Genomic DNA, 57,671 nt, shown 5'->3' on the forward strand with positions numbered 1-57,671 from the left:
TTATTTATGGGACAAAATCATTGAACATGATATTGTTAACAATGGCTTTGTATTTCCTTATAAGGAATTGTATGATTATTGGCAATCAAACAGCCAGTCTAACATTGATAAATATATTATATTTGCAGATGACGATTATCGTGACCAATTTAGTAACGGGTCAGAATTAATATCATACGATGCGTTAATCAGTATTTTAAAACAAGCTAAAAAATGTTATAAAGAAATTTCAACAGATATTCCTGCTATTATTTTTGATTACAATAAAATCTCTAATTGGATAGACACACAAATTGAACGCTTACAAAATGAACGCGGGATATATCCGGCTCTTGGAACGCTTCTTCTTTCCTCAGAAAAATTTACTATTAAAGTTGATGATGAAAATAAAAACATTGCTCTTGATATTATTAAAAACATTTCATTTGACGGAACTCAGGATTCTGTGAGTGAATTAAATAAGGCAATTGATAATTACAATGGTGATTTTTCCACAACACAAAAAGCTATAGCAAAAAGATATATTCAGGAAAAAGTAAAAATAATTAAAAATCTTTCTCGTTTTATTTGTACCGAAAAACAATTTAAAGATATTTTAAAAAATGAATCAAAATACGGTGATTACATAGATAATCCATATTTACTATTTGAAAACTCTTTACAAAATGAGTTTGATTTACAGATTCCATTAACAATTCTTGATAATGGAATGTTTTTTAATTTAAAAAAACAAAAAAATGATAATGATTTAGTTATAATTGAGGCAGATTCTAAAGAAAGACTTAGGGCTTTTTTAATACGTGAACTTGATGAGCAAGCACAAAACTATGGTCATACGACATTGCCGGTTACACGTTTAGTTGAGTTAATAAATGCAAGAAACTTGACACAAGATTTGCATTTTGACAGTGACAGCATAGAACTCTTTGAAGATTTTTTAAAAGAAAAAATAATCATCAAAGAAATTGAAGGAACAACTTATTTAAAATTAAAGAGCATAGAACAATTTGATGAAGTTGCTCGTGAGGAGATAGAAGAAAGAGTAAAATCTGGAAAAATCACTTTAGATATAGATTGCTTTAAGAATATTCTAAAGGATAAAATTTCAAAATTTGAAGGTAATGATACCGAAAAAGGCAAATTAGCAGAAAAAGAAAAACTAGAGTCATTAACAAAGCTTGCCCGGAACAGAATTTCTGTATTAATTGGAGATGCAGGAACTGGTAAAACAACAGTACTTTCTGCTTTATGTGCACACTCAGAAATAAGTACAAAAGTATTATTACTTGCACCTACAGGTAAAGCTAGAGTTAGAATGTGGAATGCGACCGGCAAACAATATGAATCAAAGACCATTGCTGGATTTTTAATTGCAGATAAAAATTATAACTGGAATACGGGACGATATCTGCTTCCCAAAACTTCAAAAGTAGAATTATCGGATAGTACAGTAATTATAGATGAAAGTTCAATGCTTACAACCGAAATGTTTGCAGCTGTTTTAAAAGCTTCATCATGTGCAAAAAGAATTATCTTTGTAGGCGATCCAAACCAGCTTCCCCCAATAGGTTGTGGTAAACCATTTTCTGATTTAGTTGATTATTTTACAAAGGAATATCCTTCCCATATAGCTAAACTTACTCAGACCATGCGAAGTAATATTTCAGAAACTAATGATTTTGCTTCTTGGTTTAAAAGTAATAGTAATCCAGATGAAAGTGTTTTGGATTCCATTGAGAAAAAAGAAAACAATACATTAGGTATTTGTTTTAGAAAATATGAAGATGAGGAACTAAATGATGCGATTATTGATGAAATTGTAAAAGTTACAGGTATGATAGATAAAGATGACGTTAAAAACTTTGACAAAAGTTTAGGTGCTGTTATCAATGGACAATATACAAATTTTAACTGTGGTGGATTCTTTGGTGTCCCGATAGATAAAGGTGCAGGTTCTAAAGCAGAAGCTTGGCAAATTCTAACGCCTGTAAAAAACTCCCCTGATGGTATTTATAATATAAATGAAATAATCCACGAAAAATATCGTCCAACACATTATTATAAATTTAAAGAAGTTAACAACTACAATTCTGAAGTATGTGGTCTTCAAAAAATTGGAGTTGGGGATAAGGTGATTTGTACAAAAAATGGAGACTCTATAGCCTATCCCAATAGTAATTTTAATTATGTAGCAAACGGGGAAATTGGTATAAGAGTTGGCATTAAAAAAGGAACGTATTATCAAAATGTGGAATTTTCTACTCAACTTGGAGTAACTTATTATGGAAAAACTTATCGTGGTAAAACATATGATTGGCAATATTATGGTGATGATGCAGACGGAGATTTGGAACTTGCTTATGCCATTACCGTTCATAAAGCACAAGGAAGTCAATTTAACAATGTGATTCTTGTGTTAAACAGAAACAACAGAATGTTATCGCGAGAGCTTCTGTATACAGCAATAACTCGTCAACAAAACGGGCTTGTAATTTTGTATAACGATGAATTTAGAAATCTCTTGCGTTTTTCTTCGGATGAGCATTCAGATTTAGCTAGACGGTGTACCGATTTGTTTACGCCACCAAAGTTCATCAATATAGAAAATAAGGGATGGTATGAAGAAGGCAAAATTCATAGAACAAAAACGGGTGTAATGGTTCGTTCTAAATCAGAGGTAATAATAGCAAATGAATTAGAAAATGCAGGACTTGATTGGCATTATGAAAATGATGGAAATTATATAGAAATTAATGGCAACAAGTACTTACCGGATTTTGTTATATTTCATAATGGTAAAACATATTACTGGGAGCATCTAGGTCTTCGTAATGATGAAGACTACGAAAAACGATGGGAAAAGAAAGAGAAAGATTATTTAAGTGATAAAAAAATTATCTTGAAAACTACACAAGATCAAAAAAATGGCGGTATTGATAGTGAAGATATTTTATCTATTATTCAAGAAATTAAACTCTCTGTTGAATAGAGCTAATTGTCGTTATTTACGTAAAATCAAAAAAACGTATAACATACAGTTCAAATCCGACAAACCAGTCAAACTGGTTTGCGGTTTAAAACAATGTTAGATTGACCTGCCTAAAGGCGAGCGGGTATGGAACCAGTCGAAACGGAATAAAAAATAAAATAATTGCAATGAAAAAAAACATTGCGAAAGGAAAGTCGAAATGAAAAATATAAAAATACCTTTAAGGATATTGTTTGTATTCAGTATGTTATTTATTTTTTATATAGCAACACTACTCGCAGGGTGTGCCGAGCCTGTCGGCTTCCCGCAATCTTTTCGGGTATATTATAGTGATAATTATTCACAGCTCATCGCAGATGCAAATTATTCAGGAGAAGTAAAAGTTGAAGGTATTCAGGTAATTACGCAACAGGTAAGTTGCGGATATGCTGTAATAGAAATGCTTGCAAAATGGAAAAATAAAAGTATTAGCGAACAATCATTGTTATCCCAAAATAATGGTAAGATTTCCACATCTCTCGGATCGGGCTTTTTGAATGAGATGACCAAGCAGTTTCCGGAATGGAAAATAATTAGGTGTGTAAATCTTCCCAATACCGAATTACTAAGGCAAATATATTCGTCAGTCAAGAAAGGATTTCCCGTCCCGATTGAATTTGCCGCGAAAAATACAGATGGTAAATGGACACTTCATTTTGCTCTTGTTAATGGCGTTGATTTTCCTAACAATCGGATTTTTGTATTAAACCCGTATGGGTATGAGGAAACATACACCATAGATAATTTCATCAAAGCGACACGGTATGAGTGTTATGAAAATATGGAGTGGTATTTTTCCGCCGGATTCCATATAGGTTTATTTAATAAAAACACGATGTATCTTTTAAGCAGTAAATAAGGACATGGTATGAAGCGGGTAACGATTACTTTCTTTATGTTTATTTTTTTCGTACCGTCTATTTCCCTGTATGCAGCGGAAACCGAAAGACGATTTTCCATTCAAACAAATCCGATTTACACCATAATCGATCTAATTTATCCTTTTCTGGATAAGGAAGGCCGGACTAATTATTTTACAATGAATCTTGAAGTTCAATATTCGCTACATAAACGATTTTTCCTCTCACTGAATAATAACGTCGCATATGAGAAGTACTTAACGAGTTATTATCAAGACAGTAGCGGAAGAAGGTTTAACAAAAGCTTTGCACAGCAGTTTCAATATATAGCTGAACCGGAGTTTGCATATAAGCTGTCCGGCTCATATCTGCAGGGCTTCTATGTAGGTGCAGCTCCCAGAATAGGATTCACACATGTTTCTTCAAGTAAGATAAATGACTCCTTCCTTGTCTTGGGATTTGGTGTTATTTCCGGTTACCAGTGGATAATAAAACGGGGGTTTACAATTCAATTAGGAGCCGGAATCGGCAGATCGTGGCCTATTCCGTTCAAAAATAATGTGAGTGTATATGACCAACGAAGTGAATGGCGTTTATTCAATCTTCCCTTTGATATACCTTTGAAACTACAAATCGGATATTCTTTTTAGGGCGTATATGGCAGTTCAGAGAACTCAAGGAATCCAACAACTGCTTCAAAGCTGAAAGTTGCTAGGCGCTACGCTTCGTTCAGGACGCAAATACAGGTTAAGCAAATGTTAGGTTGACTATATAATGAACGCTTTACCGAATAGTAAAATTAGTAAAAATTTCTCAGAAGAAAAAGCTTATGTAGGAATAAAAAGTATTTTCTTATGGGAGAAATCAATAATAAAGCATTCTCTAAAAGGTTGTAACAAAAATATATACTGAATTATCTGACAACATATAAAGAACTAATGTAAAATTTTCACAAATAGAATTTATCTATTTGTAATATATTGCATCATTTGAAAATGTTTACAAAATCAAAATTATATATTATACTTTATTTATGAAATTCAAAGTGGAAAAACATCCTGCTGTTGAGGCAGAAATCTCAGATTTAGAAAAGCCTCTACAAGATTTTTTGAAATCAGAATATAAAAAAAATTGAGAATGACGGTATTGAGTTCGTGAAAGTGAGAGCGATTCAGGATAAGATTTTTGAAATTAAGTCAAATGAACTTCGCTCCCTATTCAGATACAAAGAAGGAAAAATTATTGTGGTTGGAGTTGTTTTTATAAAGAAAACACAGAAAACTCCAAGGGAAATAATAAAATTAGCAAAGAAAAGATAAAAGGAGGTTTGAATATGGAATATGTGTTTATAAAAGATACAGAAGGCTTTGTTTTAAAGAAATTGAAATCGGAAGTTTGTGCTGATGAAGAAATAATTTCTGAGAAAGAATATATGCAAACATCAGGACTGGCATTTTATGAAAAGAAATTTGGACATGGAGGTGCAAGAGAAAATGCCGGAAGAAAGCAAAAATTCGGCTCTCCATTAGAATTTCAGATTAGGGTAACTAGGGAAGAAAAAGATTTCATATCTTATGCCAGAAAAAACAATTTGAATTATTCCGCATTGATGAAGAACTAAGCACACATAACAACCGCTTCAACCCGACATTGCGGACAAGCCGCGACTTCAGGTTAAGCGAGAAGTTGGACCAATGCCCGCACCGGGGCGCAACCGGGGAAAAAATAAATATATGGTTTGGAATCAATGAGGAGATTAAGAAATAAATGACAAAACTTACTTTTTCTAAAAAAATGAAAGTTGCGGCTGTGGCAAGCGGAACTTTTTTGTCAACAGCTTTTTTATTTGGATTTTTATTTTTTTTACTTACCGAAACACATTTCGCTCTGACTTGGGGGCTAATGTTTCCTCTGTTTATATTATTTGGTGTGCTTTCTGTTTTTGGTATTTTGGAAGCATTTTTTGCATACTGTTCTTTTGATGATGAAGACGGTATTGAATTTTATTCTGGTTTTTCAAAAGCGAAGAAAATTCCTGTTTCTTCGCTTCAGTCATTTTCTATAACTCAAAAAGGAATTTCAATTTCATATAAAACTTTAATCGGCGGTATAGAAAAAATAAAATCATTTACAGTTTCTATATATTTTCAGAATATACAGTCACTAAATAAATGGCTTGATTATCATACGCGCAATTTATATGCGGAGCAAATTACACAATCTGTTAAAGAATTCACGGAAGCTCATTATGAACTTTCGGATGATGAAAAAGGCAAACTTCTTCAAAAAATTCATATAATTGCACGGATTTTAAAATGGAGCGGTGCGATTATTTCTATTCTTTTTATTGCAAGTATTTTTTTAGGCAGAAATTTCATGCATATCGGTTTTATTGTATGTGCAGTGTATCCGATTATTTTGTTAGTAATTATGCGTTTTTCAAACGGGACAATCCGCTTTGATGAGCAAAATACTGATTTATATCCAAGTATTCTTTCTCCTTTTTGTTTTTGCTCTGCAGCTCTTTGCTTTTTAGCTGTTGCTTATACCTACCAAATATATAGCCTTTCAAAACAACTTTACGTTTCGGTATTTATAATGCTTATTATGTTTTTTTTATATTATATTTGCGTCAGTGAATCGGAAAAGAAAATGGAGAAAAAACGTTTTACAAGAATAGTCTCAGTTGTCAGTATCTTATTTATTATGTCCTTATATGGATTTGGAGTTTCAGTTTCTTCAAACATTATGTTTGACAAATCAAAACCTACAGTTTTCGAAGTTGTTGTCGTAAATAAGCACGTATCAAAGGGAAAACGTACGAATTACTATCTTGAAGTTTCGCCATGGATTGACGGAAAAGCAAAGCAAAAAGAAATTTCAGTTGGAAATAAATTGTATTCTGAAGTAGAGTCTGGCGATATGGTTAAAATAAAATTGTATAAAGGTTTTCTCGGCGTTCCATGGTTCAAAACGGTAAATGCAAAATAATATTTTAAAAATAATAGGGCTTATATTTAAAATAAAAAGAATAAAACGAATGCAGCTTTTCATTACTTGGAAAGTAAAAAAAAGATTTACTTCCGATAAATACGAAATGCAGATTTTGAAATCTGAATAAAAAATCGTATAACACGATTTTCGAAGCCGACAAACGGGGTAAGCCGCAAATACAGGTTAAGCGAATGTTAGGTGAACGCTTGGCGGCGCTGTTTAGATGTATGGAATGTTTTATGAGGAGAGAATGAATAATACAAAAATTTTTGATCCTATTTTATTAATTACAATATTTTTTATGTATGTTCCTTTTATTGTTAATTCGATTAAAAAACCGGTTTCGTAGTTAATTATACCGGGATTTCAATGCGGTTTAATTGCGTAGTTGGACGTACAGCCGGCTGGTGACTTAGTAGAAATATATAATAAACCGTTTTATTATCGGCAAAATAAAAGTGAATTTAAGTATGCAAATCAGCTTTATATATTGCCGATAATGTGTTATAATATTACCTATGAATAAGATAACATTCATATCCGTTCAAGAAACTGCAAAACGCTGGAAAATCAGCGAACGCAGCGTAAGAAATTACTGTTTGCAGGGCAGAATTCCCGGTTCACTTTTAGAAGGAAAAACATGGAAAATCCCTTCCGATGCAAAAAAGCCTTATCGAAAAACTCGTCATACAGCAAAACAGGATACTCTTTTATCATTTCTTAAACGTGAAAAGGAAGCCGGCTTAAAAGGCGGAATTTATCACAAAATTCAGATTGACCTTACTTATAACTCAAATCACATCGAAGGCTCAAAACTTACCCACGAGCAAACTCGATTCATTTTTGAAACTAGAACTCTTGGCGTTACGGATGGATTTGTTAAAGTTGATGATATTGTTCAAACGGTAAATCATTTTCATTGTATTGATTTAATAATCGAAGGTGCACATACGAAACTTTCGGAAAGTTTTATAAAACAGCTTCATTATATTCTAAAGTCAGGCACAACCGACAGCCGAAAATCATGGTTTAAGGTTGGGGATTATAAAATGCTGGAAAACGAAGTGGGCGGCGATGAAACTACAAAACCTGCGGATGTTTCAGCAGAAATGAAAGCATTATTAATGGAATACAATGCAAAATCGGAAATTACTTTTGATGACATCTTAGATTTTCATGTCAGGTTTGAAGCAATTCATCCATTCCAAGACGGTAACGGCCGTATTGGAAGATTAATAATGTTCAAGGAATGTCTTAAACATACTATTGTCCCTTTTATAATTACTGAAGAACTAAAACTTTACTATTACAGAGGAATTAAAAAGTGGAAAAATGAACGCGGTTTTTTAAGAGATACATGTCTTACCGGACAGGATTTAATGAAACAATGTTTGGATTATTTTGGTATTATGTATAATTAGTTATTATTTCAATTAATAGTAAGTGAGCGGTATTACAATAAAGACTAACCCGCGCTTCAAAGCCGACGACAAGGAGGCATGATACAATGACAATAACGGTAACAGCAACGCTTATGCTGATGGTGTTTTATTTTCTTTTGTTGTACGGCGGAGTGGCTTTTGTTCAGGACAAAAAGTTTTTTTCTTCGGCCCCAAAAGAAGTTTATGATGCCGTTCCCGACAGAAAAGAAAGATTCCGCGGTGCCCATATAGTCGGCTGGATTATAATTGCATGTACTCTTCTTATTTGCGCTGCACTCGCGTGGCTATGTACTTTGTTTTAAGAAAACTCTTTGTTGCCGGTCTTAACTTAATACATAAAGGCATGATATAATACCGGTATGAAACCGCAAGCAAAACAGGAAATTTTTAATTTTCTGGAGTATAATAAAAATACGCTCCGCTCGTATGGTGTAAAAAAAATCGGCTTATTCGGTTCTTATGTGCGTAATCAGCAAAGTCAAGAAAGCGATATTGATATGCTGGTTGACTTTTATGCCGATAAAAAAAATTATAATAATTTTATCAATTTGGTTTATTATTTGGAAGATAACCTAAAAACAAACGTAGATTTATTAACACCGGAAGGCTTAAGTCCGCATATTGAACACACAATACTTAACGAGGTTGAATATGTATCGCTCGAATGAAGATTTATTCAAACATATTTTTGACGAGATTATTTTTCTCGAATCTGAAACGGCCGGCATGACAAAAGCGCAGTTTCTAAAAGATGCAAAAGCACAGCGAGCCTTTGCACGGAGTATTGAGATTATCGGAAAAGCTGTTAAGAATATTTCAAATGATGTGGTAACAACATATAAAGAGGTTCCATGGCGGAATATTGCGGGCATGAGTGATAAGCTTATACATGGTTATTTTTCCGTTGATTATGAAATTGTATGGGATGTTGCAAAAAATATTATTCCTGAATTTAAGTGCCGGCTAATAAAAATTATGAATGAAAAACCGGTATGACAATCAAAGAAATACAAACTGAAATTGACAAAACAAAAACGGATATCGGTAACTTTATAGAACTGTACAAAACGGAGCATACGGCCGGCCGTTACGAAAATTGGAACTCTAAGGATGTTGTCGCGCATATTCTTGAGTGGATTATCTTTTCAAAAAATAAATTACAGGCTATTGCTTATAACCGGCAGTTTGAAGAAGTCTGCGATATCGATGCGTTTAACAGACAGGCTTGGATAAAAAACAAAGACAAACATATCGGCGAATTAAAAGAGAGTATAATGTTTGAGCTTGATGAATATAGCAAAACCGTTTTACTGTACTCGGACTGCGATTTACAAAAAAAAGATTTACCGACCGGTTTTTCATTTGAATTGTGGCGCTATATGATTATGGACACCGTTACGCATCCCGTTTTACATATGTTGTATTATATGTTAAAAACAAAAAACTATGAGCGCTTTGTTTTACTATGCGAAAAACGGCACAAAACATTTTATCGGTATTCAAACGGAAGCCCCGATGTATATTCCTTTTGCGACTACATCGAAGACAAAACGCAATTCAGTCAAAACATACAAACATTAGCCTCCATATATACAAACAACGATATGATTGATATAATTTTGAAAGTAAATAGCTGAAAATAGAGTCGGGCGCATCGTTTTTTATCTACCTGTGATATAAGTAGCGTGCGATATAACTAGCGATTGTAAAACCCGGAACCGCAAAATATAATTCAAATCGGACAGCAAACGTGTAGACAGTATATGGAACATAGGATAATCTATCTGTAAATATAGTATCCCGAATAAAGGAGGCCGCAAAAAAATGAGAAAATATATATTCATATTTATGTGTATATACATGCTGACAATATCTGCGTGCCGTCCGCAAAAACGGGAGCTAACCATGGATGACTTTTATGAAGAAATACATAAAATTCGGCAAAAAGAATCCGAAAAACAAACCTCGCTTGAAACGGATGAAAACACGGAAATAACGGACACCCTACACGCGGAAAACGATAACAAGAATTACGATAACCGAGTATTTCAAACAACCGACAATATGCGTTCCGATTATCGGGAAAATAAGAGCGACGGTTATTCATGGCGCGAACGGGAAGTAACATATGATAAAAAGGATACTGTTTTGTCAAAAGATAAATTGTTATCGACAAAGTGGATGCTGGACTATGCAGTTAATCCTTACAGCCCCTTATTGTTTTATTCGGATGATGTTTTTAAATTCGGAACATATCAAGCGGGAGTATTGGTAGAAGGTTCATATAAAATTATTGACAATAGGGTATTCTTATTCGATTATAAATTAAAGGATAATTATCTTTCTCCGCGTATATTTGCCGAAAAAGAAATGTATGCGCAATTATACTTTGAAAGCAGCCATGTAATGTTCGACAATGAATTAATCATAAACAACGTATCTTTTTATCCTATCGGCAGTGAAAAAGAGGACGGCAAGCGGGCCATTGTTTCCGGTATTGAAGTTATAACCGAAACGCAGCAAAAAGTAATGACGGACAATGTCCGCTTTCGGGTTTCTCCTAATACCGATTCACAGACCATTATTATTGCAAGATATTGGGAACGCGGAAAGAAAACCGACAGTATAAAAAGAGGCGACGTTATATCAACTTTGGCAAAAACCGTGTATGAAGATACAATTGACGGAATTACGGCCCCTTGGTATTATATTTGTGTATCCGAATCTGAGGGGCACCAATACGGCTGGGTTTTCGGCGGATATTTTGCACCGTATTTTAAAGAAAAAGAAGATGAATACAAAAAAATGCTGGAAACGGAATTGCGCAATTGTATCGACAAGGAGTAAAGGGTAAAAAGATACCTTGCCGAAACGATTGTGCATGCGTTTTTTGTATGTGTAAAACAAAGGTGCAGGAGGATTTTATGAAAAGAGCGCTGTCGATAGCTTTTATGGCATTAATGATTGCAAAAATCGGCTCGGCGCAATCCCTGATTGGAGCGGCAAAAGCCGGGGATTTCCGGCTTTTTGAAAAAACAGTAAAAAGCGGAGCAAGCCTGGATGAAACGGATGAGCTTGGAATGAATGTTCAGCTATCGCTTGCCTACTTTTCTCTCAAAGAATTTAAAAAAGCCTGCGCTCTTTTGCATAAGAAGGGCTTTGATTTTGATAAGCCCGTAGCGAATAATATTTCTCTGCTTTACCTTCTTTCCTACTCATGTTCCCATGAAAAAATACAAACTTTACTCAAGTATAACGTAGATGTAAACCGCAAAAACGATGCTACGGGACTCAAGCCGATCGACGCAACTCAATTCAGTACTTTTAAGTTTTATTCCGAACAAATAATTGCCGAAGATGCCTTCGTAAATGCCGAAAAAACCCGCCGTCTGCTTTTAAAGCACGGATCCGAAGACTTTAAATATGCGGACTTAAACTTCGGTAACGTCGGCAATTTCTTTTTTTGTATACTAAATATGATTGTCGTTTATTATCCTTTTATCCATCCTGAAATGATAAACTCAAAAGAGCTGTTTGACTTTTCGGAATTGAACGGGCAGCCCCAGGCGGCAGTAAAAAAAGAAAGCTTGATTGAATTATTTAAGAGTATAAATTTAGACGTTGAAATCAGCTCATACACCGATAAAAATGAAATCTTGCAGCAGCTCATTGATACGGAACTTTCGGAAGACACCTATATGCTTATGGCGCAAACCGGCAACAGTCCCCTTGCTCCCTACCAATGGGTGAACATCAACGGAGGAAACTACGGTAAAAATCCGGATTTTGATCATCCGCTCAAGGTTGCCAATCCCGACGGCTTATATCAATTTATCGAATTCAGAGTACGGGATATAAGTCAACTGCTTACCTTCAAAATAAAGCAAGCCGAACGGGAAGCCCCCGTTAATTAAGGAGAAAAATATGAAAATCAAAAAAAATCTTTTAATCGTGTTTTTAACCGTTTTGTTGTGTGTGCCGCTTTTAACGGCGCAAGCGGTTTTGCGGCCGGAAATATTGACAAAGTTAAATGACGCGGTTTTTGAAGTTGTTGTGCTTAAGCCGGACGAGGGTTCTCTCGAATATGAAAAAAAGCTGCCGCTTGAGCGCATTCCTTTTGCAATTCGTACCGATAAGTATTTGCCCATCGGTACGGCATTTTTAATGGACGACGGTTTGTTTTATTCGGCAGCCCACGTTTTTAATTTGCACGAAGAAAGTCTTTACGGTGATTATTTTTTACGCGCGGTTGACGGCAATATTTACAAAGTCGATTCGCTCGTATCCTTTGCGACCGACAGGGATTATATTGTGTTTACCGTCGAAAATTATACAGATACAAAAAAAGGGCTTTCAGCAAAAGAGAATTTCAGCTTAAACACGCAAACCTTTTCGGTCGGCAACGCTTTGGGCGAAGGTATCATTATCCGTGACGGTCTTTTAACCAGCCAAACCTTCGAAGAAGAAAACGGGTCATGGAAGTGGCTGCGGTTTTCGGCCGCGGCAAGTCCCGGTAATTCCGGCGGCCCCTTGGTTACCCCCGACGGCGATGTACTCGGCATTATTACAATGAAAAGTGCAAACGAAAACTTAAACTACGCCCTGCCTTTTTTTGAAACAAAAAAGCTCCCGGAAGGAACGGGAAGAGTTCACATAAACCACTACTACGTTATCCCGAATATTTTGGAAGAAAAATTCTTTTTCCCGTATGATTATGAACAAAAACTGCCGAAAAAACTTACTCAAGTGCGCCGTGAAGTTATTGCCGACTACAGTGCTTCAACCGTAAAAAAGGTGGACGAAATTCGGCGCAAATTCGATTTTGCCGGCGATGAAGGTTTTAATAAGGGCGACGGAAGTTACGATATTTTATACACAAATTGGATTCCGCGATTTCCTCTTACCGTAATACGCACCGATAATAAAAAATGGACAACCGTTATTCCCAACGATATCGGCGAATACAAATTGCCGCAAAACGGAAGCGTTTCGTACGGACGGCTGCTGAATTTAACAATGGCGGTGATTAAAAGACCCGAAAATATCGCTTATGAAGAATTAATCGCTTCGCCGAAACTGTATATGGACTATCTTTTAAGCGCCTCGCGTATGTACCGTACGGTCGGCAGTGAAAGAATCGCTATAACGTCTTACGGACAGCCTGCGCGGACCCATACGCATACCGACCGATACGGCCGTACATGGCTGGTAAATTATTGGAGCCTTCCCTTCGCAAATGCCGAAGCCGTATCCTTTGCTTTGCCCATGCCCGGCGGTTTGTATGTGATGACAAAAACGGACGATACCGCTTCTATCAGAAACGGACATAACCTCGATCTTGCTTTTTTAAGCGATTACGTTATTCCGCGTTATTCGGGAACCTTCAAAGACTGGAAGGAATTTTTAAGCATAAAAGCCGAAGTGTGTCCCTTGGATCCCGTATTTGCCTCGATGAAATTCGATTTTACGGACAAAGGAACGTCCGTCCAAAACGAAAATTACAATGTCTTTGTGCCGCGTAAAATCTTTGCTTCGGACAAGGATACCACATTGCGTTTTTTTCTCGGCTTTATCGAAAAAAACGCGGAATTGCAGTTTGAAGGTTCCGGGTTTGATATGTATACAAAGGCCCGCAATGATGATTATCGGTACGTTGTTATAACCAAAGAAAAGGCTCCGGGCGAAGATGCTCCGGATGAGATGCGCGATAAATACCGGCAAAAACTCGAACGAGCAGCTCCCTTTAACGGGCAAGCGTATAATCAAAATCAATATACATATTATGATGAAACCTTATTTTTGGACGGTTTAAACACGCAGCAAAAAGAAAAGCTGCCTTATATTTACATATTGGGCTTGGAGTTAAAGCAGCAAAACAAATTTAAAGAAATAGAATCTTTTGCTAAAGCAATGAAAAAAGCGATAAAAAAACCGAACGGATATAAATAAAGCTTAAAAAGAAAAAAAATCAAACCAAAAAACCGCCGACACACCATACTCGGCGGTTTTTTGGTTTATACGCTTTGACGGATATTTCGTCCTGAAAGTTCCGATAAACGTTTAAGCCATGCGGCTTTTTCATTCCCGATATGTGTACCTGCTTCTTGGCTGTATTCGCCGCTTTGCCCGTCTTTTTCCGATAAGGCCGTATCTTTGTTTCCGAGTAAAGCGTCGTCCATACGCCATGTCCAGTTTGAACCGCCGGAGGTGGAAGGTGTGTTCATGCGCATTTCCGAGCCGAATGAAAACAAATCCTGCAGGGGAATAAGGGCAAAGGCGGCGGTTGAAAAAAAGGCGGCGCTTATAAGCGCACTGCACAGCTGATGATTTTGTAAATGCACATCGTTAACGCAGCCGCTTACATATTCGCTTATAAAACGGCGTTCTTCGTCCGAACAATTATTCAGCCAGCCTTGGGTTGTATCGTTGTCATGGGTTCCCGTGTACACAACGCAGTTTTTATCGTACATATGCGGTAAAAAGGCATTTGTACAGCCAGTGCCTTCGGATTCGCGGATATCGAAGGCAAATTGCAGCACCTTCATTCCCGGAAAATTAAATTCGGCTAAAAGTTTGCGCACGCCGTCGGTGATGACGCCCAAATCTTCGGCGATAAGAGCGGTTGTGCCGAGTTTTTTTTGCACTGCATTGAATAAATCCGCACCCGGTCCTTTAACCCATTTCCCGTTTACCGCCGTTTTTTCTCCGTAGGGAACCGACCAATACGCTTCAAAACCGCGGAAGTGGTCGATGCGCACATAGTCGGTTATCGTAAGCGAATGGCGGATACGTTCAATCCACCAGAAGTAGTTTTCGGCTTTCAGCGTCTTCCAATCGTACAGGGGATTCCCCCACAGCTGGCCGGTTTCGCTAAAATAATCGGGGGGAACGCCCGCAACGGCCTTCGGAAGCGCTTTTTTATTTAATTGAAACAAGTGCTGATTCGCCCATACATCCGCCGAATCGAGGGCGACAAAGATGGGTATATCGCCGATTATCGAAACCCCTTTGGCGTTTGCATAATTTTTAAGTTTTTCCCACTGATAAAAAAAGAAAAACTGCACCGCTTTTTGAATTTCAATATCGGTTTTGTGCGATTTTTGCCAATCGGCTAAAGCCGCTTTTTCGCGCAAAGCCAGGGCTTTGGGCCAATAATTGTTCCACAATTTACCGAACAGCCCTTCTTTTTGCGCTTGCGCATCGTAGTATTCTTTTATGCTCATAAAAAGTGCGTAATCGTCGAGCCAAAAATGCTGTTTGTTTTTGAAATCCGTGTAGGTCTTTGTATATTTTTCGTTACTGCGGGTTAAAAAAGTATGAGCCGCTTTTTTTAAAAGCGGAATTTTCCAATAGACAACCGAACCGAAATCGACGTTTCCCGCAGACACAATATAATCGGGAGGAGAGGCTTCTTGTGCGCTTAAAAAACCCTGCTCAACAAGGCTGTCGATATCGATGAGCAGGGGATTGCCTGCAAAGGTCGAAAAAGACGCATACGGCGAATCCCCGTAGCCGGTCGGGCCGAGCGGTAAAACCTGCCACAAACTTTGGCCGGCTTTTTCGAGCCAATCGACAAAAAGAAACGCCTGTTTACCCAAAGTACCGATACCGGGGCTTCCGGGCAATGAGGTGGGGTGCAGTAAAATTCCGCTTGAACGTTTTAAAATCATACTATCCTCTTATAAAGCATAATACTTAAGACCGTGTATTTGAGCAAGCCCCGTTTCTTTTTCCGAATATGCCTTTATATTAAATTCCGCAATTTTAACAAAGTTTTAGTTTGTAAATGCCGATACTATAATATACGGATGATGTGTTTCCGCAAAAGGAGGATAGATAATGAGCAAAGTGGAACGACAGCTTATACCCGGAAAAAGCGGAAAAAAAAGCTTAGCATTCAAAACATCGTTTGTGGTATGTATTGTTTTTATTATAGCTCTTGTATTACTCGGCTCCATAGTTTTTAAACAATTTTCAAATGTTATTTCTTCCGATATGAGAACAGGTTTAACGGATCGTATGGAACGGGAAGCTCATGCAATTTACGGCAGTATTTTTTCAAAGATTGAAACCGCTTCGATAAACTATGCGGAACTGTTAACCCGTTTCGGATTTGAAAATCCGATGGAGTCCGAAAAAATCAGTGAAACCCTCATCGGTTCCGATGACGAAATTGTCGGCGGCGGTTATTGGCTTGAACCCTATGTTGTTTCCGGAAAACGTTTTTACGGCCCCTATTGGTTTAGGGAAAACAATAATATCGTTATGACTTGGGAATACAGCAATGAAACAAACGATTATACAAAATTCGATTGGTATAAAAATGACGGTTTTGCGGAACACAAAGCGGTTGTGTGGAGCGAATTATACAATGACGAAGTAACCGGCGTTCCCATGATAACGGCAACTTCCGTGCTTCAAAAAGACGGAAAAAAACTGGGAGTTGTAACGGTAGATCTCGGTCTTGCGCCCTTAAGCGCCTATTTTTCAACGATTGAATTTACGGATATTCGCGAATATTCTCTTTCTCTTATAAATGAAAAAGGGGTTTGTTTTAACAATAAAAATACGGATTTAATAGGTAAGCGTATTTTTAACTTCGGTACGGAAAAAATAAAACAAGGGTTAATAGAAGATGCCGAGCAATTTATCTGTATTTCTCCGATTGCCGACACCGGCATTTATATAGCTTTGGAAGTAAAAAAAGCGGTTGTTTTTGAATCCTTCAAAAAACTGCTTTTTATCAATATTATAACGGCCGTTTTCTTTATTGCCGTTTTAATACTTACTGTCAGTTTGTTTATGCGAATCGTTTTAGTAAAACCGCTTAACCGGACAATCGATGTTTTAAAGGATGTTGCGGAGGGCAATCTTACCGTACAGCTTCCCCTAATCGGAAATGATGAAATTACGGATATGTCCGATTATTTTAACCAAACGATAAAAAAAATGGGTTTATCGCTGAAATCGATTCATACCGGTTCGGAAACAATGGAACAGGTAGGCGCAAGCCTTGCGAGTAATATGGCACAAACTACAAGTGCAATTCATGAAATAAGTACGAATATTGACGGAGTAAAACAGCAGGCTTTGACGCAAGCGGCAAGCGTAACCGAAACGGCGGCAACTATAGAACAAATCATTAAAACGATAAAAAATCTGAATGCCAGTATTGAACTGCAAAGTGAAAGTGTTGCCCGTTCTTCTTCTTCGATTGAACAAATGGTAGCAAATATTTCGTCAATTACTCAAACGCTTGAAAAAACGGATTACGTTATTAAGGATCTTGCATCGGCGACCGAAAACGGAAAAGAAACGATTGTCAATTCCAATTCCGTAACCAAAAAAATAACCGAAGAATCGGGCAGCTTGCTTGAAGCTTCGAGCGTTATTCAGCATATTGCAAGCCAAACGAATTTACTTGCGATGAACGCAGCTATTGAAGCCGCTCATGCCGGAGAAGCCGGCAGGGGCTTTGCCGTCGTAGCGGATGAAATCAGAAAGCTTGCAGAGGAGTCCAGCGCTCAAGGTAAAACGATAACCGAAACGCTTAAAAATTTAAGTACCGAAATGGAATTGCTTTCGGACTCTTCCCGTTCCGTTGAAGAAAAGTTTAATGCTATTTTCTGTTTGTCCGAACAGGTAAAAGATATGAGCAATCGCTTAACGGACGCGATGCGTGAACAGGAAACCGGCGGCCGTGAAGTTTTATCTGCAATAAAAAACATTAATGCGGTGACATTGGAAGTTAAAGGCGGTTCGGCCGAAATGCTCAACGGGGGAGAACAGGTTGCACAGGAAATGGATAAACTTGCGAATCTTACCCGCATTATCACGGAAAGCATGAACGAAATGGCCGCAGGCACAATGGAAATAAGCAACGCAATGCAGGAAGTAAATGAAATAAGTCAAAAAAATAAAGAAAGTATTGTAAGCTTATCGGATGAAGTTAAAAAGTTCAAAGTGTAAGGTTTTTTTTGCATGTGCCCGGCCGTCTTAAAAAGGTGAGCCGGGCTTTTTTTTATGTGCGCTCTTTCGGAAATGCCGTTTGAAAAGCCTGTAAAACCAAGTCCGTCGCCGGTTTTGCGTCAATGTCTTTTAATAAGTTTTTCGAGCGATAAAAATCGATTAACGGTGCTGTTTGTGCGCGGTATACTTCAAGGCGGTGTTTTATTGCTTCGGGTTTGTCGTCGTCGCGTACAAAAAGTTCTCCGCCGCAGTGCGTACATATGTTTTCTTTTTCCGGCGGCATAAACACGACATGAAAGTTATGAGAGCATGTGCGGCATACGCGGCGTCCGGAAAGCCGTTCGACGACACCGTTGTCATCTATGTCGAAGTTTACGGCGCAGTCGATACGTGCGAATTTTTCAAGTGCCTCGGCTTGAGCGATTGTACGCGGAAAACCGTCCAAAATAAAACCGTTTTTTGTGTCCGGCTGCGAAAGCCGCTCTTTAACCAATTCGACGGTGATATCGTCGCCGACCAAAGAACCCGAATCTATAATCGCTTTAACTTTGCAGCCCAGCGGCGTTTGCGCTTTTATAGCGGCACGGAAGATTTCTCCCGTCGATATGTGCGGAATACCGTAGCTTGCCGAAACAGCTGCGGCCAAAGTTCCTTTGCCGGCACCCGGCGGGCCTAAAAAAATAAAATTCATCTTGCTTCCGTCCTCTGAGCATACTTTAGCACGTTAGAGCAAAAAAAGCAACCGAAGACTGCCAGTCAAAGATATGCTTTTCGCAAGCTTGTGCAAACAGGCTGTAAAACGCCGCAGCGTTTTGCATATGTGTGCTGAAAAAACCGCCGTAAGCGGACGTTTCGGCATTAAACCAGCGATTTATTTCATCGGTGCTTATTTTACGCTTTTCGTAAAAAGTATGCATATCCGTTTTTAGTATGAGCGGAGTTTCGGCTTTTTTACCGATAGTTTCCAAAGCTTTTTGCAGTGTTTGTTCATCCCATGAAAAAAGCGGATTTGACGCATCCGTATAAAAGGCGTTTTCCGTATGTGCGGCCTGCGCTATAAGGGCGGCATTTTCTTTTGCGGAACCGCATAAGGGCTCCAATAAGGCTGAAAGGCGCTGCGCATTTGACGGAATTTTTTGCGCGATAAAAATTGCGCTTTGTTTTGCCAAAAAAGGCTGTAAAAGTTCTATTTCTTTTTTTAAATCATCAATGTCCGAAGCGCAAGAAACGGGATTTTTATAAAAAACCGCATCAAAAAGGCTTTCCGAAAACACCGTATGTTTCAATATGTGTGCAAAACTTTCCGCCCTTGTACCGTGTTCAGGAAGGAGGATAATTTCTGGGCGGTGTATATCTTCGAGTGTTGCCGTGTACTGCGATAATATCTGCATACCTTTTTCGCTTCGGCACAAGCCTACGGTAAGTCCGTCGGGGGTTTTACGGTTTATTTCCCATAGCAGGAGGGCATCGTCGGCACCTACAACAAGGCAGCGGCTGTTCGGTTTTAGATGTGCGGCATTGATTAAAGTGTCGCGAACGGAACGCAGGGTATTTGTTTTGTCCGATTCGGTTCTATGCTGCCAAAAAAGCCGGTCAGTATTCTGTTGCGACTCTTCAAGCATGGCTGCAATTTGCAGTTCCCGCCGGCTTAATACCTCGTCGCGGATGATTTTTTCGTAGCCTTGTCCGCTCGGATTATAAAACACCCTGCCGGCCAAACCGTCGGGTAAATATTGCTGTGCCGTCCAGTGGTCTTTGTACGCGTGCGGGTACATATAGCCCTTGCCGTGCCCCAATGCTTCGGCGTCGCGGCTCGGATCTTTTAAGTGGTCGGGAACTTCGGCGTCTTCTTCGCCGACCGACTTTAAGGCGTCGAAAAAACAAAGCGTACTGTTTGATTTTGGGCAGGTTGCCAAATAGAGGGCCGCCTGCGTGAGCATAAAGCGGCCTTCGGGCAAGCCTATACGGTCAAAGGCGGCGGCACAACTTTCGACAATACCGATTGCATGAGGGTCGGCCAGTCCCGTATCTTCGCATGCGGAGATAAGCATTCTGCGGAAAATAAAGTGCGGGTCTTCTCCTGCGGCAAGCATACGCGCCATCCAGTACATAGCCGCATCGGGGTCGCGCCCGCGCAGGCTTTTTATAAAGGCGCTGATTATGTCGTAGTGATAGTCGCCGTCGCGGTCATACAGTACTACCTTTTTTTGAATGCTTTCTTCTGCGGTTTCGCAGCTTATGTAAATCGGGCTGTTTTCCGGCGGCTCGCAGGGAATTTTATCGGGCGCCCAGCGCTCCGGAGTGGTTTCAACTGCAAGTTCGAGGGCGTTTAAAAGGCTGCGCGCATCGCCGTTTGCCGTATCGATTAAGTGCTCCAAGGCGCCTTTTTCGAATTCGATTTTCCATCTTCCGTAGCCGCGTTCTTTATCGTCGAGGGCGGCGCGGGCGGCCTTCATTAAATCGTCCTTTGTGAGCGTAAAAAGCTGAAACACGCGGCTTCTGCTTACGAGGGCCTTATTGACTTCGAAAAAGGGATTTTCGGTTGTGGCGCCGACTAAAATAATCGTTCCGTTTTCTACCCAGGGTAAAAGGGCATCCTGCTGGCTTTTATTCCAACGGTGTACTTCGTCCACAAATAAAATGGTGCGCCTATTGTATAAGGAGCGCTGTTCGTCTGCTTGAGCAATCGCATCGCGGATCTGCTGGACGCCGCTTAAAACGGCGTTAAGGCTTACAAAATTGCTTTTGGTGTGATGTGCGATAACGCGGGCGAGGGTTGTTTTTCCCGTTCCCGGCGGCCCGTAAAAGATAACCGAGCTGAGCCTGTCTGCGGCAATGGCGCGGCGCAAAAGCCTGCCTTTTCCCACAATATGGTCCTGTCCTATATATTCGTCAAGGTTACGCGGCCGCATACGCGCGGCAAGAGGACTTTCCCGTTCCGTTTGCCCTGCGGCCGCTGCGGCGAATAAGTCCATATGCGCCGCTTATTCGTAATTCCAATTGCCGCGCGAAGGATAGTATCCCCATAAGGCATTGTGATTGGAAGAACCTTTTTTTCCGACTCCGGCATAGATTGCGTCATTATCAAATATACCGAAACAGGCAAGCGAAAATATTTCGCTTTCTCCGAAAGCGGCTTCGGCGTTTGCTCCCAAAAGAGCTGTGCTTTGCGGATCTCCCGAACTGTCGAGAATGATTTCTTCCAAGCCTCTTTTTGTGCCTGCAATAAGGCGGAGATTTGTTGAATCAAAGGCAAGACAGGTAACTTCTTCGGAAGTACTTACTTCGACACCGTTCGAGATGTTTATAACTTTTTTTCCGTCGGCCCTGTATGTGTTTCCCGCGCCTCCATTGCAAACCGCACGAGTGTTGAAAAAAAGGGGTGCTGACTTTGACCCTAGTGCCGCAACCGTATCGGCTCCCGCTCCGTTTGGAGTTTGGTCCGCTCCGAGTGTAGCATGGTCTAAAAGATGTACTGTTCCTTTAACTTTCACATATGCCGCGCTGTCGGGTGCTGAGGTCAGTTTATTATCGAACAAAACGATTTCATCGGCTTTGCCTGAGGTACCCGGTACCGGCTGCCATTCTCCTCCCGGCACATTCATGGCATACACTTGACACTCTTTGCCGGTCGCGCTCATCGCATATAGATGGGTATCGGAAGCTGCAAGATACACCGCATTGCCGGCGGGTTTTGATATTTGTTTCCAGCCGCGTTCGGTTGCAAGGGGTTTTCTATATATGTTCCCATTTGCCGTGTACAAATCATTTGCGCACCGTACAATAGTATGAACGTTTCCTTTTACGGAAGGATCGAGGAGTTTGATTTCCTGGGCTATAGCCCAAAATATCGGCTGCTGCGAACAGGAAAAAGTCAACAAGGCAAGTAAAAAGGCGGAAAAAAATCCGTAAAATTTTTTATGCATATCAATCCTCCGCATTAAAAGTGATAGCGGACGGTCAGTCCCATATCGTGAATAATGCCCGTATAATTATATTTCGGGTTTTTATACCATTGGGGTAAAATATAGAGTCCCGTGTGTGCGCCGAACGACCATGAACGGTTGTAGCGGAAAAAAAACGCCGCATTCGGGTGGAGTGCAAAACCGAAATAGCTGCGGTCCATATAATTTTCAAAGGCTCCGCCTATACCCAGCGATAAGGGAATTTCGAATTTTGCCGTAGAAAATTGCCAGCCTGCACGGAATAAAATCGGCACAAAATAAAATACGTTTTTACCGACCGTCTGCGAATAAGCGAAACTTATATCGCCGCCTAAAATCAAACCGTCGGTAATAAATCGTTGATACCCCAGAGTTCCGGAGCCGCCGAGTTTTAGGTTTTTAAAGGGACGGTAAGGAATGCCGAGGTTCAATTTTAAAATAATAAATTGATCGCCTGCTTGATTCGTTTTGTATACCGTATCGCTTTGGTTTTCGGAACCGCCGGCCGTTTCACCGCCGGGTATGGTTTCCGGTATTTCGCCCGTTTGAGAAAAAACGGGTAAAATAAATAAAAGCATTAAGCTTATTGTCAATAAACGTTTCATAGTACTCCAAAAAACGGACGATCGGATTCGGAATCGTCCTATATAAATAAAATCCTAAAAGGGATATAGTTAATATTAAACCTGTTCGGAAACTTCCGTTTCAGAACAGAACTATTATACTCCGTTTCGAACTTGATGTCCATTATGCTAAACAAATTTTATACCGAATGAGTTACATGAGCCTACGGATAATAAATGTTATATGTTTTTTTAATTGACAACCCATTCTTCCGCTGTTATAATTTAAATCGCAAAGTGGTTACTGTGATAGCTATTAAATGAAGAGAAAAATGAATGTATTTTCATGCGATACAATGGTGGCTTTGGGAAACAGTACCGAAAGCGGCCGTGTAATCTTTGCAAAAAACAGCGATCGCCCTCTTACGGAAGCTCAACCTTTGGCCGTATATCCTGCAGCCGATTATACCGACGGAGAAACCGTAAAATGTACTTATATTGAAATTCCCCAAGCATTACATACATATCGCGTATTAGGTTCAAAACCGTATTGGATTTGGGGTTTTGAGCAAGGTATAAACGAGTGCGGAGTGGCCGTCGGTAATGAAGCGGTATGGGCGCGCGAACCCGAGTCACAAGAAAACGGCCTTTTGGGAATGGATTTTGTACGGCTTGCTCTTGAACGCGGTTCTACTGCATACGAGGCACTGCATGTTATTACGGATTTGCTTGAAGCCTACGGACAGGGCGGAAATGCGGCAGTAAATATGGAACATCGATACCATAATTCTTTTCTTATTGCGGATTATACCGAAGCGTGGATTCTTGATACGTGTAATCGGCGCTGGGTTGCAAGGCGGGTAAAAGATGTCGCCGGTATTTCCAACTGTTACAGTACCGAAGAATATTGGGAAGAAGAAAGCGGTGATGTAAAAGAATGGGCATATAAAAACGGTTGGATTAGTCCGAATGTACCTTTTAACTTTGCAAAAGCATACGGTTCTTTGAATCTTAAACATCGTGCGGCACATCCTCGTTTTGTAAGGTTGAACAAGCTTTTAAATGCTGCTAAAGGACATATTACTGTCGATACTGTGCGTACCGTACAAAGAGATCATTTTGAAGGCGAGCTTATTGAACCCCGCTGGAGTCCTGCCGACGGGCTTCATGTGTCTATTTGTATGCATGCTATAAACGAAACTTCCGGCAAAACCGCTGCCGCCTCGTATGTTGAGCTTACATCGGACAGAATACCTGTTTGGTACCATGCTTTTGCCTGTCCCTGCCTTTCTATATTTGCACCTTATACGGTACAAAATAAATTACCCGAAACTTTGAGCAATGCAGATTCCCATTATTCTTCGGATAGTGCATGGTGGCAGTTTGAACGGCTGCAATACGCTCTTGAACAGGATTATCATCAATATATGGCGTTGTGGCGTCCTTTAGCCGATAAACTGGAGGAGTCTTTATACGCACACATACAACAAAACGGAGCACCCGATGATATAACGATTGCTGAAAACACAAAACGTTTGTTAGCGGCTGTAAACGAAATGTATACCCACATTGTCACGCACGGAAAAGATTTTGCCGAATGTCAGCATTTTGATATGAATAAAACGGCAAAAAAGCGGGCAAAAATTATATTTTAATCTGTATTTATATCGGAAAACGCTCCGGTTGAATAAAACAGTTTTAAAAGGGGGAACGTAGTTATGATCAGTATGAATGCTTTGGCATGGGCGGGTTTGTTTATTGTGTTGGGCGTTGTATTGCGTGCGGCGATACCTTTTTTACGAAATAATCTTGTGTCTGCCAGTATAATCGGCGGTGTTATCGGCTTTTTGGTAATGCAAACAGGTTTAATTAAAAATGCTACGGCAGCAGACTTCAGCAGTATTGCAGGGTTGTTATGGTCATTTTCTTTTGCAAATATGGGACTCACGTTAGCTGCAAAACGAACCGTAAATAAAACCGAAAAAAAATCGCTTAAGGAAAGATTGGCGGACAGCCAATTTTCAGGTATTTGCGGTATGGGCTTTTTTTGGGTAATACCGTATGCTTTGACAGGACTTTTGGGATACGGAATACTTAAACTGATAGGCGGTTTTTTTGATATGGCGCCCGTATACGGACTTCAAGTTCCTTTTGCTTTTGCACAGGGACCGGGACAAAGCGTTACTTACGGTACTATGATGGAAAACGGGGGTGTGGTAAATGCGGTTCAGGTGGGAGTTACCTTTGCCGCTGCCGGTTTTTTAGTAGCCTTTTTAATTGGTGTCCCTTGGGTACGAAAGGGTATTGAAAAGGGACTTGCACCCTATGCCGGTAAAATGGACGAAGGAATGCTTAAAGGGCTGTATGAACCCGATCAGCAAGTATATTACGGCAAAGAAACTACGCATCCCGGTAATGTAGACACTTTGGCCTTTCATTTTTCTTTGGTAGGCATTACATGGGTTGCCGGACAGATTTTATGCCGTTTGTTCGGTATGATTCCCGGATTTGTAGGTGAAATCTTGTCCGGTTTTTTATATTTGTATGCTATGTTGGCAGCATATTTATTGCGTTGGATTATCGGTAAACTTGGTTTTGAAAAATATCTGGACAGAGGAACGCAAGTCCGTATTTCCGGTTTTTGTATCGATATGATGGTTACTGCGGCTTTTATGGCTATTTCGTTGTCCGTTATCGGTGCATGGATAATTCCTATTTTAGTTATCATTGTTGTTTCTACTGTGTTCACCTATATAACTACTCGCTATTTCGGTGAACGCTTTGGCGGTAAACACGGTTTTGAACGAACTGTTGCTATATGGGGTACGTTGACCGGAACCAATGCTACAGGACAAGCTCTTTGTCGAATGGTAGATCCGAATCGTAAAACTTCCGTTTTGGAAGAACTCGGTCCTATCAATGCTATCAATGTTCCGGCTTGCTATGTTGTAATGCCTGCCATTATAGCATTTTCAGCGGGGCAACTTTCATTCGGACTCTTAGTTGCAGCATTGACGGGAACGGCAATTGTGTTTTTTATAGCTATGTTGGTTACTCGTACATGGGGTAAAAAAACCTATGATTTCAAAAAGGGGGAACTTTACTACAAAGTTGATGAAGTTGATTGATTTTATATAGAAAATACATTAAAGACAAACTCAATAAATCGGCTTTTTAACCAAGTTCTATTTGCTTTATAAAAGCCGATTTAAAAACATACTGTTACAATTCGCGAATAAGTAAAAATCCGGTTTATCCTTTTGCGCGTTATTCGCAGCTGCTTGTCGGCTGCCGAACCGGTATCCGGTGAAAACAGGGCTAGAAATAAAATCATAAAATAATTATAGTAAAATTATAGCATAATTTTTCAACAGTATTGTATTCTTTTGTGCTGAATAATCTTAATTAAGGAAGGAGTTATATGAGCGCACAGATAATAGACGGTTTTGCAATCGCACAAAAAATACGCAGACAAATCGCTCTTGACGTTTCCGCATTAAAAAAAGACGGAATACATCCCTGTCTTGCGGTTATCCTTGTCGGTGAAAATCCTGCAAGCGTTTCCTATGTAAGCGCGAAAAAAAAAGCCCTTGCCGAAGCGGGTATGGCCGATAAGTCGGTTCTGTTAAACGCGGATATAAACGAGGCGGAATTATTGTCAATTATTGCCGATTTAAACCGCGACACAAGCGTACACGGTATTTTGGTTCAGCTGCCCCTGCCTTCTCATATCGATGAACAAAAAGTAATCGCTGCGATTGCGCCCGAAAAAGATGTAGACGGCTTTCATCCGGTGAATGCGGGCAATCTTTTAATCGGGCAAGCGGGCTTTGTTCCCTGTACACCCTGCGGTATTACCGTTTTGTTAAAAGAAGCGGGAATACCGACCGACGGAGCCAATGCAGTTGTTGTCGGGCGTTCGAATATTGTAGGCAAACCTCTTGCTCTGCTTTTGGCGCGCAAAGATATAAATGCAACCGTAACCCTTTGTCATACCGGAACAAAAGATCTTGCCTCTTTTACGCGCAATGCCGATATTTTGATAGCAGCTGCCGGGCGCCCCGGTACAATCAGTGCCGATATGATAAAGCCGGGGGCTGCGGTTATAGATGTGGGTGTAAACCGCATTCCCGATAATACAAAAAAAAGCGGCTTCCGTTTAGTCGGTGATGTTGATTTTCAGGCAGCCCTCGATGTTGCAGGCCGGATTACGCCCGTACCCAAGGGAGTGGGGCCTATGACAATTGCTATGCTTTTGTGCAACACTCTGTATGCTGCGCGCGGCAGCTTTAAATAATTGACATTCAAAATCAAATTTAACTTTTTTCCGTTGAAGCGAAAATTTTGAAATCATCCGTAACCGCAACGCCTATGTCTGTGCCGAGTACGATGTAAGTTCCGAAAGGTGTTGAGGAAAGGGCGCCAGGCTGCGCTGTAAAATTCCGTGCATATGTGCAATGGCGATGCCGTAATTGACGACGGGAACTCCCGCTTGTCTAGAGCGTGCAATACGGTTTTTCATTTCCGTTTCGGTAAGCATACAGGCGCCGCAGTGTACAATCAGTTTATGAGGCGAAAGGTCTTTCGGAAAATCGCCTCCTGAAGTAAAGGTGTAATCGGGTTTTGCGCCGCAAAAATTCTCTATCCAACCGGGAATTTTAACCGTTCCTATGTCCTTGCATTGGCGGTGATGGGTGCAGCCTTCGCATATAAGCACCTTGTCGCCGTCTTTCAGCCGTTTAAGCAGGGCCGCTCCTTGCAGCAAGGCCGATAAATCGCCCTTATAGCGCGCCATTAAAATCGAAAACGAGGTAAGGGGTATATCTTCGGGACAGGAGGCTGCAATCGGGCCGAACACTTGAGAATCGGTGATAACAAGGGCGGGCCTTTGTGTTAAAAAAGAAAGGCTTTGCTTAAAGTTATACTCGCGCGAAATAACCGGAACACCTCCTTTTTCGAGGATGTCGCGGATTACCGCCTGCTGAGGTAAAATCAGGCGGCCTTTGGGGGCGGCTTCGTCAATCGGTATAACAAGGACTACAATGTCGTTTTCTTCAATTAAGTCGGATACAAGGGGCTTTTGTTTTTCGCTTTTTTTAACAAGGGAGGCGAGCATTTCTTTTAATTCATGAATATGAAAAAGCGTTTTTGCGCTGACAAAGATTTCGTTAGGAGCGGCAGTGCCCGCACCGGAGGATTTTGCGGGTACAAGGTCGCTTTTATTGTAGGCTATAACAAAGGGCAGTTTTTTTTCGCAAAATATATCGATAAGCCGCTGTTCCTCCGGACAAAAGCCCCTGCCCCGAACTTTTTCTTCCGCCTCGGCAACAAGGACGGCTATATCGGTTTTATCGATAATCTCTTCGGTTTTTCGGATGCGGAGTAAGCCCAATTCTCCCGTATCGTCGATGCCCGGTGTATCTATAATAACCGCGGGGCCGAGGGGAAGCAGTTCCATCGCTTTTTTTACGGGGTCGGTTGTCGTTCCCTTAATATCCGAAACCACGCACAGATTTTGCCCGGTTACGGCATTAACAAGGCTCGACTTACCGGCATTGCGCTTGCCGAAAAAAGAAATATGAATGCGCTCGGCGGACGCTGTCGTATTTAAACTCATCCGTATACCCTCACATTAAAAATAAAAGTCGCGCCGGTTTTTAACCTTAATGTTTTCGATGTTTTCCAACGTTTTTGCGCGCACCGTGTCCCGCGGTATGCGTGCGGCTTCTTTTTGAATCATCTTATAACCGATATTCTTTGTGGGCGCCGAAGCGTAATCTTCCAGATATTCGGAAAGGGTCATCAATGCGTTCGGGTGGCAGCAGTTAAGAATTTGCCCGCTTTTACACAAGCTCATAAAACGGTCGCCCGTGCGTCCCATCCGGTAACATGCCGTACAAAACGAGGGAATATGACCCGTTTCCATAAGCCGGCACACAATTTCGTCCAAGCTTCTTTGATCCGATACATCGAACTGTTCGGTATCGTGCGGCCGTTCCGTGTCGGTGTATCCGCCGACGGAAGTGCGCGATGCCCCGCTTATTTGAGAAACACCCAAGTCGAGGAGCCTGCCCCGTACCTTTTCGCTTTCGCGCGTGGAAATGATGATGCCCGTATAGGGAACGGCAAGGCGGATACAGGCGGTTATCTTTGCAAAAATCTCGTCGTCTATCCCGTTATCGAAGGCCGCAGGGTCTACACCGTCTGCTTTTTTTATGCGCGGAACGCTGATTGTATGAGGTCCCACTCCGTGAACGGCTTCAAGGTGTTCGGCATGCATAAGAAGACCCGCGAATTCGTATTTATACATTTCCAAGCCGAACAAAACGCCCAAACCCACATCATCTATACCGCCGTCCATTGCTCTGTCCATAGCTTCGGTGTGATACTCATAGTTATGCTTCGGGCCTGTCGGATGCAGTTTTTCATAACTTTGTTTATGGTAGGTTTCCTGAAACAAAATATAAGTGCCTATTTCGGCTTCGCAGAGCTTGCGGTAATTTTCAACAGTGGTTGCGGCAATATTGACGTTTACCCTGCGGATAGCCCCGTTTTTATGTTTTACCGAATACACGGTTTTAATGCTTTCTATGATGTATTCGATGGGATTGTTTACGGGGTCTTCTCCGGCTTCAAGGGCGAGCCGCTTATGCCCCATGTTTTGCAGGGCGATTACTTCTTTTTCTATTTCTTTTTGAGTGAGTTTTTTGCGCCGGATATGTTTATTTGCGTAGTGATAGGGACAGTATACGCAGCCGTTTACGCAATAGTTGGATAAATACAGGGGCGCAAAAATAACGATTCGGTTTCCGTAAAAGGCTTGCTTTATTTTGTTTGCAATGTGATAAATCTTTTGCACCTTTTCCGGTATTTCGCAGGCAAGCAAAACCGAGGCTTCCCTGTGTGTAAGACCTGCACAACGGAATCCCGTTCCGCTTTGTTTAGGCCGCGCTTTTTCGAGAATCTCGTCGATCAGCGCTTCGTCGTTTTTGTGAGCTTCCGCGTACTCAAGGGTTTCGCGGATTTCTTCGTCATTGATGAACTCTTGTGCATGCAAAGACTTCGGATTGTACTGTGCCATAATTTCCTTCCTTTCTTTGAGTCGGATCATCTCTTTCTCGCAGATTTGTATCGGAAGCCGGAGTTGTGCAAAAATCACCCCGGCCGATTACCGTTCTATAGCCTGCGCCGCGCAGTTGTTCGTCCAATAATTTTTTGTTTTCCGCGGCTTCGGCTCCCGTGTGTGCTTTGTTATTGTACAGTTCGTATTTTTTTCGTACGTTTGAAGGAGAAAGATTGGGCATAACCACATTTGCTCCCGCTGCAATCCCCTTTATGCGCCCTTCGGGATCTATGCTGTCTAAAGCCGTTGTTGCGGGCAAAAGCACGTGAGGATGAATGATTCGTATAACGGACAAAAGATAGCAGGTTAACTCGACCGTACCGGCCGGCTCGTCTTTAAACGGGGTTTTTTTATGAGGAATAAAGGGGCCGATACCGCACATAGCCGGCTTAAACTCTTCGATAAATTTTAAATCCTGCGCAAGAGAAGCCGGCGTTTGGTAGGGGGAGCCGACCATAAAACCGCAGCCCGTTTGAAAGCCTATTTTTTTCAGTTCGTGTAAACAGCGCATTCTGTTTTCATACGATAATTCGGCAGGATGCAGTTTTTCGTAATGAGCTTTATCGGCGGTTTCGTGGCGCAAAAGATAGCGGTCAACTCCCGTGTCGAAAAGCTTTTTATAGCTTTCAAAGCTGCGCTCTCCCAAAGAAAGGGTAAGCGCGCAGTCGGGAAAAAGAGCTTTTATTTTACGTATGAGCGGGCATAAAAAATCGTCCGAAAAAAAAGGGTCTTCTCCGGCTTGCAGCACAAAGGTTCGGAAGCCCAGCTCATAACCGGTACGGGCACAGTTTATAATTTCTTCTTCGCCGAGGCGGTAACGCTCGCAGTCCGTATTGCTGCGCCTTATGCCGCAGTAAAGGCAGTCGTTTTTACAAAAATTGCTTATTTCGATAAGACCGCGGATAAATACCGTGTTTCCGTAAACGCTTTTTCTTATTGTATCCGAGCGCTCGGCAAGGAGCGCGGCAGCCTCTTGTGTCCGTCCGGTTATAAGAGCTTCGTATTCGCTCAAAGAAAGAGAACGCCGCGCGGTTAATTTGTCGATAAGGGCGTGAATATTCATTAATGTTCTTCGTCTGTGCCGATAACGCTTGAGTAAGCCGTTTTAACGCTTACACCGGCTAAATTACCGATTTTTCCCGCAAGACTTGAAAGCGTATTTTGCGGAGCGTCGAGGGCGATGCTGATAATATTGATGTTTTTTTTGCGGTAGGGGATTCCCATCCTGCCGATAATATAAGAACTGTATTCGTGTAAAAGTTCATTCAGCGTCGCTACCGAATCGGGATTTTCGACGATAACGCTCATAACCGCAACTCGTGTTTCCATACGGAACCTCTTTCAAAACGTTTTTGCATGACACGAAATTCACTGAAAGATACCGCACGAGGTACGCAGGATGAAAAAAATGGGGGTATCTTTCATGCAGAAGCCTTTGTCGTCCGCTTCTTTATGTCAGACAAATTAAGTATATAACGAAAAGTGAAAAAAGTAAATAAGAATGTACACATACTTGTATTTTAGCTTCCGATAAGGTAGAGTAAATCGATACAAAACCGGAGGAAAACATGCGTATAACGACATTGTGTATGAGTACAACCATTCAGCGTACCGCTGTTTTTGAGCGCGTAAACATGAATGAAGTGAACCGTTCCGTTCGCTATCGACTCGATGCGTCGGGGAAGGCAGTAAATGCGGCACGAGTACTCAATCAATTGGAACAAAACTGTGCTTTACTTATTTGTCCTGCCGGTAAAGAAAATATCGATGATTTTGTGTCGCTTGCCCGCGCCGACGCTTTGGAATCTTCCATAATTCCCGTACCCGGAAGAGTGCGTGTGTGCTGTACGCTTTTGGAAAAAGAAAACGGCCGCGTAACCGAATTGGTTATGGACGAACCCGATTGTCCCGGCGAACAAAACAAAATGATGATAGTAAAGGCTGAAAAGCGTATATGGGCCGAGCTCCAAAAAGCTTTAAAAAAAAGCGATGCGCTTTTATTTGCGGGAACGACTCCTAAAATATGGCCGGAAGATTTTAAAGTCCGCGTATGCAAAAGCACTTGCGATGCGGGAGTGGTACTTCTTGTGGATTTTTGGGGAAAAGAATTGCTGTCCGTTTTGAAAGAATGTACGCCCGATATTATAAAAATAAATGCAAAAGAATTTTGCGGTACCTTTTGTACGCAGGAGATACGCGATACTCCAGGTTTAATGAAAGCTGTTGCCGATAAAAGCCGTGAATTGAATAACTGCATTGTTATAACGCGGGGAAGTGAAAGTACCGTAGGAGCATTCCGCGGCACAGCCTTTGAGGCAGCGGTCGAAAAAATAAAAGCCGTAAATACTATCGGCTGCGGAGATTCTTTTTCTTCGGGATTTTTATACGAATACTTAAAAACGGCCGCCGCACATTCCGGAACACCCGACATAAGTGCCGCCCTTGCAAAGGGAACTTGGTGTGCTGCGAGGAATGCCGAATGCGAAAAAGTCGGCACCCTCTATGAATAAGCACAATTGTTTTTAATATATAATACGGTTTTAATCTTCAATACGCACGGTACCGTCTTCTTCCACCGTAACGTTCATGCCCGTGCGTACCGTTTCCAAAAATTCATCTCCCAAATTATCGATTACGGGCATGGAAGAATCCGTCCACACATCGGCAAGAATTGCGCCGGCGGCCGCAAGCGAATCTATGGGTTTGGAAAAGAGCATACAAGCCGGCTGCCTTCCAAAAGAAGCTGCCGTAAACAGCACCATGCCGCCGGTTGTAGAACCGATTGTCTGCGGCAGGCACAGGGCAGAGCCTGCAAGTTCTTTTCCGTATAAGTCGGGGTTGTTTTGATCCGAGCAAGTACCCTTTTTATCGCCGAACATCAAACTTTTTTGATAGCTTGCCAGCGTATTAAATCCGTTTTTCGATACAAGGGCGCGTGCCTGTGCCGTCCCCTTTGCTATAACCCGTCCTTTAAAAACCTTCATTGTACGGCCCCCGTTGTAATGTAGTTTAGAATTTCATCATCGGTATAATAGCGCGCGCTTGTATAGGTGCGCAGTTTATTCGAATTCGTAATTACGGGCATTTTCCCGCACAAGGGATTGTTCATATACATAAGCGGGCAAATACTGCTGAGTATAACTCCCGTTTTTTTTAAGCGCGGAGCATAAGCCGTTTTGTTAAAAACTTCCGCTACCGCCGGCGCGCATGTCATAATTACCGGAATCTTCAGTTTACCGCCGCGGCTTTCCAAGCGCTCCGTCCAGCTTTGCAGCTGCGAAAGCGACAGATGCGGACAGCCTATAAAGCAAAGTTTGGGCTTTGCATCCGGATTTTTCCAAATGCACGGATAAGACTTTTTAACCCGCTCAAGTTCGGCATCGTCTATTACATATTCGCGCGCATCTTTTTGAATTAAAGCGCTTCCCCGTTCAACGGCTTCGGGAGTTAAATTTTCAACATGATACAAACCGACCGCCCCGTTTGAAGCGGCGGCCGCCCCCATATCTTTTAAATAAGAGCGCACATCGTCATTCAATTCGTTTCCGAGCCATGAAGAAAGTCCGGTAATATAGGGGACGTCTTCGACAACCTTCATGCCGATTGCGCTTCCCAAAATCTGTGCTTCGGGTTTGCGTGTCGTTTTTACGACGATTTTCCAAGACGCTTTTCGGCCTTCGTCGGTTAAAAGACCGAAATACGGAACATAACCCGCAATGCTTCCGAACAATTCGATAATACCGCTGTTGCGGTTACAGCGGGCGCCCAAAACACTGTTTGCGTATACAACGGCGCTGCTTTCCGCCCAGCTTAAAACCTCTCCTTTTTCGGGTTTATTGCCCACTTCGTCCATATAGCAAGTACAGGTAAAGGCTTTAGGATTCATCAAGCCCAGTTTTTCAAGCTGTTTTTCGTAATCGGCTTGTTTCGAATACATAATTTTGAACAAAAGATTTTGAAAAAAGTTTACGGGTATTTCTTTTGCCAATGGTCTCGGATCGACCGAAAAAGGCTGAGCGCTGAGCGCACCGCCTTCAATAAGCGTGTCCATCAGGGCATATACGGGTTTCATAACCCCCAAACCGAAGCTGGTTACCAAATGGCCTCCCTTACTTGTTACGGGGACCATTTTTTCCGCCCCGAACGCTTCGCCGTAGGAAACAAGGGTTTTCATAACCTTTGCAAGCGTTTCTCCCCTTGCACCTTCCATAATTTCCCGCTGAGCGCCGTCCAATTTCATAGCTTGTTCTCCTTTGCGCGTATTGAGTGTGTGATTCCGTATCTATAAGATTATACCCATATCAAGCGGACGTCAAGTAAATTGAAATATCGCAGCTGTCTGTACCAAATTGCCGTTTTTCGTTACAATAAGAGTATGAAAACAAAAGCAAAAAAATCAATATGTGCACTTTGCACGTTTATAAGTGCGCTGTGTTTTTTTTCGTGCGCGAGCATGCAAGTGCAGGGAAAATCTCCCGTAGAACGCGCCTTGTCGGCCGCTTCGCTTTTGCTTGACGGAAAAATATCCGATTCATATATCAGAGTATATAAAAACGAAATGGGCAAAGCCGAAGTATTTATAGCCGATATGCTGCGCCGTGCCGAAGCCGATCCCCTTGTTTATGCCGATATTGCCGACAATGTCGGCGATTGGATTATGCTGTATACACGGGTCGAACTTTTACAAAAACGCTACGGAACGGAATTGCGCGGCAAAAAAGAAGGTGTGCGCTTCGATACGATAAATTACGATTATCTTAGAGCCGAAGCGCCCAAAAAAGCGACGGATGCTTTGTATGCAAAGGCCCTTGCCGCTTCGCGCTACTCGTCGGCAGTTGCTGCGGCTTCGCAAGCATTACCCTCTTTGCGCCGTGCAAAAAAATATTCGAATCATTTGGATGCGCAAATAAACAATCTGGGTGCCGAACTGTGTTATGCCGCAGCCGAAAGTCTTGTCGTTTCCGAAAAGCCGGATTCGCTTTTAAAGGCTTCCGAATATTACGCACAAGCAGGTTCATGGATAGCCGCTTATAAAGACAGCCGTGAAAAAAGCGTCGCTGCAAAAGAAAAGGCCGTTCTCTTGTATCTTGCCGACGGCAGAGCAAAGGTTAGGCTGCAAAATTATGCTGCGTTCCGTTTAGCTAAAAAAGACTTTATTCAAGCGGAAAAAATTATTCCGGGTTCCGCGGCACACGAACTTGCCGACTTACGTAAAAAACTGACGCTGAAAGTTGCCGTTGTTTTCGGCGGACTTAACAGCCGCTATCCGGATGAGCAGAGGGTTCGCCGTGCCCTCGAAGATGCCGTCGCTTCTTCGGCAATGGGGCCGGATAATTTGGATGTGCGCTTTGTGCGCGAAACGGGAAGACTGAGTTTGCTTTTTGCCGATTTTGACGATGCAGACCTCGTGCTTATCGGCGCCGACGATTTGGGCAAAGTTAAAGAAGTGTACGGCCCCGTCGAAACGCTTAAAACCGCCGTTTCCGCAACCGTAAACGGCATTGTGTACACCGGTACTGTTACGGAACAGCGGCAAAAAGTTACCGTATTTTTCCGAAATAATACGATTTTATATGATATGCGCTCGTCCCGAAAAAAAACGCTTACCGTATTTGAAGAAGAAGCGCATAAAACAAGTAAGGTGTTCATTTCCCGCATATATCAGGGAGACGCACAGGCAAAACCGGCCGATTTCGATGCCGGCGGCCTCTATGTTCCCGGTGCCTACAATCGGTTTTTTCCGAATTTTATTTCAAAAAACGACGATTGGGTTCCCCTTACCCAGTCGGCGGGCAGATTAAACGATACCGGAAAAAAACTGTGCTGGATTATTTCGAACTTACAGTACGAGGGGCGCTGAAAACTGTTTGGTAAAACGCAGTTACAAAAAACGCTTAAAGAACCTCTTTTGAAACATCGTTAAGACACCGTTAAAACATCATGTGTATGCCGCCGGCATTGCGGTGAAGCAGTACCGCTTCTTCCATATCCCGTTTTTGTATAGACCGGCGGCCTTCGATATCCGCAATTGTGCGCGCAAGTTTTATGCATGAATGAACGCCCCGCGATGAAAAACCGAAGCGGCCGGCACTGTCGGTTAAAAAAAGCTCGGTTTCGCCGTCGAGGGGGCATAAGCTGCGAATCTGTGAAACATCGAGGCGTGCGTTCGGACATGTTTGCCTGTGCCGCTGCAGGGCGACGGCCCTGCCTATGCCTTTGCGCATGCTTTGTGTCGTTTGCTTTTGTTCTTGGGCCGCTTGAGGAGCAGTATCGTTTGAAAGAGCAATCCGTATATCGATTCTGTCCAAAAGGGGCGCGGAAAAACGCCGCCAATATTGTTCGACTGCGCGCGGATGACACAAGCATATTTTATCGGCGGAACCGAAGTTTCCGCAGGGGCAGGGGTTTGCCGCAAGCAACAATTGAAAAAGAGCCGGATATACTGCGGTACGCGCCGCCCTGCTTAAAGTGATTTTTCCTTCTTCCAAAGGAACGCGCAAAGCTTGCAGTACCGAAAGACGAAAATCGGCGGCTTCATCCAAAAATAATACTCCGTTGTGGGCAAGAGATATTTCTCCCGGCCTGCACTGTAAGCCGCCGCCTATCATACCTTCCAAACTTGCGCTTTGGTGCGGACGGCGAAAGGGAGCGTCGCGGAGTATTTGCGTTCCTGCGGGTAAAAGACCGGCGATACTGTAAATTCTCGTTACCGGCAGCGCTTCTTCTTCGGTAAGAAGGGGTAAAAGCGTGTAAAAACGGCTGAGGGCGAGGGTTTTCCCGCAGCCCGGCGATCCGTATACAATGAGATTATGACGTCCGGCAGCTGCAATTTGCAGGGCGCGGATAAAAAAGGTTTGTCCTTTAATTTCCCCGTAATCGAGTTCGGGCGGAAAATCCGCAAATACAACCTCTTCGGTATTTTTTTGAACGCCCGATATTGTTGTACGTTTTTGCAAAATACCGCCGGCCGAACCGTTTTTGTCCGGACTGCTGTTGTCTAAACCGGCGGCCGAACTTGTACACCCTTGTTCCCGTCCGCTTAATTCCCGTTCTTCCGGCTCGGATTCGTTTAATGCGTTTAATTCGCTTAAAATGCCGAAAGCGTCGGTTAGACGGGCGGCGGCAAAAACCCGCATTGCCGGCACTTTTACGGGTACTTGTGTTTTTGGTGCTTCGCAGTTTTTGCCCGATTTTTCGTTTTTTTCACACCGGTAATCCTGTGTAAAAACTGCCGCTTCGGCCTTATTTTCCGCCGGGATAATACAATAGCTTATGCCGTTTTCCCGTGCGGTCGAAAGGGCTGCATGAACGCCGCGTACCGGACGGATACGGCCGGAAAGTTCCAATTCTCCCATAACAAGGACGGTTTTGGCGCAGGACGGAGGCTGCGCTATCGATTGACAGATGCTTTTATTCAAAACGGCAAGAGCTATTGCCAAGTCGAAGCCCGCTCCTTCTTTTTTTACGTCCGCCGGCGATAAACTGATTAAAATACGTTCGATAGGAAAATCAAAGCCGGAATTCCGTATGGCCGCCCGCATACGCTCACGGGCTTCTTTTACCGCATTGTCCGCAAGACCTACCATATCCACGGCGGGAATGCCGCGCCGCAAATCCACTTCAACCGTAACTAAAGAGCCTTCGTATCCGAAGGGCGAAAAACTGATAATATTCATAGGTCACCTCATACTTATGATAGGCGCCGATTGAAAAAAAAACAGACTTATCGCGTAAAAAATATATAAATTCCGTAAAAAGTATATAAAAGGCAGGTAAAAAGAGAAGGCGGCCGAAAACCGCATTTTGAGAAAAACTGTATTTTGAACAAGCCCCTGTTATCCGTTATTATCCGTTGCGGGCGGCAATTAATGCGGGCTGCAATTCATCGATCAAAAAGCGCTCGTCTATGGGTTTTTGCCCTGCGGTTTTTCCTATTTTGCGGTCCGGCCGTTTTTCACCGTGAAAATCGCTTCCGGCGGTTATAAAAAAACCTATTCTTTTACCCGTTTCTTCAAGCCGCTTACATTCTGCAACGCGCGCTCCCGGATGCCATGCTTCAATACCTGCGATTCCCTTTTCAAAAAGTTCTTCCAAAACGCCGGGAAGCTTACCCCAAGACAGGTATAAAGACATCGGATGTGCCAAAACGGGAAGCCCGCCGCTTTTTTTTATTGCATGAACGGCGTCTTCGACATCGGCTCCCCGCCGTTCCGCATAACAGGGTCTGCCCTTTGCCAAATAGCGGTCAAAAGCTTGCTGACGTGTTTTTACGATTTTTTTTAGGGCCAAATAATCGGCAATATGAGGTCTGCCTAATGACGGCGTATGAAAAAAGTCTTCCAATTCGGCGCGGCTTATGCATATGCCGATATTTTTCAACTTTTTAAGGATTTCATCGTTGCGTTTTTTTCTGTTTTCCTGTAAAAAATCAATAAGGGAATATAAATGTCCGCTCGGATTGTCTATGCCCAAGCCCAACATGTGGAATTCGCCCTGCGGCCATTGAATATTCAGTTCGATTCCGGGAATAAACTCTATTTTTGCTTGTTGTGCGGCTTTTGACGCTTCTTCCAACCCCGAAAGCGTATCGTGGTCGGTAAGGGCTGCGGCAGAAAGGCCTTTTTCGGCACAATAAAAAATCAATTCCGAAGGAGAAAAACTGCCGTCGGATGCGGATGAATGAGTATGTAAATCTATCATAAAAAAACAATAGCATAATTTTTATTTTTATGTTATAATAATACTAGGGTATTGAAGACTTTTCACTTTTTTTGTGGAATTTAATGCCCCTATTTTAAATAGCGCAGAGGAACGGTCATGCCTAAGGCGATGCAGTATACAAAAGGTTCGATTATTTATTTTTCAGGCGATCGCGATGAACGGATTTTTATCCTGCAGCAGGGACTTATTGTTTTAACGAGCACGGATATTGAAACCGGTGCGCCGCAAACGGAACATGTAAAGCGAGGCGAATTTTTCGGTGTAAAATCGGCTTTAGGGCATTTTCCGCGCGAAGAAACGGCGACGGTTATTGCGGACAGTTTGGTTATCGTTTTAAATGTTGCCGAATTTGAAAAAATGTTCAGCGAAAACAGAGCTGTTATTATGAAAATGCTCCGTGTTTTTTCAAATCAACTTCGCGCAATTCACCGCAAAACCGAATCCATTTTAAATAGCAATGCCGATGTCGATCAGCCGACGGGTATGTTTTCGGTTGCGCAAAGTTTTCTCGAAGACGAGCAATATAAAACATGCTGCGATGTATGCATGAAACTCTTATCCCGTTTTCCGAACGCCTCGAACAAAGAAGAAGTGGCAAAATTATATACGAGTACAAAACGCCGTCTGGATATGCAAAAACAGCGCGGCGGCAATCAGCGCCAAATAGCTGCGGCTACGGTTGAAGCTGCGGAAAACACACAGGGGTCTCCGGCCGGAGCACTTAAGCAATTTTCGCTTCCGGCGTTTTCGCGGTTTGCAAAAACATTTGAACCCGGTTCCGTTATCATTGCCGAATATGAACCCGGCGACAGTTTTTATCTTATTCAATCGGGGTATGTTCAGTTGGTAAAATGTGTAAAGGGCGCTAAAAAAAATCTCGATATTTTGCGTCCGTCGGAATTTTTCGGCGAAATGGCTATTTTGGAAAATTCGCCGCGTTCCGCCACTGCCGTTGCCGTTGATAAGGTTGAAGTTTTGGAATTCAATAAAGAAAACTTCGAGCTTTTAATTACGGGAAACCCGCAAATCGCTCTGATATTGCTTAAGCTTTTTTGCAAGCGCATTTACGATCAAAAGCGCCGATTTAGAATTTTGGTTATTGAAGATACACAAGCGCGTATTGCCGACGTTTTTTTGATGTTTGCCGAAATGAATGCTCCGCTTGATCCGAACGAACGCACGATGCGTTTTAATTTGACCATTCAGGATATTTCGCATTGGGCGGGACTTCCCGTCGATATCGTACGCGATGAGATAAATAAATTCGTCGAAAAGCGCAAAATAGAAGTGTATGACAGTTATATTGTGGTGAGCAATATTGTCGATATGCGCCGCATTGTAGATACAAGGGCGGCTTTGCGCACCGTCTAAAATATTTTAATCGGCCGCTGTTTTTAACGTGCTCGCTCTTTTTCCGCTCTTGACGTTTCCGATTCGGTTTTTCGATTACTCGGAAATACAAGCTTGTACATTGCAGTTTTTTCCCCTTTCGGTTATACTTTTTTTATGTTTCGTATCTATATTGAAAGAAAAGACGGTTTTCAAAATGAAGCGGAACGCATATACGACGATTTAACCGGCTTTTTGGGTATTTCAGGTATAAAAAAACTGCGCTTTATAAACCGTTATGACATAGAAAATGTCGACAGTGAAACTTTTCGAAAAGCTGTGCGCTGTGTTTTTTCCGAACCGCAAAGCGATCTGTGCTGTTTTGAACAGCCGCCTTCGACAGAAGGAAACACCGTCATCATATGGGAATATCTTCCGGGTCAGTACGACCAGCGTTCGGATTCGGCGCAGCAGTGTTTGTCCCTCTTGGAAAAAGATACCCTCGCACAAAGCGGCGGTGAAAAACCCATAGTTAAGTGCGCAAAGATGGTTGTTATAGACGGAAACATATCCGAAACGGATATAGGCCGTATAAAAAGTTATCTTATAAACCCCGTCGATTCGCGGGAAGCATCATCGACCCTGCCCCAAACGTTAAAAACGGAGCTTCTCATGCCCGGTAAAATTTCCCGTATTGACGGCTTTATTGCCATGAATCAAGAGGATTTAAGCGTTTTAGCTTCATCGATGTCCCTTGCTATGGATAACGCGGATCTGTTGTTTTTACAGGATTATTTTAAAAACATAGGGCGGAATCCTTCCGAAACCGAAATTCGTGTTTTGGATACTTATTGGTCCGATCACTGCCGGCACACAACCTTTAATACGCTTTTAGAATCAATCGATATTGAGGACGGTTTTTTTGCCGATTCTTTTAAAGCTTCTTTAAAAGAATACGAGTCTATGCGGAATGAAGTATACGGTTTGTCCGCGCGCGAACCGTCTTTAATGGATATGGCGTGTATCGGTGCAAAATACTTTAAAAAACGGGGCTTACTTGAAGATGTGGAAATATCGAAAGAAATAAATGCATGTTCAGTATATATCGATGTTGAATGTGAAAATCCCAAAACTTCAGAAAAATGGCTTTTGATGTTTAAAAACGAAACCCATAATCATCCGACCGAAATAGAACCCTTCGGAGGAGCCGCAACCTGTATCGGAGGGGCAATCCGCGATCCTCTGTCGGGGCGTTCTTGGGTGTATCAATCTTTGCGCGTAACGGGAGCTGCGGATCCGCGCACGCCTGCCGACAAAACGCGGCCGGGTAAATTACCGCAATTAAAACTTACCCGTGAAGCGGCAAGCGGGTTCAGTTCGTACGGAAACCAAATAGGTCTTGCTACCGGACAGGTTACGGAAATATATGACAGCGGCTTTGAAGCAAAACGCATGGAGCTGGGTGCCGTTATAGCGGCCGCTCCGGCTTCATCGGTAAAGCGGGAAGAACCCGAAGCCGGAGATTGTGTTATTTTAGTCGGCGGAGGCACCGGCCGGGACGGTATCGGAGGTGCAACCGGTTCTTCAAAAGTTCATACAAAGGCATCGGTGACTCAGGCTGCGGCGGAGGTACAAAAAGGAAACGCCGTTGAAGAGCGAAAAATTCAGCGTTTGTTCCGCAATCCTCAAGTGAGCGCACTGATACGGCGCTGTAATGATTTCGGCGCCGGAGGTGTTGCTGTAGCGGTAGGTGAGTTGGCCGACGGTTTGGAAATCAACTTGGATGCGGTTCCGAAAAAATATGAAGGATTAAACGGCACGGAACTTGCAATTTCCGAATCGCAAGAAAGAATGGCCGTTGTCGTAAAAGATAAGGATGCCGAAACGTTTATTGCCGCCGCTGCAGCGGAAAATTTGAACGCAGTTGTAATTGCAAAAATTACCGATTCAAAGCGTTTGGTAATGAAATGGCAGGGCGATACTATCGTCGATTTGGATCGCACATTTTTGGACAGTGCCGGATCTGCGCGCCGTGCCAGTGCCCGTATTTCGGCCCCCGATAAAGATAAATCACCTTTAAATCGTCCTTCGGATGCGGTTTTTACGGTTTTAAAAACAAAGGGCATAAAGGAAGCGTGGTTTGCATGTTTAAGCGATTTGGCCGTATGTTCGCAGCGCGGTTTATCCGAACGTTTTGACGGCAGTATCGGTGCTGCAACCGTGTTGTTCCCGATGGGCGGCCGTTTTCAAGCGACACCGGAAATCGGTTGTGCGGCAAAAATTCCCGTACCCTATCCCAAGCAAACAAAAACCGCAAGTCTTATGGCTTTCGGCTATGACCCGCGCATTTCCTCATGGAGTCCGTGGCACGGCGCGCAATATGCGGTTGTGCAGTCTTTAACGCGCATTGTGTGTATGGGCGGCCGCAGCGAAAACTGCCGGCTCAGTTTTCAAGAGTATTTTGAATCCGCCGTTTCTCCGCACAGCTGGGGAAAACCCGCTGCGGCTCTTTTAGGCGCTTTAAGTGCTCAAAAGGCTATGGGGATTGCAGCTATAGGCGGTAAAGATTCCATGTCCGGCAGCTTTGAAGACATTCATGTACCGCCGACGCTGGTTTCCTTTGCAGTTGACACGGTTGATGTCAATATGATAAGCGGCGGCGCTTTTACCCGTCCTGCGAATAATGTATATATGTTCAAATTAGCCGTGCAGGCCGACGGTGCTCCCGATTATGCGTCATTTAAAGAAAACTGCCGGTTTTTATACAAATTGCGGTTGTTACAAGCCGTGTGTTCCGCTTATCCCGTTGAAAGCGGGGGAATTGCTGCCGCTGTAAGCAAAATGTGCTTCGGCAACCGTATCGGCTTTGATTTTGACGGCTCTTTTATCAAAACATACGGTGCAGAGTACGGTTTTGCCCCGCTTTACGGTTCTTTTATCATAGAAACCGCTTTAGATACTGATGAAATAACGCGGCTTGCCGCCGAATACGGCTTTATTCCGCCGATTTTTTTGGGCAAAACGTGCGAGCAAGCCCGTATCATATGGGAAAACAGCAGTATAGATATTGAAGAAGCGTTAAAATGCTGGGAAAAACCGCTGAGCAGCGTTTTTGCACCCGTATCGAATAAAAAACCGGAGCAAGCCGTTTTAAACGGGTTGAGCGCTATGCCCGATTTTGCCTTGCATAAACATGTGTCGGCACAACAAGCACCGTCCGAGCGCCGACGGATGAAAAAACGCTTTTCAGTACATATGAAAGAAGCTCCCGCCGTGCTGTTGCCCGTTTTCCCGGGAACGAATTGCGAATACGATATGGCGCATGCCTTTTCGCTTGCCGGCGCAAAACCGGAAATTTTTGTATTTTGCAACAACAGTCCGCAAGCGCTTCGTGAATCTTTATCCGCATTTGAACGGAAACTCAAAAACTGCCGTATATTAGCCCTTTCGGGAGGTTTTTCGGCAGGAGATGAGCCGGACGGATCCGGAAAATTTATCGCCAATATTCTCAGGCAGCCGCGCATTGCGGATGCGGTGTATTCTTTGCTCCAAAAAGACGGTTTGATATTGGGAATTTGCAACGGTTTTCAAGCTTTAATAAAAACGGGCTTGCTGCCGTACGGCGAAATCCGCGAACCTTCCGAAACGGCGCCGACTCTTACTTTTAATACGCTGGGGCGGCATATATCGAGAATGTGTACGACGCGAACCGTTTCTTTTGTTTCGCCCTGGGCTCATGATTCCAGTATTTTGTCCGGCGAACTTCACACAATTGCGGTTTCGCACGGGGAGGGGCGCTTGCTAATAAGTACCGCCGAAGCCGAAGCCCTTTTTAAAAACGGACAAGTATTCAGCCAATATACGGACATAAACGGAATGCCGGCTCTGTATGAACCCGATAATCCCAACGGTTCCGCCTTTGCAATCGAAGGTTTAACAAGTCCGGACGGCCGGATATTGGGAAAAATGGGACACAGTGAGCGCGGTATTTCCGGAATAAAAGGCAGTGTGCTGAAAAATATCGGCGGGAACAAAGAACAAAATATTTTTGCTGCCGGTGTGCAGTATTTTATGTAAGGGAGTACGGATGAAGGTTTCTATAAAATTATGTGTTATTACAGCGGTTGTTTTTTTTATACCGGCGGTACTCTTTATAAGCTGTTATGCAAAACTTGCCGTATGGTATACCGATTTTAATACTGCGCTTGCCGTTGCGCAAGCCGAAAATAAAAATATTTTTTTGCTTTTTACCGGAATGGAATGGGACGGAATCAGTAAAGATTTAAGCCCCGCTATTTTTGACACCGAAGAATTCAAAAGGGAGGCCGGTAAAAAATATGTACTATTGCATATCGATATTCCCGACATCACGGCGGCAGCGCAGTCCGAAACCGCAGCACCCGAATACCGGCTTGCAGTAAATATGAGCGTTCAAGCCTCACCTTCCGCCTTATTGGTTACGAAAGCGGGACAGCCCTTTGCTTTTTTACCGATGACAACCGAAACAAAAACTCCCGCCGATGTTTTAAAACTTGTCCGTGCGGAAAAAAAGAATGAAAGAAAAATCGATACGCTTTATGCAAAAATGCAAAAAACGTCCGGCATAGATAAGGTAAAAGCGACGGATGCCTATATAGAAGCCGTTCCGGAACGCTTCCATATAACATTAACCGATTTGTTTTCGCAGATAATTGAAGCCGATCCTGAAAATAAAAGCGGCTTGCTGGGAAAATATAAGCTGCATAAAGCCTTTGAAACGGCTTCAAAAGCTTTTCATGCCGGAGATATTGAAGGAGCTTTAAATACCTTTTTTATACTGATAAATGAAAAAGGCTTGCTTTCTCCGATTGAAACGCAACATGCATATTATGCACTGGGTTTTCTTTCCGCTCAAAGCGGGAAAATTGCTCAAGATGAAGTGATAGTTTATTTTCGGCAAGCATATGATGCCGCTCCGGACAGCGAAGGCGCCGCCGATTTGTTATCTTTAATCGATTCTCTTTCGAATGCAGGGAATCCCGCTGTGCAAGATTCTTCTCCCGGTTTAAACCAACCGGTTTTAAAAAACAAATGAACGACGGCAGCTTTTCGAATGTTGTAACACTGCTTGTAGTAATCGGAACCCTTGTCTTTATTTTTTTTTCCATGATGTTTTCCGCTGCGGAAACCGCATTTTTTTCACTCAATAAATTGAGACTGCGGTTTTTACGCGATAAAAAGCATAGGGGCGCTTTAAAAGCCGGAAAACTTTTAGACAACAAAAACGGTCTTTTAAATACCGTTTTAATCGGTAACAATATAGTTAATATCGGTTTGTCGGTTATGCTGACATCCTTTGCAATGTACGTGTTCGGCCCCGAAAAAAGATCTCTGAGCGTCGGCCTCTCTTCTTTGACAGCAACCGTTCTTTTATTGATTTTCGGCGAAATTATTCCCAAAACCGTTGCAGCCCGGTATCCGGAACGTATTGCCTTTAAGCTTGCTTCTCCGGTGCGCTTTTTTTCATATCTGTTTAATCCGCTTGTGCGTTTTTTTACAGCGGTGTCGGCCGTTCTCATTAAATTTTTCGGTATTAAAATCAACGATTCTTCGGTATCCTTTACCGAAGAAGAAATTAAAACCTTTATTGAAGTCGGCGGCGAAGAAGGTCTGATTAATGCCGCCGGTGAAAAAATGATGCACAGAGTATTTACGTTTACCGATCTTGAAGCGCAGGATATTATGGTGCCGCGTACGGAAATTGTCAGTATTTGTCATACGGCAAGCTACACGGATATATTGGAGTTGTCGCAAAAATCCCATCTTTCCCGTTTTCCCGTTATCGGAAAAGATATAGACGATATAGTCGGCGTTTTATATGTAAAAGACGTACTTTTATACTCCGGCGATAAAAAGGCTTTTTCCGTAAAAAAGATTATGAGGCCGCCCTTATTTATCCTTGAAACAAAAAGCATGACGAGTATTCAACAAACACTTTATGAAAAAAATCAAACTATCGCAGTCGTTTTGGACGAGTATTCGGGAACTGCGGGGATTCTTACAAAGGAAGATATTGCCGAAGAGATTTTCGGGACGATAAACGATGAATATTATACTCCGGATTCGGAAAAAAACGTTTCGGTTACCGAAAAAGAAATGCTGATAAGCGGAAAAACGCGATTAATCGATTTGTCGGAACGCATGGGAATAAAATTATATTCGGATTTTAACGAAACGATTGCCGGTTTTATTATGGAAAAACTGGATGCCGTTCCCGCCGTAGGCGATTCGATTGTGTTTGAAGGCCGCCGCTTTACCGTTAATGCAATGTCGGGAATGCGGGTGCGCCGCGTTCACATAAAAATCGAGGACAATCTATGATTTTTATAGCGATGATTGTATTTTTGATTTTACTCATCGCAGCCTCTGCCGTTTTTTCATCTTCGGAAACGGCGCTTTTGTCGCTTTCGGCCGTTCAGCTGCGGCATATGAAAAAAAACAAAGTTCCGGCGGCCGATATTATCGGTAATTTAAAAAAGAATTTGCCGTCCGTGCTTACCGCCGTTCTTATCGGTAATAATTTTGTAAATTCTTTGGCATCTTCATTAGCCGCCGCCTTAGCGGTAAGTTTACTCGGAGATAAGGGCAGTGCCGCTGCGGCGGGATGTATGACGCTTTTTATTATTGTTTTCGGAGAAGTTTTACCCAAAACCGTTGCCGCTTCGCGAAACGTTCAAACCGCTTCCCGTTTTGCTCGCTTTTTATCTGCTATGCACCGCCTCTTACGGCCCTTTATATGGCTTTTTCTTAAAGCGGCAGAAGCCGTAACCGCCGTGTTCAATAAGGTGTGGCATTCGGAGTCAAAACAAATAACCGAAGAAGAATTAAAAACTCTTTTTGATGTGGGCGGCAAAGAGGGAACTTTGCAAAGCGGCGAAAGAGAAATGCTGCACAGAATTTTTGAATTTACTGATTTAAGGCTGCGCGATATATTGCGGCCGCGCACCTTAATAAAAACGGTAAGCGTAGCGGCGACATATGCCGAAGCCGTACACGCCGTCGCCGAATCCGGTTATTCGCGCCTTCCCGTGTGCGGATCGTCTTTTGACGACGTACAAGGATATATTCATTTTAAAGATATTTTGTTTTATCCGGGCAGCACAAAAAACTTTTCGCCTGCGGATTTAATGCATACTGTATTATTCGTTCCCGAAACGCAAACGGCGCTGTCGCTTTTACACATATTCAAAACGGAAAAACAAAATTTTGCCGTCGTCGTTGACGAACACGGAAGCAATTGCGGCATCGTTACGATGGATGATATTTTAAAAGCGGTTTTCGGCCGCATTACCGATGAATACAACAGTTACAGCAAAGCTCCTGAAGAACGCGTTACTGTTGTAAGTCCCTCGGAATTTATTGTTCCCGGCGATATGCTTTTAGCCGATGTAAATAATATTTTCGGCTTAAATCTTGTGCCGCAGGAATATGAAACGGCCGGCGGTTGGCTTTTGGAAGAATTCGGTTATTTGCCGGAAAACTCCGAACATATTTTACGTTCCGGCTTTTTATTTACGGTTGAAGAACAAAGCCGCAGGCGCATTCAGCGTATCCGCATACAATATGCTAAAGAAATACAAAAAGACCGGTAGGACGAGCCGGCTATGCCTTGTTTTTGAAGAATAAAGGGAGATGCCTTCGAAATGCGGGCATAGGTTTTTCCCTGTAATTCGGGAACGAAAATACCGTTTAAACGAAGTTCCGCTCCGTGAACGATGAGCCGGCTTTTAGCGGGAATATTAAAGCGCAGTATAATATCCGCCTTTACCGCCGCAAACCCCAGTACGCGGTCTAAAAATTGCTTATTGAAGGTGGGATAGCTTGAAGCTCCCGTCACGGGATGATACCCGAAATGGGTGTCAAGGTTTTGAGCAAAGGTAAGCGGCGCAAAATGCACAAAAAAATCCGTTTCAAATACCGGGTGCGGCGTCCATTTTGCAAAACCTATGAGCCACGGCACATACAGTTCCTGCTTGTAGTTTATAAAATTTCCAGTAAGCGCCAACTGCGGGAGCGGCAAGAGTTTTATGCCGTTATATGCGGTTACTTCGGTTTTTATGTATTCAAAGCCCGCTCCCGCCCCTGCGGAAAACATGCGTATATCCCATATGCGATAAGCTATGTTCGCTTGTCCGCTTAAGTGGGAATCGAGCCGCACGGGACACTCTGAAAGGTCAGTAAGAACACCGGCGGCTCCCCGCCAATCTTTATCCTGCATAAAGCCGGTATTAAAAAGAGGAATGGCGGTGTGCGCATTAAAAAAAACATGCCACCGTTTTAGAGTGCAGTTTAAGTGGAGCGCGGTGTTCCATATAAGAATTTTATCCCAATCAAGACGGCTCAGCAGCTTTTTTTCCCCTTGAGAATTTTTTTTATAGACAAACTCGCCCAGTGTCGTGTATGAAACGCCGGTTGCAAGCGATATGTTCAATTCGGAAAACCAAGGATTGAGCTGTGCTCCGGTTGTGCTTCGGGCATTTAAGGCTGTAAGAGAAAAAACCAAAATACAGAAAAAAAACATCCGGCGGAAAAAATACTTATAATTCATAGTGTGCAAGCGGGTCGATTTTATACAATTTAAAAAGCTGCTTTCGCAAAGCTTCCAAATCTTTGGGGTAGGGCGCATAAAAAACAGTCGCTTTTTCGGTTTTCGGGTGCTTGAATTCAAGGCGGAATGCATGCAATGCAAGGCGGGATAAAAGCGGGCGCTCTTCAAAGGGGTTGCCGCGCCACGAACGTTTTAATTCGGATAAGCGCACCGGCTTTTGAGATGCACCGTACAGGGGATCGCACACAATCGGAAAACCGTTTTGTGCCGAATGCACTCGTATTTGGTGTGTTCTTCCCGTTACGGGCTGTGCTTCCAGCCATGAAAAAGGGCCGCAGTTTCCCAAACATTTAAAGTTCGTAACGGAAGGTTTGCCCGATTTGCGGTTTACTATTGTGCGGTGGCGGGCATCTGCGTCGGCGGTAAGCGGAAAATCGGTGTGCAAAGTATTCCACAGCGGGTGCCCGTATACAAGGGCATGGTAGGTTTTTTGTACCGCACGGTTTTCAAAGGCGGTGCATAAACTTTTTTGAGCGGCTTCGGTGCGCGCATAGAGAACTAAACCCGATGTATCCTTGTCTATACGGTGTACCGCAAACAAGTTCCCCAATTGCGTTTGTGCCAACATATCCAAGCGCGGGGCGTCCGGATCGTAACGGTCTGCGGCAACCGCCAAACCGGAACGTTTGTTTAGGACTGCAAGGGTATCGTCCGCATATATAATCGTAAAGTCTTTTTGCGCGCTCATAAAAAAACTATACACCGAAACGGGGGCTTGGGCAAGAGGATACTTAACAGGCGTCGTTTCAGTCTTGATTTTTTTGTATAATTACTGTATAGTATATTTGTATGAGTCAAAATGACAATCTTTGATATTTTGTTTTTTTAAGAGGTAAGGACATGACGGAAACCGTTCCCAAAATGCTTCAAGAGGCCGCAGCCAAGTGGCCTAAGATTCCCGCTCAGTATTTTAAAAATGAAAAAGGAGCCTTTTCTTCCTTTACCTATGAAGAACTGTTTCAAAAGGCGCTCGATTTCGGAGCCGGGCTTTTATCGCTGGGAATTAAACGGGAAGAAAATGTCGGCTTGATTTCCGATAACCGCTTTGAATGGCTGCAAGCCTGCATGGGGATTATGGCTATAGGAGCTGCGGACGTGCCGCGCGGCTGTGATGCCGTCGAAAAAGACCTTGCCTATATTTTATCCTTTGCCGAATGCAAAACAACCGTCGCCGAAAATCCCGCACAAGTGCGTAAAATCATCGGATTAAAAACGTCTTTGCCCGATTTAAAGCGCATTATCTGTTTTGATGACATAGCCGACGACTTAAAAAAAGAATGCAAAAAAGCAAAGGTCGATATTCTCGGGTTTAGCGACGTTATGGCTTCGGGGAAGGCATACCGCGAAAAACATCCCGGAAAGGTTGAACAGGAACTTGACAAGGGAACGGGAGAAAGTACAGCCTGTATTATCTTTACATCCGGAACAACCGGAGAACCGAAGGGCGTTATGATTCGCCACCGAAACTTTATCGCCCAATTGGATGAACTTCCCGAACGCATCAATTTAACACCGGGAGAACGCGCCCTTTGTGTACTTCCCGTATGGCATTCTTTTGAAAGAAGCTGCGAATACGTTATCCTTATTCAAGGCGGTGCGATTTGTTATTCAAAGCCGATAGGCAGCATTATGCTTGCGGACTTCCAAGCCCTTAATCCGCAAATTATTCCGGCGGTTCCGCGCGTTTTTGAAGCCATATATGAAGGAATTAACCGGGCCATGCGTAAAACCGGCGGCATTGTGTTTGTTTTGTACAGCTTTTTTACGGCGGTTGCGGTTTTGCATTCGCGCATCGACAGGGTTTTGTTTAATACAACCGCGCGCTTTAAAAAAACATGTCCCGTTCCGAAATGGATTTTTTTAACCCTGCCCTGGCTTTTACTGTATCCGCTTAAACTGCTCGGAGGAGCCATTATATTCAAAAAAATACGTGCCAAACTGGGCAATGCATTTCGCGGCGGAGTTTCCGGCGGCGGTGCCCTGCCTCCCGTTGTGGACAACTTTTTTGCCGCTGTCGGCGTAAAACTTGTTGAAGGCTACGGATTGACCGAAACCGCTCCCGTCGTATCGGTGCGCCCCTTTTACCGTCCCGTTTTCGGAACCGTCGGCTCTCCCATCCGCGGAGTGGAAGTGCGCATAGTCGGCGAAGACGGCAGCGTTTTGCCGCCCGGCGAAAAGGGAGTCGTGCATGTGCGCGGCGGCATCGTTATGAAGGGCTATTATAAAAAGCCCGATTTAACCGCAAGGGTTATAGATAAAGACGGCTGGTTTAACACCGGCGATTTGGGAATGCTTACGGTAGACGGAGAACTGGTACTGCGCGGCCGTATAAAAGACACGATTGTTTTACGCGGCGGCGAAAACGTCGAGCCGCTCCCGATTGAAATGCGTATAAACGAATCGCGCTTTGTCTTTCAATCGGTTGTTGTCGGCCAGGACGAAAAATACCTTGCAGCCCTGATTGTTCCCTCCGAAGAAGAAGTAAAAGCTTTTGCCGCCGAAAAGGGCATCCTTTACGACAGCTACGAAAAATTACTGAAAGAAAGCGAAGTGCAAAAGCTTTTTGAAACCGAAATATCTTCTTTAGTCAATGCAAAAAGCGGCTTCCGTCTGTTTGAACGCATAAACGCATTCCGCCTTTTACCCAAAGCTTTCCAAGTCGGCGTTGAATTGTCGGCAAAACAGGAAATTATGCGCTACAAAATTCCCGAACTCTACGCAAAAGAAATGCAAAGCCTGTTCAGGTAGAGGATGGGCGGTTTTTTTAAGTCAAAAAAATATTGGCTCTTTTATTTTTTAGTACAGTTGCCTCTTGCTGTTTTTATGCTTGTGGGGATTGATGTATGCCACAGTTGTCGTCCTGAAGAAAAGCCTCCCGTGTATATAGAACCGCAGCCGGGTGTATATGAATTATGTAATTTTAATGAAGGAACACCGGTCGGTCAAATCATTATAACAGAGCCGGGAAGTGATGATTTTTGTTTTCGCTGTTCCGTTTTAGGGAGAGATATGACGGTATTTGATATCGTAAAAGAAAAAGATGTTTTTTTTAATTCATTTGTGTGTGAAGATATAGAATTTGAACAAGCTGAAATTAAGGATGAGAAAATTTGGTATGGGCGTTTTAATGATTCCTATATTGTAATAGCACAGATAGCGAATAATAAGATTCGTAGTCTGCCCCAAAATATAAATATTCGCAAAAATACCGGTTATGTTTTAGCCGTTCTCAATAGTGATCTTTTTCTTTATGTAAAAAAAGGGAAAACAAGCTTCAATATATCCAATCTTCTTTTAATACGAAGGTATGAAAGTAGATATACAGGCTTGTTTGAGCAGAAAAAATAATCTTCACTCCTTAACCGGACATAGATGTACATAAGCTTGACAGATTTGTATAACAATGTTATACGTTTAAAAAAGAAATCGCTGTTTTGGAAGGAGGCTATATGCTGGCAGTCAGATTGGAATCATCAAGCGGATTGGAAGCCCGATTGGACAGAATTGCATCTATTTCAAAACGCTCAAAATCCTATTTGGTAAGAACACTTCTTGAAGAAAATATTGAAGATATGGAACTGTATTATCTGGGGGAAGCTGCATACAAAGAATGGGTGGAAGACGGGCAAAAAACCTATTCAATAAGTGAAGCAAGGAAGATGATCGATGCGGATCGAATTGAGTAAGCGGGCGATAAAAGATATTGCAAAATGTGAAAAAGCCGTTCAAAACGCGGTCTTCAAATACCTTGAAAAGCTTGAAACCTGTTCAATGACCGAAATATATGCTCACGGGGCAAAAGATTTAAAGGGTAATCTGAAAGGTTTAATAAGATTTAAGGATGCATCTTTTCCCGATCACCGCCTTGTCGGAACGAAAAGAGACAATCAAATAGTTATAATGCTTTGTTGTGAACCCCGAAATACGGTTTACAAAAACAAAGACAAGCTTGCAAAACACATACGAAAAGGCGGATCATAAGTATCCGCCTCCCGCTCACACGTTAACTATTTTCGCGCCGCTTTTGCGGTCAACCGGCAGAGCTTGAATGTCCTGCGCGCTTAAATCCGCATACAGTAAGTCTCCCGACAAAGTATCTTTTATTCGATGACCGGTTACGAGGGTAAGCCCCCAGTGAGCGCATGCGTAACGGCCGGTTTTGCCGTGGGGGAGGACTATCGGGTCGGAACAGATACGTATGTGCTGCCGGCTTGCGCCCTGAGCGGATTTTCCGGCAGTCTTTCCGCCGGCCGGTTTTGATGAGCTTTGGTGCGCAGGACTTGAGGACGCAAAAACAAAACTTAAAGCCGCCCGGTCTTTGGGAAGCCCCGCCTTTTCCGAAAGGGCTTGCAGATTTTTCGGGGCGCTTTCCGTGTCCAATATAAAATGGCACCATTTACCGCCCTTTTTCCCTTCCATCGGGCAGGCGCCTTCGTGCGGACAGGGAGCGAGGATACTCATACCGCTTCGGATTAAAGCCGAACGCAGTAAGCTTACAAAGCGTGCGGCGCGGGGAATTCCCGGTTCCACGACAAAGACCGCTTTCTGCGGTACCGTATATGATAAAAGCAGGGCGGCGTACTTTTTTGCTTCTTTTTCCAAGGGGTTGTGCGTATCCCAATACAGCTCATTAAACATATTCGCACAGCTTACAAAGGACACTTTGTTTTTTATGCGGGTTCCCATTTCGCCCTTTACACGTACAATGCGCCATGCAGGTTCGCCTTCTTCGGTTTGAAGGCGGGCGGCACAGGATAAAAAAAAGTTTTCGCCCAGGGCAAGGGCGTTTTGGCTTGTGTCCATACAATACCAGTTGAGCTTTTTTCCGCGCAGTTCCGGCCGCGCAAGATAGAGGGCAATCGGCACCGTAAGCGGGCCCGAACCTATATCGAGGCAGTAATCGCCGTCTTTTAAAAAATCAAAAGCAGTTGTATCCATACCCGCAAAAAGAGAAGTAAGGCGGAAAAGATTCCACCGCATAAAATAGCGCGTATATGCGGAAAGCATAACCGCATTGTTCATATAGCCCGCTTTAAGGCTTGAGCGTTCGGCGGTAAGCAAAGCCGAAAGCCTTTGTATGTCGCGCGGCAAAAAAGCAAGCTGTTTCGAGTTCAAAGGCTTTATATCCTGAATGAGCGAATCGAAGCGCTCGGCAATCAAACGCTCTTTTTCGGGTAATGCCGCAAATAGATTCATTCTTCCGTCTCCGTGCCGACATTGCGAACCAAACGGTACAAATCCAAAAGTTCGCTTTTTATACGGTTTAATTCCGCCGTAAGACTTTTTCCGCAAGCGCTTCCTGCTGCGGCCGCTTCGGCAATAAGGGCTTCGCGCGCGCCTTCAATCGTGTATTTTTTTTCCTGAATAAGATATTTTAGGCGCAAAAAAGTTTGCACATCGCGGTTTGAATACAGCCTGCGCCCGCCCATATCTTTTTGCGGGGCAAGGGAGGGAATCGATTCTTCCCAATAACGCAGGGTATGGGCTTTTACGGAGGTGATTTTTTCAACTTCGCCTATCGAAAAACCTTTCACGCCCTTATCTGTCCTCCCATCTTTTACGGCTTGCCTGCATCTCTATTGTAATCGGAATTTTGCTAAAACCCAAGTCTTCGCGCATTTTATTTTTCAAATAGGCAATATAAGATTGGGGAACCGAATCGGGCTTGGTTGCAAAAAGCAAAAACACAACGGGGTTTGTCTTTGTTTGCACCGCATAGCGGATATGAAAGCGGGCACTGCGCGACGCCGGCGGCGGATAAGCCGCAATCCAGTCTTTTAAAGCGGTATTTAAAGGCCCCGTATCGATTTTTCGATTCAACTGATTGTATAATTCCACAACCGTGTTTAAAAGCGGCTTAATGCCCGTATTTTCCTTTGCCGAAATTTCAAGAATCGGAGCATAGGCCATGTGGCCGAACATAATGCGGATGTTTTCTTCGGCTTTACGCGCCGTTTTTTTATCCTGAGCCTGCGTATCCCACTTATTGAGCACAAAAATCAGGGCGCGGCCGCGGTCGTGGGCAAGTTTTATCACCTTTTTATCCTGGTCGGTTAAACCCTCGGCGGCATCCATAAGATAAAGCACCACGTCGGCGCGCTCAAGGGTTTTTATGGCGCGGTTTACCGAATAATATTCCACATTTTCTTTTACTTTTGATTTGCGCCTTATGCCTGCGGTATCGAGCACTAAAAAATCCTTCCCTTTATAGCGGAATGAGCCTTCCACAACATCGCGCGTCGTTCCCGCATAATCGCTGACAATGGAAAGCTCGCTTCCCGTTAAAAGGTTGCACAGGGTGGATTTTCCCGTGTTCGGCTTTCCCATAATCGCAAGCTTTATAGGCTCTTTTTCTTCGGCTTCTTCAAGGGCGGAAAAATCAAGCTTTGAAAAAATCAAATCGATAAGTTCGGGTATGCGGTCGCCGTGTTCCGCCGAAATACAAATCAAGTCTTTAAAGCCGAAGCGGTGAAAATTCAACGCTTCGCTTTCCAAACGCCCGCCTTCGGTTTTATTAACCGCTGCGACAATACGGTCCCAATAAGGGCGCAGCAGGCCGATAAATTCTTCATCTTCGGGCGTAATTTCGCCGGCATCAAGGAGGAGCACAATAAGGTCGGCTTTTTTGAGGGCTTCAACGGTTTTTTGCACAACCAAGTCGTCAAGCACCGCTTCCATACTGACGAGGGTGCGGGTCAGTTTAAAACCGCCTGTGTCCATAAAGCGAACGGGCTTGTCTTTAATAAAAACCGTTTCTTCCACAGGGTCGCGGGTAACGCCGGGCGTCGGGTCGGTAATAACGCGCCGTTTATGCAGCAAGCGGTTAAAGAGGGTGGATTTTCCGACATTCGGGCGGCCGGCTATGACGACAAGGGGCTGATTGCGGTACACACGTCCCTGTGCGGTGTTTGTTTCCATGCAGTGTTCTCCGTTATGCGGCTTTGCTTCTATTGAGCACCGTTTAAATGAGTGCCGCTTAAAAACGCATTCAATTTTTCTTCCAGCGAATGCGCATCCATCGCCGATTCCGTCCACTCCTTAAACGCTTCTATTTGTTCGGCCGTAAGCCGCAAAAGATGTTCCTTTAAGGGCGCAATTTTTTTAGGGGCTACGCTGAACGAATCGACTCCCGCCGACATTAAAACCGTCATACGTATTGTATCGGCGGCCATTTCGCCGCATACGGAAAGGGGAATCCCCTCTTTTTGTGCAGCCTTTGCCGTTTGCACAATAAGGCGCCTTATGGCAGGGTGCAATTCGTTAAAGAGGCCTGCGGTTTGGGCGTTTTCGCGGTCTACGCACAGGCCGTATTGGGTAAGGTCGTTTGAGCCGATTGAAAAAAAGGCCGCTTCCTTTGCCAATTCGTCGGCCATAATTGCGGCGGCCGGCGTTTCTATCATAATGCCGACAGGAACGTCCTCTTTAAAGGGAATATGTTCGGCTTTGAGTTCGGCTTTTACTTCTTCAATCAGGGCCTTTGCCTCGCGTACCTGTTCGATATCGGTAATAAGGGGCAGCATGATTTTTAAAGAACCGTAAACGCTTGCGCGAAAAAGGGCGCGAAGCTGGGTTTTAAATATATCCGGCATTTTAAGGCACAGGCGGATTGCCCTGCAGCCGAGCAGGGGATTTTTTTCTTCTTCAAACGAAAAGCCGGGAATATCGACGATTTTATCGCCTCCCGCATCGAGTGTTCGGATAACCACCGGCTTGTCTTTCATAATTTCGAGGACGCTGCGGTATTCTTCAAATTGACGCTCTTCGCTTATAAGGCCCGACTGCATAAAAAGGAATTCCGTGCGGAACAAACCGATACCGTCCGCTCCTTCTTCAAGGGCTAATCGCGCTTCTTCGGCCGAGCCTATATTTGCATATAAATTGACGCTTATACCGTCCTTTGTTCGGGCTGCCTTATCGGAAAGGGCAGCCAGCCTTGTGCGCTCTTGCGCTTCTTCGGCTATCTTTTCGTCGTATTCTTTTAAGACCGCGGCATCGGGCTTTACAAAAACCAAACCGCTTGTACCGTCAACAATTACCTCGTCGCCGGTATGGATGCGTTTTTCTATATCTTCAATACCGAACACAAGGGGAATGCCGTAGGTACGCGCCAAAATAGCCAAATGACTGTTGGGGGCTCCCTTGTGCAGTACAATAGCCGCTAAATCCTGTTTTGAAAGCAAAACCGCATCGGAGGGGTTTAAAAATTCCGCACTTAAAATCGCGTTCGGGGGCACTTCGTTTGCACGAAGCGGCATTTTTCCGGCAAGATTTTCGATAACCTTACCGTATACATCCGAAATATCTTCGGCACGTTCTATTAAATAGCTGTCGCCCGAGGAACGCAGCATATCGGCATATTCTTTTGCCTTGTTTTCGACAATCCATTCGATGTGTACAAGCTGCTTTGCGTGTTCTGCTTTTATTTGTGCAATAAAATCCGGATCGGAAAGCATAAGTACATAGGTTTGAAAGATAGCCGCTTGGCGGCTGTTTGTTTGGTCGATAAGGGATTTAAAGTATTCCGATGTTTTTTTGCGGGAATTTTCAAAACGTTCCCAGTCTTCGGGAATCTTATCTGCGGTTATAGGAATTTTTTCGGTTTTTTTCCGTTCCTGCACGGAAAGGACAAAGGCTTTTCCTTTTGCGATGCCGCCCGAAGCCGAAATCCCCTGAAACGTATTCATCAGTAAAATATAACAGGCATTGAAGGGACTGTCAAATGGTAGGAGAACCGCTCTGTACAAAAATATACGCTTCCACTATACTGAACCTTATGAAAGACTCTTCGGGCAAAAAATACAGCGGTGTTGCAGCCGCTTTTTGGATTGTAATTGCTTTACTCATATTGATAGCCTTTTTGGTAAAATGGGACCATCTTGTTTCCGTTCTAAAAGAAACGGCCTTTTTCGAACACGTATTCGGCTTTCAGCCCGAATTTATTGCCCGCCATGAGATTCCCCTAAAGGAAGAAAAAGCCGATACGGGGAAAAGCGAATCCCTTATATTGGAAAAAGAATCTGCAAAAGCAAAGCAGCCGAATACGGAAGACGA

Annotated in this window: 49 protein-coding genes (2 of these 49 running past the window's edge); 30 read left to right on the forward strand and 19 right to left on the reverse strand. The window is 43.2% G+C overall.

Going from position 1 to position 57,671, the window contains the following annotated elements:
* The 14 genes from H0R92_RS04990 to H0R92_RS05055 form a co-directional block, all read left to right on the forward strand.
* A protein-coding gene (locus H0R92_RS04990; protein ID WP_432961725.1) for an ATP-dependent DNA helicase crosses the window boundary here: on the forward strand, positions 1 to 2,989 show its 3' portion. It extends 665 nt beyond the left edge of the window; the window shows 2,989 of its 3,654 coding nt (coding positions 666–3,654); its start codon lies off the left edge, out of view; it ends in the stop codon at positions 2,987 to 2,989.
* 199 nt (positions 2,990 to 3,188) lie between these two features.
* Complete coding sequence (locus H0R92_RS04995) at positions 3,189 to 3,887, forward strand: hypothetical protein (protein ID WP_432961727.1); 699 nt, start codon at positions 3,189 to 3,191, stop codon at positions 3,885 to 3,887.
* A gap of 9 nt (positions 3,888 to 3,896) precedes the next feature.
* On the forward strand, positions 3,897 to 4,538 hold the full coding sequence (locus tag H0R92_RS05000) for a DUF3575 domain-containing protein (RefSeq protein WP_432961729.1): 642 nt from the start codon (positions 3,897 to 3,899) through the stop codon (positions 4,536 to 4,538).
* Positions 4,539 to 5,048: 510 nt separating this feature from the next.
* Entirely contained in the window at positions 5,049 to 5,207 is a 159-nt protein-coding gene (locus tag H0R92_RS05005; protein WP_432961731.1) for a type II toxin-antitoxin system RelE/ParE family toxin, read from the forward strand.
* 14 nt (positions 5,208 to 5,221) lie between these two features.
* Positions 5,222 to 5,509: a hypothetical protein gene (locus tag H0R92_RS05010; RefSeq protein WP_432961733.1), complete on the forward strand. Its 288-nt coding sequence runs from the start codon at positions 5,222 to 5,224 to the stop codon at positions 5,507 to 5,509.
* A gap of 146 nt (positions 5,510 to 5,655) precedes the next feature.
* Positions 5,656 to 6,879: a hypothetical protein gene (locus H0R92_RS05015; protein ID WP_432961735.1), complete on the forward strand. Its 1,224-nt coding sequence runs from the start codon at positions 5,656 to 5,658 to the stop codon at positions 6,877 to 6,879.
* Between the two features lie 521 nt (positions 6,880 to 7,400).
* A complete protein-coding gene (locus tag H0R92_RS05020) occupies positions 7,401 to 8,303 on the forward strand; it encodes a Fic family protein (protein WP_432961737.1) in 903 nt (300 codons plus the stop codon).
* An 86-nt stretch (positions 8,304 to 8,389) separates the two neighbouring features.
* Positions 8,390 to 8,626: a hypothetical protein gene (locus tag H0R92_RS05025; RefSeq protein WP_432961739.1), complete on the forward strand. Its 237-nt coding sequence runs from the start codon at positions 8,390 to 8,392 to the stop codon at positions 8,624 to 8,626.
* A gap of 57 nt (positions 8,627 to 8,683) precedes the next feature.
* Positions 8,684 to 8,992, forward strand: a complete 309-nt coding sequence (locus tag H0R92_RS05030) for a nucleotidyltransferase family protein (RefSeq protein WP_428769534.1) — start codon at positions 8,684 to 8,686, stop codon at positions 8,990 to 8,992.
* Complete coding sequence (locus tag H0R92_RS05035; protein WP_432961741.1) at positions 8,976 to 9,320, forward strand: HepT-like ribonuclease domain-containing protein; 345 nt, start codon at positions 8,976 to 8,978, stop codon at positions 9,318 to 9,320. Before H0R92_RS05030 ends, H0R92_RS05035 begins: the two co-directional genes overlap by 17 nt.
* A complete protein-coding gene (locus tag H0R92_RS05040; RefSeq protein WP_432961743.1) occupies positions 9,317 to 9,961 on the forward strand; it encodes a hypothetical protein in 645 nt (214 codons plus the stop codon). The genes H0R92_RS05035 and H0R92_RS05040 overlap by 4 nt, the downstream gene beginning before the upstream one ends.
* A 268-nt stretch (positions 9,962 to 10,229) precedes the next feature.
* Positions 10,230 to 11,171: a hypothetical protein gene (locus tag H0R92_RS05045; RefSeq protein ID WP_432961745.1), complete on the forward strand. Its 942-nt coding sequence runs from the start codon at positions 10,230 to 10,232 to the stop codon at positions 11,169 to 11,171.
* Positions 11,172 to 11,248: 77 nt separating this feature from the next.
* On the forward strand, positions 11,249 to 12,238 hold the full coding sequence (locus H0R92_RS05050) for a hypothetical protein (RefSeq protein WP_432961747.1): 990 nt from the start codon (positions 11,249 to 11,251) through the stop codon (positions 12,236 to 12,238).
* 10 nt (positions 12,239 to 12,248) lie between these two features.
* Positions 12,249 to 14,273, forward strand: coding sequence for a S1 family peptidase (locus H0R92_RS05055; RefSeq protein WP_432961749.1), 2,025 nt, complete (start codon positions 12,249 to 12,251; stop codon positions 14,271 to 14,273).
* A 65-nt stretch (positions 14,274 to 14,338) separates the two neighbouring features.
* On the opposite strand, the gene malQ is transcribed toward H0R92_RS05055, so the two are convergent.
* On the reverse strand, positions 14,339 to 15,994 hold the full coding sequence (gene malQ, locus H0R92_RS05060) for a 4-alpha-glucanotransferase (RefSeq protein WP_432961751.1): 1,656 nt from the start codon (positions 15,992 to 15,994) through the stop codon (positions 14,339 to 14,341).
* A 169-nt stretch (positions 15,995 to 16,163) separates the two neighbouring features.
* On the opposite strand from malQ, the gene H0R92_RS05065 reads away from it, so the two are divergent.
* Positions 16,164 to 18,293, forward strand: coding sequence for a methyl-accepting chemotaxis protein (locus tag H0R92_RS05065; protein ID WP_432961753.1), 2,130 nt, complete (start codon positions 16,164 to 16,166; stop codon positions 18,291 to 18,293).
* A gap of 52 nt (positions 18,294 to 18,345) precedes the next feature.
* On the opposite strand, the gene H0R92_RS05070 is transcribed toward H0R92_RS05065, so the two are convergent.
* The 4 genes from H0R92_RS05070 to H0R92_RS05085 are packed head-to-tail and all read right to left on the reverse strand — an operon-like array spanning position 18,346 to position 22,842.
* The gene (locus tag H0R92_RS05070) at positions 18,346 to 18,984 is read right to left on the reverse strand and encodes an adenylate kinase (RefSeq protein WP_432961755.1); all 639 of its coding nucleotides are present in this window, start codon (positions 18,982 to 18,984) and stop codon (positions 18,346 to 18,348) included.
* A 25-nt stretch (positions 18,985 to 19,009) separates the two neighbouring features.
* On the reverse strand, positions 19,010 to 21,268 hold the full coding sequence (locus H0R92_RS05075; RefSeq protein ID WP_432961757.1) for an AAA family ATPase: 2,259 nt from the start codon (positions 21,266 to 21,268) through the stop codon (positions 19,010 to 19,012).
* A 9-nt stretch (positions 21,269 to 21,277) separates the two neighbouring features.
* Entirely contained in the window at positions 21,278 to 22,219 is a 942-nt protein-coding gene (locus H0R92_RS05080) for a hypothetical protein (RefSeq protein ID WP_432961759.1), read from the reverse strand.
* 14 nt (positions 22,220 to 22,233) lie between these two features.
* The gene (locus H0R92_RS05085; RefSeq protein ID WP_432961761.1) at positions 22,234 to 22,842 is read right to left on the reverse strand and encodes a TP0733 family outer membrane beta-barrel protein; all 609 of its coding nucleotides are present in this window, start codon (positions 22,840 to 22,842) and stop codon (positions 22,234 to 22,236) included.
* Positions 22,843 to 23,120: 278 nt separating this feature from the next.
* On the opposite strand from H0R92_RS05085, the gene H0R92_RS05090 reads away from it, so the two are divergent.
* The 3 genes from H0R92_RS05090 (at position 23,121) to H0R92_RS05100 (ending at position 27,097) form a co-directional block, all read left to right on the forward strand.
* Positions 23,121 to 24,455: a C69 family dipeptidase gene (locus H0R92_RS05090; RefSeq protein ID WP_432961763.1), complete on the forward strand. Its 1,335-nt coding sequence runs from the start codon at positions 23,121 to 23,123 to the stop codon at positions 24,453 to 24,455.
* Between the two features lie 63 nt (positions 24,456 to 24,518).
* Positions 24,519 to 25,928: a sodium/glutamate symporter gene (locus H0R92_RS05095; RefSeq protein WP_432961765.1), complete on the forward strand. Its 1,410-nt coding sequence runs from the start codon at positions 24,519 to 24,521 to the stop codon at positions 25,926 to 25,928.
* Positions 25,929 to 26,221: 293 nt separating this feature from the next.
* Positions 26,222 to 27,097, forward strand: coding sequence for a bifunctional 5,10-methylenetetrahydrofolate dehydrogenase/5,10-methenyltetrahydrofolate cyclohydrolase (locus H0R92_RS05100; RefSeq protein ID WP_432961767.1), 876 nt, complete (start codon positions 26,222 to 26,224; stop codon positions 27,095 to 27,097).
* A gap of 72 nt (positions 27,098 to 27,169) precedes the next feature.
* Here H0R92_RS05100 and hydF read toward each other — a convergent pair whose 3' ends face one another.
* From hydF to H0R92_RS05120, 4 genes are read right to left on the reverse strand one after another with little or no spacing between them, the layout of a single operon-like run.
* Positions 27,170 to 28,417 (reverse strand): [FeFe] hydrogenase H-cluster maturation GTPase HydF, encoded by a 1,248-nt coding sequence (gene hydF / locus H0R92_RS05105; protein ID WP_432961769.1) that lies wholly within the window; start codon positions 28,415 to 28,417, stop codon positions 27,170 to 27,172.
* A gap of 15 nt (positions 28,418 to 28,432) precedes the next feature.
* Entirely contained in the window at positions 28,433 to 29,881 is a 1,449-nt protein-coding gene (gene hydG, locus H0R92_RS05110; protein WP_432961771.1) for a [FeFe] hydrogenase H-cluster radical SAM maturase HydG, read from the reverse strand.
* Positions 29,832 to 30,986: a [FeFe] hydrogenase H-cluster radical SAM maturase HydE gene (gene hydE / locus H0R92_RS05115; RefSeq protein ID WP_432961773.1), complete on the reverse strand. Its 1,155-nt coding sequence runs from the start codon at positions 30,984 to 30,986 to the stop codon at positions 29,832 to 29,834. The genes hydG and hydE overlap by 50 nt, the downstream gene beginning before the upstream one ends.
* Positions 30,986 to 31,252, reverse strand: coding sequence for a TM1266 family iron-only hydrogenase system putative regulator (locus H0R92_RS05120; RefSeq protein ID WP_432961775.1), 267 nt, complete (start codon positions 31,250 to 31,252; stop codon positions 30,986 to 30,988). The genes hydE and H0R92_RS05120 overlap by 1 nt, the downstream gene beginning before the upstream one ends.
* Before the next feature lie 239 nt (positions 31,253 to 31,491).
* Between H0R92_RS05120 and H0R92_RS05125 the strand changes: the two genes are divergently transcribed.
* Positions 31,492 to 32,433 (forward strand): PfkB family carbohydrate kinase, encoded by a 942-nt coding sequence (locus H0R92_RS05125; RefSeq protein ID WP_432961777.1) that lies wholly within the window; start codon positions 31,492 to 31,494, stop codon positions 32,431 to 32,433.
* 30 nt (positions 32,434 to 32,463) lie between these two features.
* On the opposite strand, the gene H0R92_RS05130 is transcribed toward H0R92_RS05125, so the two are convergent.
* Positions 32,464 to 32,907 (reverse strand): aconitase X swivel domain-containing protein, encoded by a 444-nt coding sequence (locus H0R92_RS05130; RefSeq protein ID WP_428769492.1) that lies wholly within the window; start codon positions 32,905 to 32,907, stop codon positions 32,464 to 32,466.
* A complete protein-coding gene (locus H0R92_RS05135; RefSeq protein ID WP_432961779.1) occupies positions 32,904 to 34,163 on the reverse strand; it encodes an aconitase X in 1,260 nt (419 codons plus the stop codon). The genes H0R92_RS05130 and H0R92_RS05135 overlap by 4 nt, the downstream gene beginning before the upstream one ends.
* Positions 34,164 to 34,298: 135 nt before the next feature.
* On the opposite strand from H0R92_RS05135, the gene H0R92_RS05140 reads away from it, so the two are divergent.
* Positions 34,299 to 35,783 (forward strand): hypothetical protein, encoded by a 1,485-nt coding sequence (locus H0R92_RS05140; RefSeq protein WP_432961781.1) that lies wholly within the window; start codon positions 34,299 to 34,301, stop codon positions 35,781 to 35,783.
* A 70-nt stretch (positions 35,784 to 35,853) separates the two neighbouring features.
* Here the strand turns inward: H0R92_RS05140 and H0R92_RS05145 are convergent, their stop codons facing one another.
* Together H0R92_RS05145 and H0R92_RS05150 are read right to left on the reverse strand one after the other, a co-directional pair.
* Positions 35,854 to 37,599 carry a YifB family Mg chelatase-like AAA ATPase gene (locus H0R92_RS05145; protein WP_432961783.1) on the reverse strand — a complete coding sequence of 582 codons (1,746 nt, stop codon included), beginning with the start codon at positions 37,597 to 37,599 and terminating at the stop codon, positions 35,854 to 35,856.
* Between the two features lie 169 nt (positions 37,600 to 37,768).
* Positions 37,769 to 38,623 carry a PHP domain-containing protein gene (locus H0R92_RS05150; protein WP_432961785.1) on the reverse strand — a complete coding sequence of 285 codons (855 nt, stop codon included), beginning with the start codon at positions 38,621 to 38,623 and terminating at the stop codon, positions 37,769 to 37,771.
* A 117-nt stretch (positions 38,624 to 38,740) separates the two neighbouring features.
* Here H0R92_RS05150 and H0R92_RS05155 point away from each other — a divergent pair, with 117 nt between their 5' ends.
* The 5 genes from H0R92_RS05155 to H0R92_RS05175 all read left to right on the forward strand — a co-directional run bounded on the left by H0R92_RS05155 (position 38,741) and on the right by H0R92_RS05175 (position 47,604).
* A complete protein-coding gene (locus H0R92_RS05155) occupies positions 38,741 to 40,015 on the forward strand; it encodes a Crp/Fnr family transcriptional regulator (RefSeq protein WP_432961787.1) in 1,275 nt (424 codons plus the stop codon).
* A 135-nt stretch (positions 40,016 to 40,150) separates the two neighbouring features.
* On the forward strand, positions 40,151 to 44,050 hold the full coding sequence (locus H0R92_RS05160) for a phosphoribosylformylglycinamidine synthase (protein ID WP_432961789.1): 3,900 nt from the start codon (positions 40,151 to 40,153) through the stop codon (positions 44,048 to 44,050).
* Positions 44,051 to 44,060: 10 nt separating this feature from the next.
* A complete protein-coding gene (locus H0R92_RS05165) occupies positions 44,061 to 45,047 on the forward strand; it encodes a thioredoxin family protein (protein WP_432961791.1) in 987 nt (328 codons plus the stop codon).
* Positions 45,044 to 46,333 (forward strand): hemolysin family protein, encoded by a 1,290-nt coding sequence (locus H0R92_RS05170; protein WP_432961793.1) that lies wholly within the window; start codon positions 45,044 to 45,046, stop codon positions 46,331 to 46,333. Before H0R92_RS05165 ends, H0R92_RS05170 begins: the two co-directional genes overlap by 4 nt.
* Entirely contained in the window at positions 46,330 to 47,604 is a 1,275-nt protein-coding gene (locus tag H0R92_RS05175) for a hemolysin family protein (protein WP_432961795.1), read from the forward strand. Before H0R92_RS05170 ends, H0R92_RS05175 begins: the two co-directional genes overlap by 4 nt.
* Here H0R92_RS05175 and H0R92_RS05180 read toward each other — a convergent pair.
* Both H0R92_RS05180 and H0R92_RS05185 read right to left on the reverse strand, forming a co-directional pair.
* On the reverse strand, positions 47,556 to 48,533 hold the full coding sequence (locus tag H0R92_RS05180) for an omptin family outer membrane protease (RefSeq protein ID WP_432961797.1): 978 nt from the start codon (positions 48,531 to 48,533) through the stop codon (positions 47,556 to 47,558). The two genes, H0R92_RS05175 and H0R92_RS05180, sit on opposite strands and share 49 nt — an antisense overlap.
* Before the next feature lie 16 nt (positions 48,534 to 48,549).
* A complete protein-coding gene (locus H0R92_RS05185) occupies positions 48,550 to 49,308 on the reverse strand; it encodes an RluA family pseudouridine synthase (protein WP_432961799.1) in 759 nt (252 codons plus the stop codon).
* A gap of 152 nt (positions 49,309 to 49,460) precedes the next feature.
* Between H0R92_RS05185 and H0R92_RS05190 the strand changes: the two genes are divergently transcribed.
* The 4 genes from H0R92_RS05190 to H0R92_RS05205 all read left to right on the forward strand — a co-directional run bounded on the left by H0R92_RS05190 (position 49,461) and on the right by H0R92_RS05205 (position 52,601).
* Positions 49,461 to 51,368 carry an AMP-dependent synthetase/ligase gene (locus H0R92_RS05190; RefSeq protein ID WP_432961801.1) on the forward strand — a complete coding sequence of 636 codons (1,908 nt, stop codon included), beginning with the start codon at positions 49,461 to 49,463 and terminating at the stop codon, positions 51,366 to 51,368.
* A gap of 3 nt (positions 51,369 to 51,371) precedes the next feature.
* The gene (locus tag H0R92_RS05195) at positions 51,372 to 51,968 is read left to right on the forward strand and encodes a hypothetical protein (protein WP_432961803.1); all 597 of its coding nucleotides are present in this window, start codon (positions 51,372 to 51,374) and stop codon (positions 51,966 to 51,968) included.
* Positions 51,969 to 52,069: 101 nt separating this feature from the next.
* Positions 52,070 to 52,306, forward strand: coding sequence for a type II toxin-antitoxin system RelB family antitoxin (gene relB, locus H0R92_RS05200; protein ID WP_432961805.1), 237 nt, complete (start codon positions 52,070 to 52,072; stop codon positions 52,304 to 52,306).
* Positions 52,287 to 52,601: a type II toxin-antitoxin system RelE/ParE family toxin gene (locus H0R92_RS05205; protein ID WP_432961807.1), complete on the forward strand. Its 315-nt coding sequence runs from the start codon at positions 52,287 to 52,289 to the stop codon at positions 52,599 to 52,601. The genes relB and H0R92_RS05205 overlap by 20 nt, the downstream gene beginning before the upstream one ends.
* 15 nt (positions 52,602 to 52,616) lie before the next feature.
* Here the strand turns inward: H0R92_RS05205 and H0R92_RS05210 are convergent, their stop codons facing one another.
* The 4 genes from H0R92_RS05210 to ptsP are packed head-to-tail and all read right to left on the reverse strand — an operon-like array spanning position 52,617 to position 57,304.
* Positions 52,617 to 53,816 (reverse strand): small ribosomal subunit Rsm22 family protein, encoded by a 1,200-nt coding sequence (locus H0R92_RS05210; protein ID WP_432961809.1) that lies wholly within the window; start codon positions 53,814 to 53,816, stop codon positions 52,617 to 52,619.
* On the reverse strand, positions 53,813 to 54,154 hold the full coding sequence (locus H0R92_RS05215) for a MerR family transcriptional regulator (RefSeq protein ID WP_428770322.1): 342 nt from the start codon (positions 54,152 to 54,154) through the stop codon (positions 53,813 to 53,815). The genes H0R92_RS05210 and H0R92_RS05215 overlap by 4 nt, the downstream gene beginning before the upstream one ends.
* A gap of 4 nt (positions 54,155 to 54,158) precedes the next feature.
* Positions 54,159 to 55,538, reverse strand: a complete 1,380-nt coding sequence (gene der / locus H0R92_RS05220) for a ribosome biogenesis GTPase Der (RefSeq protein WP_432961812.1) — start codon at positions 55,536 to 55,538, stop codon at positions 54,159 to 54,161.
* Between the two features lie 29 nt (positions 55,539 to 55,567).
* On the reverse strand, positions 55,568 to 57,304 hold the full coding sequence (gene ptsP, locus H0R92_RS05225) for a phosphoenolpyruvate--protein phosphotransferase (protein ID WP_432961814.1): 1,737 nt from the start codon (positions 57,302 to 57,304) through the stop codon (positions 55,568 to 55,570).
* A gap of 89 nt (positions 57,305 to 57,393) precedes the next feature.
* Here ptsP and H0R92_RS05230 point away from each other — a divergent pair, with 89 nt between their 5' ends.
* Positions 57,394 to 57,671, forward strand: partial view of a GerMN domain-containing protein gene (locus H0R92_RS05230; protein ID WP_432961816.1) — the start only. The gene runs 601 nt beyond the window's last position; 278 of the gene's 879 nt are visible here — the first part of the coding sequence; it begins with the start codon at positions 57,394 to 57,396; its stop codon lies off the right edge, out of view.

Source organism: Treponema sp. OMZ 840 (assembly GCF_050937815.1).
Lineage (GTDB): Bacteria > Spirochaetota > Spirochaetia > Treponematales > Treponemataceae > Treponema_C.

Excerpts from the sequence above, each read along its gene's own strand:
- H0R92_RS04995 (WP_432961727.1), top strand. The coding sequence starts at position 3,189 with ATGAAAAATATAAAAATACCTTTAAGGATATTGTTTGTATTCAGTATG.
- H0R92_RS05000 (WP_432961729.1), top strand. The coding sequence starts at position 3,897 with ATGAAGCGGGTAACGATTACTTTCTTTATGTTTATTTTTTTCGTACCG.
- H0R92_RS05010 (WP_432961733.1), top strand. The coding sequence starts at position 5,222 with ATGGAATATGTGTTTATAAAAGATACAGAAGGCTTTGTTTTAAAGAAA.
- H0R92_RS05015 (WP_432961735.1), top strand. The coding sequence starts at position 5,656 with ATGACAAAACTTACTTTTTCTAAAAAAATGAAAGTTGCGGCTGTGGCA.
- H0R92_RS05020 (WP_432961737.1), top strand. The coding sequence starts at position 7,401 with ATGAATAAGATAACATTCATATCCGTTCAAGAAACTGCAAAACGCTGG.
- H0R92_RS05025 (WP_432961739.1), top strand. The coding sequence starts at position 8,390 with ATGACAATAACGGTAACAGCAACGCTTATGCTGATGGTGTTTTATTTT.
- H0R92_RS05030 (WP_428769534.1), top strand. The coding sequence starts at position 8,684 with ATGAAACCGCAAGCAAAACAGGAAATTTTTAATTTTCTGGAGTATAAT.
- H0R92_RS05035 (WP_432961741.1), top strand. The coding sequence starts at position 8,976 with ATGTATCGCTCGAATGAAGATTTATTCAAACATATTTTTGACGAGATT.
- H0R92_RS05040 (WP_432961743.1), top strand. The coding sequence starts at position 9,317 with ATGACAATCAAAGAAATACAAACTGAAATTGACAAAACAAAAACGGAT.
- H0R92_RS05045 (WP_432961745.1), top strand. The coding sequence starts at position 10,230 with ATGGATGACTTTTATGAAGAAATACATAAAATTCGGCAAAAAGAATCC.
- H0R92_RS05050 (WP_432961747.1), top strand. The coding sequence starts at position 11,249 with ATGAAAAGAGCGCTGTCGATAGCTTTTATGGCATTAATGATTGCAAAA.
- H0R92_RS05055 (WP_432961749.1), top strand. The coding sequence starts at position 12,249 with ATGAAAATCAAAAAAAATCTTTTAATCGTGTTTTTAACCGTTTTGTTG.
- malQ (WP_432961751.1), bottom strand. The coding sequence starts at position 15,994 with ATGATTTTAAAACGTTCAAGCGGAATTTTACTGCACCCCACCTCATTG.
- H0R92_RS05065 (WP_432961753.1), top strand. The coding sequence starts at position 16,164 with ATGAGCAAAGTGGAACGACAGCTTATACCCGGAAAAAGCGGAAAAAAA.
- H0R92_RS05070 (WP_432961755.1), bottom strand. The coding sequence starts at position 18,984 with ATGAATTTTATTTTTTTAGGCCCGCCGGGTGCCGGCAAAGGAACTTTG.
- H0R92_RS05075 (WP_432961757.1), bottom strand. The coding sequence starts at position 21,268 with ATGGACTTATTCGCCGCAGCGGCCGCAGGGCAAACGGAACGGGAAAGT.
- H0R92_RS05080 (WP_432961759.1), bottom strand. The coding sequence starts at position 22,219 with ATGCATAAAAAATTTTACGGATTTTTTTCCGCCTTTTTACTTGCCTTG.
- H0R92_RS05085 (WP_432961761.1), bottom strand. The coding sequence starts at position 22,842 with ATGAAACGTTTATTGACAATAAGCTTAATGCTTTTATTTATTTTACCC.
- H0R92_RS05090 (WP_432961763.1), top strand. The coding sequence starts at position 23,121 with ATGAAGAGAAAAATGAATGTATTTTCATGCGATACAATGGTGGCTTTG.
- H0R92_RS05095 (WP_432961765.1), top strand. The coding sequence starts at position 24,519 with ATGATCAGTATGAATGCTTTGGCATGGGCGGGTTTGTTTATTGTGTTG.
- H0R92_RS05100 (WP_432961767.1), top strand. The coding sequence starts at position 26,222 with ATGAGCGCACAGATAATAGACGGTTTTGCAATCGCACAAAAAATACGC.
- hydF (WP_432961769.1), bottom strand. The coding sequence starts at position 28,417 with ATGAGTTTAAATACGACAGCGTCCGCCGAGCGCATTCATATTTCTTTT.
- hydG (WP_432961771.1), bottom strand. The coding sequence starts at position 29,881 with ATGGCACAGTACAATCCGAAGTCTTTGCATGCACAAGAGTTCATCAAT.
- hydE (WP_432961773.1), bottom strand. The coding sequence starts at position 30,986 with ATGAATATTCACGCCCTTATCGACAAATTAACCGCGCGGCGTTCTCTT.
- H0R92_RS05120 (WP_432961775.1), bottom strand. The coding sequence starts at position 31,252 with ATGGAAACACGAGTTGCGGTTATGAGCGTTATCGTCGAAAATCCCGAT.
- H0R92_RS05125 (WP_432961777.1), top strand. The coding sequence starts at position 31,492 with ATGCGTATAACGACATTGTGTATGAGTACAACCATTCAGCGTACCGCT.
- H0R92_RS05130 (WP_428769492.1), bottom strand. The coding sequence starts at position 32,907 with ATGAAGGTTTTTAAAGGACGGGTTATAGCAAAGGGGACGGCACAGGCA.
- H0R92_RS05135 (WP_432961779.1), bottom strand. The coding sequence starts at position 34,163 with ATGAAATTGGACGGCGCTCAGCGGGAAATTATGGAAGGTGCAAGGGGA.
- H0R92_RS05140 (WP_432961781.1), top strand. The coding sequence starts at position 34,299 with ATGAAAACAAAAGCAAAAAAATCAATATGTGCACTTTGCACGTTTATA.
- H0R92_RS05145 (WP_432961783.1), bottom strand. The coding sequence starts at position 37,599 with ATGAATATTATCAGTTTTTCGCCCTTCGGATACGAAGGCTCTTTAGTT.
- H0R92_RS05150 (WP_432961785.1), bottom strand. The coding sequence starts at position 38,623 with ATGATAGATTTACATACTCATTCATCCGCATCCGACGGCAGTTTTTCT.
- H0R92_RS05155 (WP_432961787.1), top strand. The coding sequence starts at position 38,741 with ATGCCTAAGGCGATGCAGTATACAAAAGGTTCGATTATTTATTTTTCA.
- H0R92_RS05160 (WP_432961789.1), top strand. The coding sequence starts at position 40,151 with ATGTTTCGTATCTATATTGAAAGAAAAGACGGTTTTCAAAATGAAGCG.
- H0R92_RS05165 (WP_432961791.1), top strand. The coding sequence starts at position 44,061 with ATGAAGGTTTCTATAAAATTATGTGTTATTACAGCGGTTGTTTTTTTT.
- H0R92_RS05170 (WP_432961793.1), top strand. The coding sequence starts at position 45,044 with ATGAACGACGGCAGCTTTTCGAATGTTGTAACACTGCTTGTAGTAATC.
- H0R92_RS05175 (WP_432961795.1), top strand. The coding sequence starts at position 46,330 with ATGATTTTTATAGCGATGATTGTATTTTTGATTTTACTCATCGCAGCC.
- H0R92_RS05180 (WP_432961797.1), bottom strand. The coding sequence starts at position 48,533 with ATGTTTTTTTTCTGTATTTTGGTTTTTTCTCTTACAGCCTTAAATGCC.
- H0R92_RS05185 (WP_432961799.1), bottom strand. The coding sequence starts at position 49,308 with ATGAGCGCGCAAAAAGACTTTACGATTATATATGCGGACGATACCCTT.
- H0R92_RS05190 (WP_432961801.1), top strand. The coding sequence starts at position 49,461 with ATGACGGAAACCGTTCCCAAAATGCTTCAAGAGGCCGCAGCCAAGTGG.
- H0R92_RS05195 (WP_432961803.1), top strand. The coding sequence starts at position 51,372 with ATGGGCGGTTTTTTTAAGTCAAAAAAATATTGGCTCTTTTATTTTTTA.
- relB (WP_432961805.1), top strand. The coding sequence starts at position 52,070 with ATGCTGGCAGTCAGATTGGAATCATCAAGCGGATTGGAAGCCCGATTG.
- H0R92_RS05205 (WP_432961807.1), top strand. The coding sequence starts at position 52,287 with ATGCGGATCGAATTGAGTAAGCGGGCGATAAAAGATATTGCAAAATGT.
- H0R92_RS05210 (WP_432961809.1), bottom strand. The coding sequence starts at position 53,816 with ATGAATCTATTTGCGGCATTACCCGAAAAAGAGCGTTTGATTGCCGAG.
- der (WP_432961812.1), bottom strand. The coding sequence starts at position 55,538 with ATGGAAACAAACACCGCACAGGGACGTGTGTACCGCAATCAGCCCCTT.
- ptsP (WP_432961814.1), bottom strand. The coding sequence starts at position 57,304 with ATGAATACGTTTCAGGGGATTTCGGCTTCGGGCGGCATCGCAAAAGGA.